General features: G+C 51.8%; 29 protein-coding genes. 3 read left to right on the top strand and 26 right to left on the bottom strand.

The window, feature by feature from the left end; all coding sequences use genetic code 11:
• Nucleotides 1-45 precede the first annotated feature (45 nt).
• The 15 genes from QPL98_RS17975 to QPL98_RS17905 all read right to left on the bottom strand — a co-directional run bounded on the left by QPL98_RS17975 (nt 46) and on the right by QPL98_RS17905 (nt 26,792).
• Nucleotides 46-297, bottom strand: a complete 252-nt coding sequence (locus QPL98_RS17975) for a hypothetical protein (protein ID WP_303293730.1) — start codon at nt 295-297, stop codon at nt 46-48.
• Nucleotides 298-641: 344 nt separating this feature from the next.
• Nucleotides 642-1,262, bottom strand: coding sequence for a hypothetical protein (locus tag QPL98_RS17970; protein ID WP_303293729.1), 621 nt, complete (start codon nt 1,260-1,262; stop codon nt 642-644).
• A 1-nt stretch (nt 1,263) separates the two neighbouring features.
• Nucleotides 1,264-3,060, bottom strand: a complete 1,797-nt coding sequence (locus QPL98_RS17965) for a DUF262 domain-containing protein (protein ID WP_303293728.1) — start codon at nt 3,058-3,060, stop codon at nt 1,264-1,266.
• 114 nt (nt 3,061-3,174) lie between these two features.
• Entirely contained in the window at nt 3,175-5,073 is a 1,899-nt protein-coding gene (locus QPL98_RS17960) for a M48 family metallopeptidase (RefSeq protein ID WP_303293727.1), read from the bottom strand.
• On the bottom strand, nt 5,070-7,958 hold the full coding sequence (locus QPL98_RS17955) for an ATP-dependent RecD-like DNA helicase (protein ID WP_303293726.1): 2,889 nt from the start codon (nt 7,956-7,958) through the stop codon (nt 5,070-5,072). Before QPL98_RS17955 ends, QPL98_RS17960 begins: the two co-directional genes overlap by 4 nt.
• 26 nt (nt 7,959-7,984) lie before the next feature.
• Entirely contained in the window at nt 7,985-8,344 is a 360-nt protein-coding gene (locus QPL98_RS17950) for a hypothetical protein (RefSeq protein WP_303293725.1), read from the bottom strand.
• Nucleotides 8,337-13,349 (bottom strand): hypothetical protein, encoded by a 5,013-nt coding sequence (locus QPL98_RS17945; RefSeq protein WP_303293724.1) that lies wholly within the window; start codon nt 13,347-13,349, stop codon nt 8,337-8,339. The genes QPL98_RS17950 and QPL98_RS17945 overlap by 8 nt, the downstream gene beginning before the upstream one ends.
• A 2-nt stretch (nt 13,350-13,351) precedes the next feature.
• Nucleotides 13,352-16,261, bottom strand: coding sequence for a DEAD/DEAH box helicase (locus QPL98_RS17940; RefSeq protein WP_303293723.1), 2,910 nt, complete (start codon nt 16,259-16,261; stop codon nt 13,352-13,354).
• 287 nt (nt 16,262-16,548) lie between these two features.
• A complete protein-coding gene (locus tag QPL98_RS17935) occupies nt 16,549-17,316 on the bottom strand; it encodes an ASCH domain-containing protein (protein WP_303293722.1) in 768 nt (255 codons plus the stop codon).
• Between the two features lie 45 nt (nt 17,317-17,361).
• Entirely contained in the window at nt 17,362-20,394 is a 3,033-nt protein-coding gene (locus QPL98_RS17930; protein WP_303293721.1) for a DEAD/DEAH box helicase, read from the bottom strand.
• A 13-nt stretch (nt 20,395-20,407) separates the two neighbouring features.
• On the bottom strand, nt 20,408-22,333 hold the full coding sequence (locus tag QPL98_RS17925) for an EH signature domain-containing protein (protein ID WP_303293720.1): 1,926 nt from the start codon (nt 22,331-22,333) through the stop codon (nt 20,408-20,410).
• A complete protein-coding gene (locus tag QPL98_RS17920) occupies nt 22,330-23,121 on the bottom strand; it encodes an OmpA family protein (RefSeq protein WP_303293719.1) in 792 nt (263 codons plus the stop codon). Before QPL98_RS17920 ends, QPL98_RS17925 begins: the two co-directional genes overlap by 4 nt.
• Nucleotides 23,121-25,214 carry an anti-phage ZorAB system protein ZorA gene (gene zorA, locus QPL98_RS17915; protein WP_303293718.1) on the bottom strand — a complete coding sequence of 698 codons (2,094 nt, stop codon included), beginning with the start codon at nt 25,212-25,214 and terminating at the stop codon, nt 23,121-23,123. Before zorA ends, QPL98_RS17920 begins: the two co-directional genes overlap by 1 nt.
• Nucleotides 25,193-26,125: a metallophosphoesterase gene (locus tag QPL98_RS17910; RefSeq protein WP_303293717.1), complete on the bottom strand. Its 933-nt coding sequence runs from the start codon at nt 26,123-26,125 to the stop codon at nt 25,193-25,195. Before QPL98_RS17910 ends, zorA begins: the two co-directional genes overlap by 22 nt.
• Before the next feature lie 19 nt (nt 26,126-26,144).
• The gene (locus QPL98_RS17905; RefSeq protein WP_303293716.1) at nt 26,145-26,792 is read right to left on the bottom strand and encodes a hypothetical protein; all 648 of its coding nucleotides are present in this window, start codon (nt 26,790-26,792) and stop codon (nt 26,145-26,147) included.
• Nucleotides 26,793-26,931: 139 nt separating this feature from the next.
• Between QPL98_RS17905 and QPL98_RS17900 the strand changes: the two genes are divergently transcribed.
• Nucleotides 26,932-27,858 carry a 5'-nucleotidase gene (locus tag QPL98_RS17900; RefSeq protein ID WP_303293715.1) on the top strand — a complete coding sequence of 309 codons (927 nt, stop codon included), beginning with the start codon at nt 26,932-26,934 and terminating at the stop codon, nt 27,856-27,858.
• A 295-nt stretch (nt 27,859-28,153) separates the two neighbouring features.
• Here QPL98_RS17900 and QPL98_RS17895 read toward each other — a convergent pair whose 3' ends face one another.
• The 4 genes from QPL98_RS17895 to QPL98_RS17880 form a co-directional block, all read right to left on the bottom strand.
• Entirely contained in the window at nt 28,154-29,101 is a 948-nt protein-coding gene (locus QPL98_RS17895; RefSeq protein WP_303293714.1) for an opioid growth factor receptor-related protein, read from the bottom strand.
• 21 nt (nt 29,102-29,122) lie between these two features.
• A complete protein-coding gene (locus QPL98_RS17890) occupies nt 29,123-31,234 on the bottom strand; it encodes an ATP-binding protein (protein WP_303293713.1) in 2,112 nt (703 codons plus the stop codon).
• Nucleotides 31,235-31,299: 65 nt separating this feature from the next.
• On the bottom strand, nt 31,300-32,085 hold the full coding sequence (locus QPL98_RS17885) for a DUF3883 domain-containing protein (RefSeq protein WP_022992916.1): 786 nt from the start codon (nt 32,083-32,085) through the stop codon (nt 31,300-31,302).
• Complete coding sequence (locus QPL98_RS17880; RefSeq protein ID WP_303293712.1) at nt 32,082-33,089, bottom strand: YafY family protein; 1,008 nt, start codon at nt 33,087-33,089, stop codon at nt 32,082-32,084. The genes QPL98_RS17885 and QPL98_RS17880 overlap by 4 nt, the downstream gene beginning before the upstream one ends.
• Before the next feature lie 510 nt (nt 33,090-33,599).
• Between QPL98_RS17880 and QPL98_RS17875 the strand changes: the two genes are divergently transcribed.
• Nucleotides 33,600-33,956, top strand: coding sequence for a hypothetical protein (locus tag QPL98_RS17875; protein WP_113880679.1), 357 nt, complete (start codon nt 33,600-33,602; stop codon nt 33,954-33,956).
• A gap of 236 nt (nt 33,957-34,192) precedes the next feature.
• On the opposite strand, the gene QPL98_RS17870 is transcribed toward QPL98_RS17875, so the two are convergent.
• A complete protein-coding gene (locus QPL98_RS17870) occupies nt 34,193-34,858 on the bottom strand; it encodes an SOS response-associated peptidase (protein ID WP_113880678.1) in 666 nt (221 codons plus the stop codon).
• A 170-nt stretch (nt 34,859-35,028) separates the two neighbouring features.
• On the opposite strand from QPL98_RS17870, the gene QPL98_RS17865 reads away from it, so the two are divergent.
• The gene (locus QPL98_RS17865; protein ID WP_081699751.1) at nt 35,029-35,820 is read left to right on the top strand and encodes a PcfJ domain-containing protein; all 792 of its coding nucleotides are present in this window, start codon (nt 35,029-35,031) and stop codon (nt 35,818-35,820) included.
• Nucleotides 35,821-36,120: 300 nt separating this feature from the next.
• Here the strand turns inward: QPL98_RS17865 and QPL98_RS17860 are convergent, their stop codons facing one another.
• The 6 genes from QPL98_RS17860 to QPL98_RS17835 form a co-directional block, all read right to left on the bottom strand.
• Entirely contained in the window at nt 36,121-36,570 is a 450-nt protein-coding gene (locus QPL98_RS17860; protein ID WP_113880736.1) for a DUF3592 domain-containing protein, read from the bottom strand.
• 195 nt (nt 36,571-36,765) lie between these two features.
• Nucleotides 36,766-38,487 carry a GTPase domain-containing protein gene (locus tag QPL98_RS17855; protein WP_113880735.1) on the bottom strand — a complete coding sequence of 574 codons (1,722 nt, stop codon included), beginning with the start codon at nt 38,485-38,487 and terminating at the stop codon, nt 36,766-36,768.
• Nucleotides 38,487-40,613: a GTPase gene (locus QPL98_RS17850; protein ID WP_113880734.1), complete on the bottom strand. Its 2,127-nt coding sequence runs from the start codon at nt 40,611-40,613 to the stop codon at nt 38,487-38,489. Before QPL98_RS17850 ends, QPL98_RS17855 begins: the two co-directional genes overlap by 1 nt.
• Nucleotides 40,614-40,864: 251 nt before the next feature.
• Nucleotides 40,865-42,190: a group II intron reverse transcriptase/maturase gene (gene ltrA, locus QPL98_RS17845; protein WP_303293711.1), complete on the bottom strand. Its 1,326-nt coding sequence runs from the start codon at nt 42,188-42,190 to the stop codon at nt 40,865-40,867.
• A 508-nt stretch (nt 42,191-42,698) separates the two neighbouring features.
• Nucleotides 42,699-43,115 (bottom strand): lysozyme inhibitor LprI family protein, encoded by a 417-nt coding sequence (locus QPL98_RS17840; RefSeq protein WP_113880732.1) that lies wholly within the window; start codon nt 43,113-43,115, stop codon nt 42,699-42,701.
• A gap of 196 nt (nt 43,116-43,311) precedes the next feature.
• Complete coding sequence (locus QPL98_RS17835; RefSeq protein ID WP_022991741.1) at nt 43,312-44,883, bottom strand: IS1182 family transposase; 1,572 nt, start codon at nt 44,881-44,883, stop codon at nt 43,312-43,314.
• Between the last annotated feature and the right edge of the window lie 251 nt (nt 44,884-45,134).

Below are 45,134 nucleotides of genomic sequence, written 5' to 3'. Positions count from 1 at the left end.
TGGGGAAATCAGGCAGCCTGCCAGGGTGGCAGCTTTGCCGTGGAATCAGTGGCAGCTTTCGCGTGGAATGGGTGGCAGGCTTCGTCTGGAATCAGTGGCAACCTTGGTCTGGAATACGCACACGGCAATTTTACGTTTCAACGCTAGCTTTCCTGGCGCGTTGGCCTGCTGAGCCTCAAGCTGTGCGGCGCGCTGCTGCTCAGCACTTACCGTTGGCTCAACATCCTTCATCTGCGGGGTTTGGGTAGCACAGCCTACCAATGTAACTGCAGCTGCAAGAGCTAGAATTTTTTTCACAGGATTCTCCAGATCATTATCGTTTTTAATCAGAACCGTGCATACAACTCGAGCCGGTGGGAAGCTGCCACTAGTGAGCCCAGCTCGAATTCATAGTGCCAAGCAGAGCGGATGAGAGGAGTTTAATGGGGAGGACCGACATCCGCTGTCGCTTACAAGAAATCAATTCTCTGCATCAGGATAGTGACCTAACGGTGTTGGTAAGAAAACTCTATTTTTCAAGTTTTTACAATCAACACGTCGTTTTCAACCACTCATCAATAGTGTGAGGAGAAAGCAAATCTGATGAGCCTACAGCGAATTAGGCAACAGCCAGTTTTTTACTTAAGATCAAAGATTCAACATCACTCATGCACGTAGACCCAGCCACCAACGCGCTCCAGAGTTCCTCCGAAACCATTGCCCGGATACTTCCCATCTGGAACATAAATGAACCGATCCCAGTTCATCATCGCTCTGGAGACCAGTGCAGTTAGCGCCCAGCTGTTATCGCCATACTCCGCCAGCTTTCCCTCATCAGTCACGATCTCTAAGGGCGGTAATTTCTGCGGCATGTGTGACAGGTAATCCGGAACCAATTCCGTGAGCTCTTTCGGTGGCTGACCATTCACCTCGACATACTTCTCTACTGCGGCAACCACAGGTTGAGCTCGCTCCGCAGCAAGCTCGAATCCGTACATTCGGAGTTCACCGCCAATCCAACCTCCCAATGAGACACCGCCAATTATCCCTATGGCAATCTGAGGGAACCGACTGGACTGGTTTGCCGGAGGCCGGCGCAGAACCAGCCGGAATAGCCACGAAAGCAAAGTTACCGCGCCCCAAAGCAACACAACAAAAACGGCCACCATAGGAAGCAGTTCTAGGCCAGCCGTTGACCAGCCGCCTGTTCCTCGCACCGTCAGAATCGCTGGCCAGATGAAAGGTGCCGAACTTGCAAGAAGTAACCCGATAACGATTTTCAATTTATAACGCCCAATAATAGCCCTGAATCTTCTCTGCCATTGCCACCCTACGCCGAGCCAGGAAATCCTCATAATTCTCGGGCGAGTAACTCTCCAGCTCTGTTGGCAAGCAATTCACCGCGAGGTTGTCCTGCAGCTTATCCAGGTTTGTTATAGCGCCCAGCACAGGCTCTCCGGTTTCGCACTGCTTAAAGATTGTCGCCATGTAGTCCGCAGGAGCTTTATCCCCAATCTTGATATTCACCTCCTGCTGCAGGTACACAAAGTTCGCAACCTGGTTGTATTTGCCCCGAGACAGCCCCTGCTTCTTCAGGAAATTGCGGGGGAACACATGGTGGATATCGCCGTGGTGGTTGAGCATATCCCGCACAGAGATATCTTTGGAAAGGAAGCCTTTGTCACCCAAATAAGCCTGGGCCGCCAGAAATGCCTTGAAGACCGGTGAGTTTACCGTCGAAGTATTCAGCGCCTGAACCAGCCCGACCTTCCAGAAGGTATCCGACAATTCCGCCGCCTCAACATCCGCCAGCAAATCAGCAAACGGCCGGTCCTGAATTGCTTTGATGTCCCTGTCCATCTGGGATTCAGGAGACGAAGAATAACGGCCGGTGAGAATCGACATCACAAACCAGCGCCGCACCCAGGACTCAATCCGTGGCTCATTGCCCAAATCGCGTTTCAGTTTCAAATACAGGATGTAGGCAAAGTTCAAAGCGTTCCGGGACCGGATCATCGTGCGATCCACAAAACCCGAAGAGCGGATAATCATCAGGAATCGCTTGAAGTGCGTCTCGTTGATGAACTCCAGCACCCCTGCCCTTAGCGATTCGAACGATGCTTCCTCGATCGACTTCTCGTAACTTCGAGTCTCAAAGTTACGACCGGACAACAGCCCTACCAAGTCGGCCAACTTGCCCCGATTGAACCGCGAAGTGAACGCAACCCGTAAAAGGTCAGAATAGCCTGGGTCGTAAAGATCATCATTCTCCTGCCGCAACCAGCGCATGGCCTTGAAATAATCCGTTTGCGCGAAAGCCGCATCATTCTGCTCCATCAAACCATAGAACTCCGGAGCGACCGCCAGGTGGCAAAAATAGTCGATGGCTTTACGCAAAGTATTACCACCAAACTCCTCGTTGGCGGCAATCTTCGACATCGCAAAATCCGCCTGACTGAGAACGACACCTTTGGAGTTGATGCGGATAAAAATCTCTGTAACCGTTTCGATATCAAGATCGTGGGACAGCTCGATCAAACCGATCTGCTTGGAGAGAATATCCGTCAGCCTACCAAGGCGGTCGTGGAGCAAGTCCTCATCCACGTCCGGGTTTGCCGAGAGATATTCGCGCGCAATTTTATGAGGCTTGAGCTGCCCACTGATAATGGGCCCGATATCCGGCAACCAGGCTTTATCTTTGTCGATGGCCGGGTTGGCCACCTCAAACCGCTCCTCCATGGGGTGGAAAGCAATGCGGATGCGTACCGTTTTGTAGTCCTGATTAATCACCTGCTGATTGGCGATGGCGGCCCGAAGAGCCGTAACGCGCTGCTGACCATCGATCAAAATCTTTTTGCCTTGGGCGACACCGCCATCCTTCAGCTTCACTGACGGATTCTGCCAGGCGATGATGTAACCCACGGGATAGCCCTGGTACAGGCTGTCCATCAAGTCCCGAACTTTGGATGAGTCCCACACAAACGGGCGCTGAATTTCCGGGATGGCGATTTCACCGGAATTCACCCACGCCATGAGCGTGCCGATCAGGTGTTGGTTAACTGAATAGCATTGGGAACTCATCCGTTCTCTCCCGAATATATGATCTGGTGTTAAATCTCAGTCAGAGCTGACATACACTTTCAACTCCGTTTTTGGCAACTTAAACAGCGTTGAAAGGTTAGCATGCATATACCTTTAGGTTTTCGAAACCTTATAAGCTCTCCACCCCCACTCAGACCGTTTTTTATTGTACGAAAGCAGCGCCACGCCATTTACAAACTCACCATCCACAACATTATTCTTAGTTACCAAGTTGGCTGGTATAAAAATATCTGAGCTAGTAAAGGCAAAACCCGATTCATGCACACTAACACTCTCTCGAAACTCTTTCTTCAAACCAATAGGTGCCGGGTCCTGGGTTTTACGGGCAGACAGAACGCGGAATCTCTCACCGCGAGCTGTAGAATATCTACTCAAACGAACTCTGATCACATCACCTTCAGAATAGTCACCATCGAGCTCTGAGAACGGGACAACGCCATTTATAACTTTACTGACTAAAAAGTGAATCAGCTTTTTATCCCTGTTGACATGATCAACAACGGCAAGTTGGTCTTTAAAAACATCCCAAGCCTCACCGGGCTCACGCTTATCAACAGAAAACATCTGGAATCTTTTTTGATTATCCCATTCGCCTTTAACTTTTATCGGATCACCAAGCACACTACGTGACAGGTCAAACTTCTTATCGGGTATCACAACCTCTACTGGCTCTGAAGCCCCCTTTAAATAAATCCGTCTTTTTGGCTTATCTTCTTTACCGGGAATTGTAAAGACATCACCAACGTTTGCAGAAATCCATGGCAGCTGACTGAACAATGCGCTTTCCGCAGCGCCCGAGTTACCTTTATAAAACTCCTCATTCGAGCCAGACCTGGGGGTGGTGGAATACCAATCCTGATTTTCAAACCGTTCAATTTCAGGTGGAACTTTGTTGCCCTCCCTCCGCTTAATTTCCAGAAAACGATTGATTTCGAACTTCGCTTCGGGGAACTTACTCCGTTCAATCAGCAACGATGCAAGCTTCCCGCGGACCTTCACCGAAAAGCGGTCATCAGAGGAACAAAGCAGAGCCTTGCAGTAACAGCTCAATGATAGGTCCGGGTCATCAGTGCCACAGATATCGCCTAAGAGCTCCCAAACCCAATAGTCGTTAGGTTTTGCGCGAGCCACATCGAGGGCAAATTTAAAGGCATCTTCATTTCTTTGAAGTGTGAGAAGCACTTTCGCCTTGTTCAAAAACAACCAGATATTGTCAGAATACTCACCCAAGGCTCGATCAAGGTAAGGAAGAATATAAGATGCGAGCCCGGGGTCTTGAGTTCTTCCAGCCTCCTTGCTCGCCTGCTGTATTACTCGCTCGGCGAGGGCCGGAAGCTCTTTGCTATCATCCGTGCGGAATCGCTCCCAATCCTCTGGACGCAAAAACTCCAGATTCCACAATCGGCAGAATGCGGCCATGTTGAAACGATCCGCGCCGGCGAACTTCGCGGCCACCTGCAATATAACGGAGTGGAGAAGCGACGGCTTCTCAACGTTAAGCCGTAGATACTCATTGAGGTTTTGCTTGATGGGCTGCAAATTAGCGTCACTCTGATCCAGCAGCTTCTTCACAAGACGATACAGCTCCCAGCCGAGTGAGACGGATAGATCACGATCGCCCGGTGTGTCCTGAAGTAGCTCACGATAGATAGCCGCCGCTCTATCATGCTGTCCAGCCTTGCTCAGCTGTTTAGCTTCGTTGACCCGCTGGCCCTGCGGGCTGCAGAGCGAGATGGCAAACTGCCGTTGTTTCGTCAGCACGTCATCACTCTCGGGCACCGTGATTGCCTCAAGCTGTTGGCGGTAATGACTGAGATTAGCCTGCTGACCTGCTTTGGCATCCCGTTTGATCAGGTCAATCAAGCACCAGCCAAAGGCCCGATCGTCCCACTCATCTTTATCGGGGGCGCCCATTCTTTGTAAGGCCATCTGATAGGCTTCTTCAATCTCACCGGCTTTTCGCTTTGCAAACACGTCTTTACTGGTAATCATGCACTCAATCCTTCTGTCAGCATTACCTCAACGTCTGGCAATAGCGACCCCGGACTACAGGCAGTAATCAATGGCTGATATTTGGTGAACCGTTTTTTGCCGTCAAAGAAAATATCGCATACAGCCACATCGTTGCCCCGAGCAAATCTATAGCGAACATGCCATTGATACTTCTCGGCATTCTGTATACTGATCTGACGCTCAGATGCCAGCGGAAGCAAACGCCGATGAAAGTCATTGATGAAATCATCTTCAAAGTGAATCTGGTCAGCGGGTATTACAGGTCCACCAGCGATTGGCTGCCCTACAAGAGGAGCCAATAAATTTTGCACATCGGCTGAGAGAGATGACGGGATGGGTGCCGTTACACGCTTAACTTTCTCCTTGCTGTCGTAACCAATGTCCACCCGGGCAAATTCGTTACCTCGGCAGAATGTATAAGCTTCCTGGTATTGCTGATGGGCGATAGAGTCAATCGAAATATCGTGATCAGCTATCAGTTCCCTAACCCTGCTGAGAACTCCAAGCAGGAATTGGGCTCCTTCCGGGATTCCGTATGTTTCATCAATACTGTCTGGCCTGTGCACTGCGGTAGACGAAGGTGCCGTCACCACCCGCTCATCTTTCAAAGGTCTGTTCGGCTCGGGACTTTGGTTTACCGGAGAATCAAAACCAGCGGGCGTATTGTCCGGGTTTGGTGTCGGATTCGGCATAAAACCACCGAGCCGGCCAACAGGTTTCAACCGACTACCAATCTTGATATTCGGCGCGTCAAGCAACCACAGGCGGTCCGAAGTCCGTGTAATCGCTGTATAAAACCAACGAAAATAGCCTTCGGTCAGCTGGTTTTGATTGGTTTTACACTTTACAAATACATTATTCCATTCGCTACCTTGCGCCTTGTGACAGGTAATGGCATAGCCAAACTTCAACCGCAGTGCGTTAAAGTAAGGGTCAGACATCAGTGTATTCTTGAATTCCAGGCTGCCCTTTTTGAGCCCCCTGTTGCGCATACAAAAATCAACGTACAGCGCCTTGCTCTCGTCGGAACTTAACGACGGCAGGTCGCTGTAGAGCAGGCTTTCAATTACCTTGGCCTCGAAAAATCTCGGGGTCCCTTCGAGGTCTCTGAACCCTACAACAACGTCCTTGAATTCAAGAGATATGCCGACGCTTTCGACCTGCCCTGTTTCTTCATTTCGCCTTTTAATGGTGACTGGACGGCGTTCAGTGGCTCCAAGCACTTTTCTCACAACCCCGAAATCACCATTAGAGATAAAAAACCCGTAAGCATTGCTGTTACTTACGGCCATCACTTTGTCGCCGGCTTGAACGTACTCACATCCCGGGAAAAAATGCTCCCTTATTCGACGGTTATAGGCCGCAACATCAGCGTTTGAGTAAGCGATAACAATGGACTCACCGTTAATCCTGCCACCACAGGACTCAAGGTACCGGTCCATCAGATCGCCATGACTGACAGGCTGTACATCCGGCGTACTGAAATCTACGGAAAGCTGATTGAAAACACGTTTTTTCAAGGAATTGCGCAAAGCAATGGAATTACCCATCACACCGCTATCTGCCTTTTGACGCACAACTTCGGTGAGCTCATAGCTGGTGGAGCGCACACTGTGCTCCCGAAGCAAATATTTCTCGTCCAATGCCGGAGAAAATGACATACCAACAGGCGGCAGCTGGGCATCGTCGCCGATGAAGATGACCTTTTTGCTGTGATCGTTATGATCAAGATTCACATACTTCAGAAAATCCCTGAGTATGTACCCCGAACCAAAGCGAAAGAACTCCGCCTCACTGTATGCATCTGAAACCATGGATGCTTCATCAACAATGAATACAGTATCCGCCGGAAGTTCATTTACCGAAAGCTCGGCGTAGAACTTGTAGGTTTCAGTCCCATCAACATCAGCGTCTTTATATTCCCGAATATCCTTGAACGAATATATGGTTCGATGCAACGTATAAGCGGGAGATTTTGTCTTACTTGCAATGACCTTCGCTGCCTTACCTGTCGGTGCGGCCAAGACATAGTTTCGTCCAATTGCGCGAAAGTACTCTGTCAGCCCTTTTGTTATAAATGTTTTACCTGTACCTGCGTACCCCCTTAGTATAAAAGCACTCTCATTTCGGGAAGACAGGAATTCTCCAAGCTGTTTAACGAGCTCAGCCTGGCCATTTGTAAGCGTATATTCCGAAAAGCTATCCTCAAGGCTCAATAAACGTCTTGTAGCCTCCTCTCCCAGGTCAATTCGACTAGCAGCCTCAGTGGATGCTTGGTGGAACCTTGACAACTTCTCCTCGTCAAGTGACCTGTCAAGCTGGGCAATCTGCTCCTGTGCTTTGCGTTCCGCTGCCTGAAGCTTCTGCAATTCCTCTTTCGCACTCTCAAGCTGGTTACGCAATTCTTCATTGGTAGCTTTCAAATTTGAATTCAGCTGCTCCGGAGAAGTCGGCTCTTCAAAATCCGGATATTCGGGCTGCGCAGGACCAGAACAAAACGTTGAGTAAAGCCACCGCCCCAGTAAGTAAGCATCTTTTAGAATCTGCAGGGCCTTGTCCTGGACCACTTCTTTGCCATGGGCTGCCTTATTGCCCAAGATACGGATCGCGTGAAGCTTCTGGCGAATGGCATCGTCAACCACCGATTCGAATTGCTCAGACGTCAGTTTCTCAAATAGCCCGTCATCAGGGTTCGAGCTCAGGCCCAGGTTCCGATACAGAAATCCGACTAACGATTCAGCAAAGCAACGCAGCTTGACGGTGGCTGTCGCAGGGTCGTCCTGCACATATCTCTCAGCCAGAGCCGCGTGTTTGTATAGTTCAGGCCACTGATCGGCCAAAAGAGAAAAGTTTTTCGAATCCATGGTCTGCCTCTACATCTTATTCGACTTCAGAACGGAATATCGTCATCGTCAAAGTCGTTTAATGCGTCGTAATCCTTCTTTTTACCCTGTGCCGGTTCATAATCAAGAATGTCCGGGGTCGCCAAACCGGTAAGTGTTCTCGAACCGTCGCCCGCTCCGCTAATTTCCTCACCGACCAAGGTTGAATCAATCAACAAAGCCCTAAAACTAACGCAGCGGTTTAAAAGGATGCTCTCAGCCAGCTCCTCCCTGCTGTCGACCCAATGAACTTCCTTCTGGCAATCGGTACAGAAGCGAATACCCTCATCCCGAGTGACAATGAGGTCTGCCCATTCTTTGGAGCAGGAATAACCCCAGGGGCAGTTACGAATCGTGCTGTCACTCATTGACAAAAACCTCCCACGCCACCCGATAATCCTCCTCCCGATCCGGCCGGAAGAACGGCGCTTTGTATTCCACGGTGCGCTCCACCGGCCCGCCGGGAAGCGTGTCGTCCATATAGGTTTTGTAGACGCTGCCTTCCTGCAGGTGCTGGATGTCTTCCCAGCCGAGGGCGATGCCCGGTTCTTGTGGAGAGCCTTTTCTTTCTGGTGTGTCTATGCAGTAGAAGGTGCCTTCGGTGAGTTCCTTCTTGTTGGCTTTTCTGGGCAGGCCTACGCCTACCAGGCCTTTGCTGGGGGTGAAGACGATGCGGCCGGTTTGGTCGTAGAAGGTTTCGGCTTCGTACTGGCGCATGACGGGGAACTGGACTCGGTAGATGGTGAGCAGTTCTTCCAGCGTGAGGCCGAGGGCCTGGGCGACGAGGACATCGATTTCCACCAGGGCCTGGCGGCGGGCGTAGTCGGTGCGCAGGGCGTTGCTGCGTTGCCACTCGGGGGTGAGGTTGGCAAAGAAATCCTGCGGTAGCGCGGCGATGGGTTCGCGAGTGGCCCAGTGTTGTTGGCGGAAGCTGTCTTGCCAGTTGGATTGCCAGAGGTTGGCGTAGTGATTTGTCAGACAGTACAAAACTAACCCTCTGAACCTTATCCGCGTATCACTGATCAGTGGCATCAGACGAAGAACCGACTCGTATAAATCGTTTTTCCCTGTTGTTTTAAGCCAGAAATCAAAGACCAGAGACGCGCAGGCTGATCCAAAATCCAGCATTGCTTTCTGGTCTTTAAAGGTTGTCGAGATAACAGGGTGGATATGGGCAGCACCTTTTGGGGCAACCATACCCAACAGCGTGCGCTCACCTGACTGACTCAACTGCCTGCGACAGAACAACCGATAATACTCCGTCACGAACCGCTCCCGATGCTCGCTCTCTTCCACCCAAGGCACGCGCGGGGTGCGGTCGCGGTAGGTGGCGGGATCGCAGGCGGGGATGTAGTTGGTGCGCGGCAGGTAGTCGTCCGGCAGGGTTTGCAGGTCGAGGATATCGTAGTGGCTGTTCTGGGTGCACTCTGCCCGCGGGGTTTTGTAGAACGGGCTGCCGACGAAGAAATGGGGGCCGGAGAGTATCCATTGTTCCGGGTTCTCCGGGAAGCGGGTTTCCCGTTTGATGGTGCCGTCTTTCTGGGCGTTGGTTTCGTGCCACATTTCCAGCGACAGGTACTGTCCTTTCAGATCCCCCAGCCGCCGGGGCTGGGCGGCGAATTTTTCCAGTACGTTGGTGAGCTGCCGGGCGTGCAGGGCCGGCAGGCGCGCTTCCAGGGCATCGGTGCTGGCTTCGTCGTAGAGTTGGGCGAACAGGGCCAGTTCGTGTTGGCCAATTTCAATAATTCGGTCGCGGTGGCCGTTTGTGTTCCAGACGGTTTTGATGGCTCCGCTCGCTGATTCCACTTCATCCTTGATTCCCGGCACTTGCCCCTGCCCTTCGTGGGCAAAGCTGATATCCACAGTTTGGGGAATAAACAGGTTGGCAAAGTGGTTGAAGTGCACGTGCTCATCAAAGGGGCCATAAACGTTTGCGCTGAACTTCGTGTGGTGATCGACTTCCGCAAACAAATTCACTTCATTGATGTACTGGAAGTGCTGGCGCAAACGCCGATACACCTCCCGCCGGAATCCTGCACCTTTGGGATCGTCGTAAATCCCTTCCGGGTGCAAGAAGCCACTCACGCCCTGCTCGTTCACATTGGCCCAGGCCCGGGGCAGGAAGCATTTGTATAGATTTGTCTGCACGCCTTTGAGCTGCGGGTAGTTCTGGGTGGCGTTGAGGAACGCCTGGGAGCCTTCCGCTTCCGCCAGTTCGGCAAACCAGGCCTGCTGTAATTGCGGGCTGCGCTCGAAGGCGGCTTCGCGCTCGTCGGTCAGTTGCTTGGCACTGAGTTTGTGCAGTACAAAAGCCGGGTTGTGGTCGCCGAGGATGCCGCCTTCCTGCCATTCCACCTTGCGCCAGGGCGGGTTTCCAAGAGTGATGTCGAAGCCGCCACGGTTGGCGAAGATATCGGCGAAGGCCAGTTCCCAGTGGAAAAAGCGGTAGTGTTCACCCAGTTCATTGGCAATCGCCAGGGTGTTGAAAAACGGGTTCTTGAACAGCTTTTCCAGGTTGAGTTCGCCGCGCTGGTTGCTGACTTCCCGGGCGGCCTGGGTTTCCGCCCGTAGGCTTTGCTGGGGCTCGTCGGCGGCGAACAGGTCGTCTACCGGTTTGGCGAACAAGTCTTCGCCCTGCTCTGCCGGCTTTTCGTTTTCCGGGGTGGTAGTTTCCGGGTTTGAGGTGCCGCCCAGCAGGCTTACCTGTTCCGGCGCAAACTCAAAGGTGCCGGCGCTGTTGAGGATGGTGTTCAGGTCGAACAGCCATTTCTGCCGGTCCGGCAGTTGGTCCACTTTGTCCAGGGGCCAGAACCAGAGGGCGCACCAGTAGTCCATGGCCAGTTTCAGGCGGCGGTACGGGGAGGCGATGCGGGCGTTGGTGTTGAAGATGCCGTGGGCGCGCAGGTTGTCTTTTTCCCGGGTGGTGGTGTGGTGTTCTTCCACCTGTTCCTGGCCCCACAGGGGGTAGGTGTCTTCGGTGCGCCGGCGGTGTTGTTCCAGCATCTGGGTGTGTTCGCGCCACAGGCGGTCTACGGCATCGCTCAGGCTTTGCAGGGTTTTGATTTCCTGCTCGTCCAGCGGGGCGCAGAAGTCTTTTTTCCAGTCTTTGATTTTCTTGAAGGCATCCGGGCGCAGTTGTTTGGCCACTTTGTCGTTGTAGCCGGCCATGCCGGGATCGGGTAACAAAAAGTGATAAATCTCGTTTTCGCCGCGGCCGCCCTCGCCTGTCGGGTTCAGCAGGGTTTCCGGGGTTAGCCGGCGCGGGGCGTTGTTGTACCAGAGGCCTTCTTTAGCCTGTTTCTTCAAAGCAATCTTCGGAAATACCTCTCGGCGCGCGCCGATCAGGCTGTTGCCGGTGAACAGCTGGTAGCCGAACCAGGGTACGTTATGGCCGCCGCTCAGGGCGTTCAGCCACAGGGACACTTCCGCCAGTTCCACGGCGATGGGGTTCAGATCTACCCCGTACACGTTGTGGTCGGCGATGTGCATTTTTACCCGCTGGAGTTCGCGCTGGTAGTCCTCGTGGGGGATGCGTTCGCCCAGCTCCTGTTGTTTGCGGGTCAGGTAGGCTTCCACCAGCTGGTTCACGGCTTCGTTAAGGAAGGCCGCGCTGCCCATGGCGGGTTCGCACACGGTTAAGTCGAGAATGTCGTCTGCGGTTACCTCTTCCGTCAGGCGTTCTTTGAGGGTGTATTTCACCAGGCTTTTGGTGAGCACTTCCGGGGTGTAGTAACTGGCGGATTTTTCCCGGTCGCGCCCGGCCATGCGGTAGATGAACTTGCCTTTGGGGTGCACGCGCAGGCTGAGTTTGCCGTCGATTTTGTCGTACACGCGCTCTTTGTCGTCGAATTCTTCCAGCTGGCTGGCGGTAACGAAGTAGCCGGTGTCCAGTTCGTCAGGGTTGATGTTCTGGCCTTTGGGAGCGACTTCGTAGAGGTCTTCGGTGGCGAAGAAGCCCCGGTAGCTCAGCAGGGCTTCATACACGGCACCCAATTGGTTGATACCCAGCTGGGTGTAGCTTACCCGGCCCCGGCGCTTTTTACCTTTGGCGGGGCGTGTGAGCGACATGCTCTGGATCACCTGCTGCAAGGTGGCGTTGCTGAACACCACGCGGTTGAGCAGCGGGGTTTTGGCCGGGTCGAACAGGTGGCTGTCCAGGCCTTGCAGGGTGAAGGCGTTGGTGGTGCTTTCGTGCAGGTTGTCTTGCTGCTGGCTGGCCTGGTTGCCCTGGTAGATCAGGCTGAACATGCGCTGCAGGCTGTGGTGGAAGTAGTGGCCCTGCCTGCTTTCCTCGGTGGTCAGGCGCACCATTTCCAGATCGCGCAGGCTGTCGAGGCTGTAGCCCATGCGCCAGGTTTCGTCGTCGGTGGGCAGGTAGCCCAGTTCCGGCCGCGCTTCGATGTAGAAGAGGAACAGAATGCGGTACATGTAGCGCAGGCATTCCTTGGAGAGCTGGTCGGCATCCAGGGCGTTGCTGCCGCTGTAGATGCCTTCCTTGCGGTCGCGTGCCTGTTCGATGAGTTGTTCGGCGGCCTCGTTGCCAAGGGCTTCGATGGCCTGGCGCAGGGCGTATTTGAGGTCGTCGGAGACTGCAAAGGCGTGTTTGTGGCTGTTTTCGTCCAGGCTGTCCAACCTGCACTGGCCTTCATCTGGCGCGAGGCTTTCCCGGTGCAGCAGTACGGCGGTGGCTTTGAGGGTTTTGTCGTCGCGCCGGCCGAGGATTTCTTCCCAGTCGAAGCGCAGCATGCGGTTTTGCGACCATTTGTAGCGGTCGATCAATATGCCTTGGCGGTCGCTCAGCAGCAGTACCCAGCGGGGCGGATTTTCGTTGTGGGGTGCGTTCTGGCGGAACACGGCCTGGTCCAGGATGTGGTACCAGTCGGTGTTTTTCAGGGCATCAAAGTGCGGGCCGGGGCCGAAGAACTGGTTGCTGTGCAATTTGAGGGAGAGCGGGTCTTCGCCTTCGTTGTCGGCATCCAGTGCGCCCAGTACCCACAGCTGGTCGCCCAGGGTGCTGAGCACGGGCAGTTCGGTGTTGGGGGCTACGGTTCGGTTTTGTGGCTGGTACGGAATGCCCAGGGTGCCTAGCAGGTCTTTGAAGAATTCCCGCTGCAGGCGAATACGCTCGGCGACGCTGCGCTCGGTTTTGAGTTTGTGGCGCAGGGCGAAGTAGCTCTGGTTGAGGTTGCGCAGGGCGCGGTGGGGCGTGGTGTATTCCGCCCCGGCCTCTTTGGCCTGCTCTTCGCGGGCATCCCAGTCTTTGATGGTGTCGGCAAAGTCGCCCTGGAACACTTCGGCCAGGTAGTGGGCACTGAAGAATTCGTTGTCGTTGGTTAACCCGATGAAGGTGGCGGCGGTGTCTTGTACGGCCATGGTTAGTCCTGCTCCCCGGCTTCGCGGGTGAATACGGCAATAATCTGGATAAACGGCACGGGTTCGATGGTGAGGGTGTCGCGCACCCAAGTCTGGTAGTCATCGAACACTTTTTCGATGCGGCCGATGCGCTCTTCCCTTCTGGCAGCTTTGAAGTGCTCTGCCTGGGCAGATTTTTCCAGCTGGAGCTCTATCTGTTTTACCTGCCGCTGCTGGAGTGCTTCCAGTGCCTGCAGCTGTTCTGTCAGCTCTTCGTTCTTCTGTTCTGTGTAGGCCTGCTGGCGCTGGTGCATTTCTGCCTTGGCGGCGTTGATCACCGGCTGGCGCAGGTCTTCGAGTTCGCTGATGTTGATCGGCTGGGCGCGGTTGGGCAGTTTGTTGTCCAGTTGCAGGGTTTGCAGCCAGTGCTCTGCCGGTTCCACGGCCGATACTTCGCCGTTGCGGGTTTTAATGGCAAACCACTCCCAGATCACCGGGTGGGCCTTGCGGTTGGGAATCAGCCCGCTGACCAGGAAGACGGATTCGCCCGGTTGCAGGGCCTGTTTCACGGCGTTGGTATCCGGCAGGGCCAGTACCGGCGCGCTGTGGCGGGCCACCTGGGCCAGCAGTTTGTCTTGTAGCCACTGAATGGCCGGGTGCTGGGGCCACAGATAATGGAGTTTGGGCCAGGCGCTTTCGTCTTGCCGGCTGCGGCGGATTTCGTCTTCAAACCGCTGTTTATCGGCGGTGAGCACCAGGCTGCCATCGCTGGGGCTGATTTCCGGCGGCAGGAAGCGGAACCGGTAGTCCAGATCGTCTGGCGGCGTGATGGTGAGGGTTTGTTTGTCGTTGTTAGCACTGAACTGAACCTGCTTGCGCTCGCGGTTCAGGGCTTCCAGGGCCTGGCGGGCGAATTCGTAGTCGCTGGGGAACAGGCTGTACCGATCTACCGTGTGCTGTTCGGCCTGTTCTTCGGTTTTCGGTGCCGCTGCCTCGGGGTTCAGGAACAGCGCCAGCAGGTCGTCGCCTTCGTTGCTGTCGTCGGCCTGGTATTTGTCATCAAAAGCTTTGGCATCGGTGCCTTCGGCCATGGCTTCCATGGTGAGGGCTTCTTCGGCTTCGGCATCGTGCACTTTCATGAAGGTGGCCGGGTCGCCGATGTTTTTGTAGGCCTGTTCGTCTTTCTCTTTGAGGATTTCCAGTATGCGCTGATCGCCGCGCACTTTGGGGTTGTCGCTCTGGTTAATCAGGTAGGTGATGATCGGCGTTTGTTCCTGGCCGTAGCGGTCTACCCGGCCGTTGCGCTGCTGGAACACCATCAGCGACCAGGGCAGATCAAAATGCACCAGCCGGTGCGAGAGGTAATGCAGGTTGATGCCCTCGCTGGCAACATCGGAGCACAGCAATACGCGCAGTTTGCTTTCCGGTTTGCCGAAGTCTTCGACGATGCGTTGCTGGTCGATATCCGGCAACGTACCGTGCAGTATTTCAACAGCCTCGGTTTTGAGCTTGAGGTCATCCTGCAACTGCTGCTTCAGCCACTTAACGGTTTCGATGCGTTCGCTGAATATGACCAGGCGGTCGTTGGTGTCGGTTTTGCTCCAGCCGAACTCACGGCTGCCCAGCAACTTCAGTAGTTTCTGATATTTGCCAAAATGGGCCGTATTAACGTTACTCAGGGATAACAACAAGCTGTTGAGGGCCTGGACTTCCTGCTGTTCGTCTTCGGTAACTTCCGGCTTGTTCGCCAGTTTTTTGATGCGTTGCCGCACAGAAACTTCCGCCGCAGCCGGGGAGCTGAAGATGGCCTTTTGCAGGCCGATGCGCACCAGTTGGCCGTTTTTGGTGGTGCTGTGCTCGCCCCGGTAAGTGAACGGTACATCCAGCAGCGCCTGGTAGGCGGCTTCTTCTTCCGGGCTGGCGTTCAGGTAGATGTCGTTTACTACCCGTTCTTTGAATTCCTGCTGTACCTGATCCCGGATGTCCTTCTTGAACCGGCGAATGACCAGCCCCTTATCCCGGAAGTCTTCCCTGGCGTAGTCGTCCGGGTCGGAAATGGCGGTGGGGTCCAGCATGTTCATCAGGCTGGCGAACGACCGTGCCCTGCCGTCGTGGGGCGTGGCGGAGAGCATGATCAGGGTGTCCGACCGGCCCGCCAGGAGTTGCGCCAGCTGCGCCCGCTGGGAGCTGCTGCCACGCTCGGCCACGTTGTGGACCTCATCAATCACAATGATGTCCCAGTAGGCCTTTTCGAGATGCTGGCGGTATGCATTGCCCTGCTTGAGGGTGTCGATGGAGATGATCGACTTATCGTAGTAGTAAAACGGGTTATGGTTGCCCGGAATGTGGTTACGCACCCGCTGCAGGCCGGCGGAATCCAGCCGGGTGAGCGGGATGGTAAAGCGGTTCCACATTTCTTTCTGGAACTGGGTCATCATGCTTTTGAGGGTGAGCACAAGGATGCGCTTGCCCCGGCCACGGCGCATGAGCTCGGTCATCAGAATGCCGGCTTCCAGGGTTTTACCCAGGCCCACGGCATCGGCAATCAGAATACGCTGGCGGTTCTGTTTAAGCGCCTGCAGGGCCGGGTCCAGCTGGTAAGGGACTGGGTCCATCGCGGCTTTATGGCCGAGGTGGATTTTCTCATCTGCCGGGGTGATCTGGCGCAGCTGGGTTTCGATAAATAGGCGGCTTTTCTCGAAGCCTGGGGTCAGGTCCTGCTCAAATTGGGTTTCCGCCGGGTCCAGCACGCGGATGGTGTTGGCCTGCTCTTCCAGCCGGGTCAGGAAGCGGGCGCTTTTGCCATTGACCAGTTCCGAAAGACCATCAACGGTAAGGGCGTAACCGCCATCATCACTGGGGTCTGCCCGGCGGACAACCCATTCGCAATCCCGGATAACAACTCTGGCGCCTGGTGCGTAGAGTGAAGACATGTGCCCTTCCCGACTGATTTGGTGGAACTGGATGTCGGGAGGATAGCTGATGGCTCCGACATCCGTTGTCGCTTTCTGATTGTTACCTTTTGGTTATGACTTTGATGATCGTCCATATAAGGACAAAGGTGAAGGGGTGTTTAATAATTTTTGACAATTCATGTGTCTGTTTTTTCAGGTGTTTCACTTACTCAACTAATTATCAGTTCGCGGGTAAGTTGCGGGTAGGTCAGCTGGGACTTCCTCCCGTTCAAAACAACCAGAAGCAAGACTCCACTCCCTGTCGATTAATCACTCACAGGATTCTGGTGGCTATCACTACCGTCAGTAGTTGTTGTGGCATCTTGCCATCCTATAGCGCTTACTATTCCCCAGTTGCCTTTCGGATTTGGCCTGCGCCATTTTGCGGTTGGCATCCGTTTTAGGTACTCCAATGCAGCTGAATAATTGGAAAAACGCTGCTCGGAACCTTTCTCACCCACGGTAAAATATCCATCTCTGTTGCAGAGATTTATGCAGAATGAACTGCCATCCCTTGCAAAGGGTATCTTCGACGTCTTCTGCTCAGCACTTGCGGATTTGGAATGAGAACCGACGTTTTGTGCCGTTGAAAAAATTTCGACTAACGCAGCCTGTAGATTTTCTATCGCTACGGTATCTAACTCGACCCAAACTACTGCACCGGATCTGTGCTGGTATTTTATTGGCTGTACAAGGGGCAAGACGTCGCCCAATACCCAGGCGTGGTTCCACTTGTAGTCATCTCGGGTATAGATCTCCGGGCCAACGTTATGTTTTATCTCGTTCTCAAAAATTTCTTCAAAGCACAATGGGCCGATGGAATCGAGAATTGAACCAACACCAACAATGGTCCCACTACCCTTCTCGATCAGGGCGATAGGGCCTCGAATTGTTGTTCGGGCGCTTCGCATTTCCCAGGTTTTATAACCCTTGAGAATTTTATCGATCCACGGCTGGTCAATAATTAAACCACGAGTAATAGGTTTCGCGCCCGCATCCCAATTCTTATTTAGTTCGTGTTTCTCTTTAGGCATAGTTGATTCCCTTCATCGGTTTTCCGACCAACGCAAGCTTGCGATCTAAAGTCCCATCGACTTGAGAACCTCATTCTCGCTAACAGCTTCAGGCGTCACCACTGCATCCTTCAGCATCAGTTTTCCGCGTAGCAATCTATCCAGGTGAACATCGAACGCATCGTACTCAGGGTGTAGAACCGCAGGCAGATGGATGCTGACCGGCTTTGTTTGACCAATCCGATAAACCCTGTCCGATGCCTGGGCTTCTTTTGCAGGATTCCAATGCCGTTCCAAATGGATTACGTGATTTGCTCCCACAACGGTGAGGCCGACGCCAGCTGCTACCGGAGACATGATCAGAATATTGAATCCGTCTTTAGCCTCAAACTGCGTAATCAGTTGCTTGCGGCTGAGCACATCTGATTTTTTTGAGACGGCAGCGGTATCACCGTTAATAACGGCGATGTCGAGGCCGTATATCTGGTCAAGCCAAAGTTTAAGAAGACGCTGCAGACGTTTGGTAACCATGAACAGAATGACTTTTTCGCCTCGCGTCCTAATGGCGTCCAAAGAAGTAAGAAGGACCGCCAACTTGGCTGACTCCTGCATCACCTTTTTCGCGGATCGGGCATCATTGGTAACCAATTCTGCTTCGTGTCGAAGACGCGGGTGGAGTGAGATTTCCCTGAGTTGCTGCAGCACAGAAAGCGCCTTACCCCGCATGTCTTCAGTTGCTTGTTGCGCACGATACTCTCTCAAAACGTCTTCGTAAGCCCGTCGTTGGAAACCCTCCATGGTGCTGGTGAGTTCCTGGCTGTAAACAACGTTACCTTGATCAGGCTGCGGCACTCCGCAACGAATGGTCTTGGCTGGCAAGCCAGAGAGCTGATCTTCTTTTACCCTGCGTAACATAAACGGGCCTACGGCATCCCTTAATTCCTTCCCCAACGCCACTCTAACTGAATCGCGGCTATCTTCATTTGCATCGAGTATCGGTTTTATCCAGGTATCCCGAAAAGTGGTCCAACTCCCGAGCAAGCCAGGCTGGGCTGTATCCATAAGACACCAGAAATCCCCCAGGCTGTTCTCTACTGGCGTACCTGTCGCCAGTAACTTGAAGTCTGCTTTCAGCCCTTTTGCTGCTCTTGTTTGAAGGGTATTGGGATTTTTGATGTTCTGAGCTTCATCAAAAATCACTAACCCCCAATCGATTCTGCAAAGGGAAAACTGGTAATCGCGTAGTGTCTGGTAAGTTGCAAGTACCAGTCGACGCTCCTGATCGAGTCGTTTGGTGCCCGCGTCGGGGCCTATGTGCAATGCGTAACGAATGGCATCTTCGTCTAAGACCTGATCGTTATCCAGAATCGCTGCCATCTGCGCCGCTTCTCGCTTTTCGCCTTTTACCCGGTATTTCGCCAAATCCCGCCCAGACTGCAGAACGACAATGTCTTTGAAGGGAATGCCGTTGTAGGTAACTCTTACTTCATCCTCCCAATTTTCAAGCAAGCTAAGAGGAGCAACGACCAATATCGGTTTCTGCTGCTTACTCGCTTCCTTTTGTCGCCGCAAATATTCGCCAACGGCGACAAGGCTCATATACGTTTTACCAAGACCCATATCGTCCGCCAGCAAAGCACCCTGTAAACGATAAAGGTCACCGGATTTTTCACTCCGAGCCTGCTCGATCAGGCTCAGCATCCAGGAAATCCCTTCCTTTTGATGAGGGAACGGCTGCCGCGCATACATACCCCAGTCAGGCTCCGCCTCGCCTTGCGATTCTCTGGCCTTTTGACGAAGTTCTTGATGTAGCTCTTCGGCTTCCTTCAGAACAAGACTGAGCTTCTCTTCTTTGATTGGAGTATCATTGATCTGCGGTTCATCAATGCCTGATGGGTTTCGCAGGTTCTCAGTAATTTGTTCAAGTTGAGATCCAACGGCGTTTCGATCTGAGATATCGATGGTTTCGCCATTAAAAGATAGGGTGTCTGCACCCTGCCCCCACGCTGCGTCCACTGCCTCTTGGAATTGAGCCAACTCTTCTTCTGACTGAATAACGTTGGGCAGAGACTCGGGAGACGCGGGCAGCTTATCAAGTGCAAACCAGTCCTGTTTTTTGGCGTCCGCTTCACCGAACTCCATATGCTGGAGCTTACCAACACCTTCAACTCGCACCGAAAAACCAAGCTCGAGATTGACCAGCGATGCGTCTAGGAACGCGCCAGGGGTTTCGATAAATTCCTGCACTTTGTCCGCAGGAATCCTTCGGTTACCAAATACTTCTTTTACCGCCGCTACCTTTTCTGGTTCCAACAGAACTACCCGCTTTCCTATTCGAAGAGCACCGCCGGTGTCCTTATCGAAATCGAGTTGATCCCACCTTTTGCCCAGTTCTTCAGGGGTCGATCCATCACCAAGACTTGGGCCAAGGAAGAGGCTGCCATCGGGCATTTTGGTTGCGACAACGCCTATACCCTCCGGCACCACAACATCCAATTTTTGGAAATGCCCCAAGTCCAGATTCATTCCATTACGCTGAGCAGTCTGAAGCTCAGCCATTAAACGAAGATTCGCTCCTTCGCCTCTATCATCTGGAGGCAAATGCTGATGATGCTCCCAGGCCTCAAGTGCAAACAGTTCTGGGGAAGTAAGGCGATAGGTCTCTGTCGACGTGAGGTTCAGAAAAGGCCCTTTCCTTGAAAACGGCGCACTTTGACCATCAATCATCGCGGTGACATTAACGCGAAATCCGCTATTTCCTGAACGGCCATTGATTTCAGCGTGAAAACTCCCGGGAAACCTTGGGGGTAAGCTCAGAACCTCCGCCTGCTCATCATCAAGCCCTGCGATATTCTCAGCGCCGATGTGGAAACCATTCGCCATAGGTTCCGCATAACCCTGCTCTTCAAGCATTCGAAGGGCAATCAGCTGCATCTTCTGAAAAGCTGGCCCTTGACCATGCTTGAGTTCGTCAAACTTTGTGGGCTCGATGAAGAACAATACGCCAGAGGAGTCTGCTCGCAGCTCAAAACCTGCTTGCGCAGAGACATTCTCCTTCTCATCTGAAACCATTGAACGCAGAAGATCGAAAAGGCCCATAAAATCCCTTTTTTTATTTGAACTTATTGATGAATTCTGGCTTTACCACCCAGGTATGAATATCTTTTCTCAAAACAAACGGCTTAAGGGGGCCTGCGAACATCGCTACGAGTTCCTTGAGCGGGACATCCAAAAGAGCAGCGACATGTCGAGCTTTCGCGTTTGGATTGTGCGCCAGGTACCCTAAAACCGTTTTGTGGTGATCAGATAAGTATTCTGTATTGTTCTCTTGGCCTCTATGCCTTGTATGAGAATAAGCTTCTCGGCGTTGATGCGCAGTTATTGACGGTTTACCCCTCAGAAAGCGATCAGTAGCACTTTCGGGTCGTTTCTTTGAGAAAAGTTCCTGAAAACTTGGAGGCGGTCGATTGTGGGTTCGCTGACGGTTGCGTACTTCCAGATGTCCAGGCAACTCCTTCGGCTCCGGAATACTGGCTTTTGGCTTTTTCACTACCGGATAACCATGTATCGCGAGGTGACCTCGATATTCTGCTGGGCTAAGCAGGGACTCTATATCGAGTTCAACACCTTGCTCCGCAAGGAAATTGATTACCTTGGACTGCCATGTTCCATTATGAGTGACGGCCTCATAAGGCAAGTCATACATAGCAGTGTACTGGGAGGGTGTTATGCGAGTCAGCTCAGCGTGGGTAAATGATGAATGGTCATACGATGGAACGATCTTCCCGGGAGGTGCAAGATACACCCAAATTTTGAACATATGGGATCCTTCCACAAGATAAAAATCACCGCAATCAACGTAGATAATGGCTTTATCCGCTAGCCCACTCTCTAGAATCGCAAAATTGGTTTTTATCTCATCGCCAAGAAGCCTTTTAACAATCCCTTCCGCTGACCGCCCCAGCATCAACCGTGTGTTGCGAATAAGCTTCTGATTGTAGAGCCCTTCAAGAAAACGTTTTCGAGCGGGAAACATCCGCTGTAGATCGGATTTCCCACTTTCGATTCCATACTGTTCCAAGGCCTGTAGAAAGAGTTTGAGATCTTCTCTCGAAAGCCATCCTCGCACTTTCTCTATGCGAGCACTCCCCAAAGGCTTCCACCATTCCTGATAATTCGTAGCGGAACTGTTGATTCGAGGATCTCCGGCAACGCCCAGAACGAAATCCTGCCAAGCTTCTGAGACTTCTGAGCCCGCTCGATCTATGAGGATTTCCAAAGCTGCGTGGCCGATTCTTTTGCCTTCTCCAAAAGGAGCGCGGTTGACTGACGGTTTGAGAAGCTCGTCGAAAATAGGATCCCACTGGCCGAGCTCCACTTCTTTGAGAGTCTCAATATAGTAGTGCGCCCGGCATAGGTCCCCATACCGCCCTTGGTCATAGCCGACCAAGCCAAGCGCAGCGAACTTTTGCTCAAGTTCCTGGCCACTTTCACGGACCTGTCGAGAAAAATAGGAGGGGCCCTCACTGCCGATCAACCAGTTGACATTCTCCTTGATCGACGCAACAGGATCTCTCGACATGTGCTTGTGCGTCTGACGAGGTTGTTTTTTGCTTTGGGCCCGGAGTACCGCTTCTAATTTAGAGGAAAGTCCAGGCTCTATACTTTCAAGGTGGTCAAACTCCTGAAAATAAAGCTGGCATAACTGCAGGAAGGTTGTTCGGGTAAGCCTAGGGCTTTGGGCCTCCACCAACGCCTCTATAACTGACTGTCTACAACTGATTTTCCGAATTTTTTCGTCGTTACACCACAGCCAGGTTAGCGCTCTTGCGCCCAGGCGTTTCTCCAAGGCATCATAAACGTCGCCGAAGTCGCCATTATTAATTGCTTTGACTATCCTTTGACACATCAAATCAAAGGCACTGCCACTTCCCGCTGATTGAGCGAAACTTTCGGCCTGATTAATGAGATTAGACCAGCCAGACTGAACGTGTTCCGGCCATTCCTTTTTAAGTTGCGGGGGCTGAGGCAGCTTCATTTCGTTAAATCTACCTTTGCTCGAACCTTTTCATAGTCCTCGCTACTGGGCCGTCGAATAGTGAATCGAATATCAATTCGACGATTCTTGCTATAGTCATCTGCAGTACGCTGATTTTCGACGACAGGCCTGGTTTCCGCGTACCCACTCACGGAGAAAAGTGGTTTGCCCTCGCCGTTTTTCAGGCTGCTCAACTTGGCACGCTCCTCAAGTGAGCGCTCCCAGAATTGCCAGAGTGAGATAGCTCTGAATGTAGACAAACACCAATTACCTTTTTCGCCACACAACCGTCCGGTAAACGGCCTGCTATCGGTATGCCCCTCTACGAAAACGGTGTCCAGATAATCGGACCGGTCTTCTTTAGAAATGAGTTGGTGGAGCACTTCACCGATTTCGCGAGCGGTATTCTGATATTGCTGGCCGATTTGGTCAGCAGCAGTATCAAATCCTAACAGCTGGTTTGGAATCCTGAGAACCGTACTGTTTTCGCTAACTTCGACCTGAATTCCGCGCTTTTGAAGAATCTCTGCGGCCTCTGTCAGAATATTTCTTCGAACCTTCTCCGCTTTTCGAAGCAGCCTAATCTCTTCCTCTACTTCTACTACTTGTTCCTGTAAACGTTCCCGCTCTTGCTCTGCTTCCTCCTGCAGCTCCATCAACTGGAGGATTAAGATCACTGAGGCCAGGATAAAAATAACCAACAATCCAGACATAATGTCGGAGAAAGACATCCAGTAAGGATTTTCTTCGTCTACCGACACGTGCTTCTGAGACCGGAGCAGTGCCATTAGCGGGTCTCCAGTTCATCAAGAATACTGTTCATATTCTCGACCACCCGCAGCATGGAGTCGGCATAAGCCCGAGAGCTGTTATTCCATTTGTCCATGCGGTCTTCGATTTGTTGGTTCACCTGTGTGGAATAACTCGACAGCCAGGATTCTGCCTGTTTTTCAATACCAGAAACCTGGTTGGCTAGATTCTCAGATAACCCACTGAATTCAGTTTTGATTGATCTCAGCCATTCCTGTTGGTGCTGTTTGAGCTCGGCGAAACCTTCGTTTGTTAGTTTTGCAGCATTGCCATATTGCTCTACGCTAGCTTGAATCGACCGTTGGAGCCCTTCAAGCAGTCTAGACTGTTCGCTCAGTCGTTCTGAAAGCAATGCATTCTGTTCGCCGGCAGATTCTATGACTGATAAAACCTCCGACATACGGGTGCCCAATAGGTCGGTGGCTTGTTTTACCTGGGAGCTGAGTAGGCCAAGCTGATTTGCACTACTATCCAGATGTTTGCTGCTCTCGGAAATGGAACCGGTAACACTAGCGAGTTGTTGGAGAGTTTCTCGGTGCTGCTCAGCTAATTGCAGGCTTTGTTTTTGCGTTGCTCTAACAGATTCCGCAATCTCATTAAGCAGACGTTGCTGCTGCTCGGCGACTTGTTCATTCTGCTCTCGGAAACGTTCTTGCCTAAGACCTTCTCGCTCATCTGCCGCCTCAATCTGTGACTTGAGACTTTCCATTGTCCTACCGGTCAGATCCGCGAACATTTGCTCCATTTTCTGCTCGCGTTTCAGAGATCCTTCTGACGCCCTCTCAGCTCTCTTATCGGCAGCCTCCAGTTGTCTTTCGACCTGTTCTGAGAAACTAGCCATCAGCTGACCGAACTTGTCCTCCAACGCTTTTTGGCTGCTTGATGCGGAGTCCGCAACCCGACTAATCTGGTCGTCAAATTGACTGGCTTGTTGCCGTGAATTCTCAAGCTGTCTTTCTTGCTGTTCGTTGAGTTTTGTGAAGAGCTCTCCAAGTTGGTGGCTCATATCAGTGACAGCAGTGTTCACGTCGGAAGCCGCCTGTTCAAGCAATGCCCCCTGGTTTTTTGCTGCCCCGCTAACGCCCTCAACGAAATCGCCTACCAACCGCTCGAGAACCTGAGTGGACTGCTGGCTTGCGTTACTGACCAGAGACTCAATGGCAGGCGCCATAATCTTGTTTAACGCCGTGGTAAAAGCCTCTTCCATCGAATCAGAAACGCCTTTGATACTCTCCTGTAACCGATCGCCTATGCGCTCATGAAGTTCCTGAAGTGCCTCCTTGCTCTCCCGACTACTATCGGCGATGTGAACCAAAGACTGCTCTGCCGGTATTCTTGGGTAGAGAAAATCGATCTCTTGCTGCACCGACTTAATCTTGGATAGCGCCGAGCGCTCCATAAACTTTTCAACCATATTGAGTAGTAGGCTAAGACCCACACCCCAAACAGAGGTCATAAAGGCAACTGTCGCCCCCTGAATTAGTCGATCAATACCATCACGCAGTTCCGGGATGTCAGAGCGGGAGCTCAAGTTCAGGCTATCCAGGCCAACCGTTAAACCCACGAAAGTCCCTAGGACACCGATCGCCACCAAAAAGCTTGGCGTCGCGGCAAGCAAACGACTTCCTGTAAGGCCAGGCGCAAGTGTTCTGGCGTTAAAGAAATGATCAGCATCCAGGGTGTTAAACAGCGCCTTCTGATCGCCCGAAATCACCAGGCTCTCATCAAATTCCCGCCAAACCTTACCAACATCCTCTTGCTTTAAGCCCAGAGCTCTCTGCAGAACTTCACGACGATTACTCGCGAGTGATTTCTTGTCTTGATCACTGATGAGGGTTCTGAGTGAACCCAACCTGCCTTTGAAACGCAGAAAATGACGAGTAACTGCGATGACTGCGACCAAAAAAATCACAATCATAAGCAGCCAAAACAGCGTTGCTAGACCTTGTGGTGTGCCGTTTGATAAAGCAGTAAAGTCAGGAAGTAGGTGCGAAAGCAAACTGACAAAATCCATTTTTGGTACCCTGTTTTTTATCGATTTTTCTTTTTTCAGAAACGGCTGACGTAACAAAAAGCCTCTTTGGCGAGTTCACGCTCACCATCCCACCGGTAAGCGCATAGTTTTCCGTCAGAGTCACCTGCAATGCTGTAGTCCAAGCATGCAATATGCTCATTCAGCGGCGCAGGCTCGCCTTTCATCCAGTAGTGACCGACGAATACAGGCTTCTCACCGTCGTAGCCTGGCAAGACATGAGAGGCAACCGGCAAATGCGGTATCTGGTCGATCGCGTCTCCGGGAACCATGGCGAGGTCTCTATAGGTCAACTCGCCCTGCTGCCACCACTTAGTCCGGATGTTACTTCGCTTGTGGTTATTTTTGTCAAAAAAATGGTGATCTCCCGGCAAAGGGATCTCCAATCCTTTAATTAGAGTCTCGATGGCTTCATAGGCATCACTCCCCTTCCTGCTCGTTTGCTCCCACGCCTCGGGCAGCAAGCGGTTTTCCGAATCAGTGTACTCACCAATAACGTCCAGATGTTCCTGATGCCAGCATGCATGCACAACACGTAAACCCGGCAAGTCCATATACACGGGCAATGTTTTGAACCACTCGATCATTCTATGGTGCAACTCACTACCCTCACCCACTTGTTCAAGAAACGCCTGATGTTGGTCCAGGTTTTTATCGGTATGGGGGCGCAGGTACTCACCAGAACTCTTCGGATCTTCCGTGGCCCAGGCCACGGCATTGAATTCGTGATTGCCCATGACTGCCAGGGCTTGGCCGTTATCGACCATACTGCGCGCAATGTTGACGGTTTCCACCTGCTCAGGGCCGCGGTCTACAAAGTCCCCCAAGAAAATCACCTTTCGCTCGGGATGCTGCCACACGCCGTCTATTTCACGGTAATTCATTTTGGTGAGGAGGGCTTTGAGTTCGGTTGCGTGGCCGTGGATGTCACCTATCAAGTCATACATCATTCATTTCCTTTTGAATTCGTTATTGCTGGGCTGACTGCACCACTGATTTAATGACGCCCAGTTGGCGCCCGCTGACTACCCCAACCGATTCTGCCCCACACCGCTTACCAACCACTTCACCACGCAGGTTAAAAAGGTAGGCTGCGTTCTTTTCGTAATAAAACCAATACTGCTTGATCTTACCCCAGATGCCAAGTTCTCCCCCCGTTTCAGCGACATGCGCCCGAATGCGACTCTGGGTCTCGCCTAACTGATCAGTTAATGAGTAGCGCCAGAACCCTTCAACAAACCGCAGATAACGCTGGTCGTCGCATGCTGCCAAAGCGAATAACGGTTGGCTTTTTCGCGTAAAACCAGTGTCTATCCAGATATACGGCTTGAAAGCACGCCGTTCCTCCTCCAAACGGGTAGTGAGCTTTGCGATACGCTGTTCGACCACTGGCTCCTCCATACCAACTGCGCGGCAAAGGGCCCCGAGGAAATCTTCGCTGCTGTACTTGAAGTCGAATCCGCCCTCACCGAGACCAAAGTCAGGGCATTCCAATACTCGTTGAAGGCGTTTTCGATTCGCAGTGGTAGGTCGCACGTAGCCCATTGCTGTGAGGATGTCGTTATGTGACGTTGCGGCCACCCGGATAGTGAGATCCGTTTTAAAGTTGTTGATCACGTTATGCCCTCCCTCAATCTCGGTTTAATCTAACGCGACCATGCGACATATCCGGTCGCTCTGAGGAGAACCGCCGGCTATGGTAAATTGCGTGTCTTGCGAAGCCGGAAACGATCGACGGAGGCTCAAAGGTTCAACTATGCCCTACCCGATAGAAGACAAGCTGGTTATAGCGGTAGCGTCCAGTGCTCTGTTCGATTTATCCAACTCCGACCATGTTTTTAGAACCCAGGGCGAAAAGGCCTACCGGAAATACCAGGAAGCGAACCTGGACTCTCCGCTGGAGAAAGGCGTTGCTTTCCCTTTCGTCCGGCGTTTTTTGGCCATTAACCAACGGTTCCCGGATAAATCTCCTGTTGAGGTGGTTTTGCTCTCCCGCAACTCCGCGATTACCGGCAAGCGAGTGTTCCGCTCGATCAACCACCACGGCCTGGATATAACCCGTGCTGCTTTTCTGGAGGGCAAGTCACCCTACCCCTACATTCCCGCCTTCAACGCTTCGCTGTTCTTGTCAGCTAACGAGAATGACGTTTTGCAGGCCATCGACTACGGGCACCCTGCCGGCACAGTATTGCCAAGTCAGGTGGTGGACGATGAAGGCGATACAGAGCTGAGGATTGCTTTCGACTTCGACGGTGTGATTGCGGATGATGCATCGGAAAAGGTCTATAAATCTGGCTCTCTGGAAGAGTTCCAGGAACACGAAACCACCCGCTCCCACATTCCGCACAGCCCGGGCCCGTTAGCTGATTTATTCCGGAAGCTCTCCCATCTCCAGAAGTTGGAAGACAAAGCGGTAGAGGCCAACCCGAGTTATCAGCGTGTTGTCAGAACCGGCATTGTCACCGCCCGCAATGCCCCTTCCCACGAACGGGTGATCACGACTCTGGAGCACTGGGGCGTAGATGCCAATGAGGTGTTCTTCCTGGGTGGTATGAAGAAGGACAGGATACTGAGTGTGCTAAAGCCGCATATGTTCTTTGATGATCAGCGATCCCACTTGGAATCTGAAGCGGGCAATGTACCGATGGTACATATTCCGTTTGGGGTGGCTAATATGGGCTGATTCAGGTGCGCACGCCTTGGCGCACCTGAATTGATAGGGTCTCAGAACCGGAATTCGGGGCCAACGGAGAATACGTTGATATCCGCTTCGCCGGTCTCGTCTTCATCGCCGACATTCAGCAGAAGATCCCAGTCTGCGCGCAAACGCAGCTACTCAGAAACCTGGTGGCTCATGCCAAGTTCGAAACGCAACACCGCTGTCCTCGTCGCTTTCGGAAATGGACAGGAAGCCGTTGCTCGCCTCGACTCAATAATTAATTCAGTCGTGTTCCACAAACCGATTCGAGCTCACAAGGTTACTTTGTAGCGCTGCGCCAGTAGCCGATGGAGGTTTCATTTACGTAGCCCTGGGTTTGCCCAAGAGTTATGAACGCCTCCTGAACCACCCTCGCCAATTCAGGCTGATGGCAGTAGTGCAGGCTCCGGATGATGCGGGTAATGCGAAGGTGATTATGGCCACCCGCTTTCAACCAGATGTGGTCCCTGGGGTTTAGGTCCGGCAGGGCCTCTATCACACCATTCCGGCGGACAAGACCATAGAAAGCGAGCATTCGATCCAGCGCCTTTCTCTGTTGCTGCTTTAGATCGCTATCGCGTTTGAAAACGTCGCAATCTTCTTGGGTTAGTATCGGCGCCATCGGATTGGCTCGACTGGCTTCTGGAATGGGAAACAGCCACTGCACAAAATCGTGGGTGTGCTCCAGCCAGAAGTCATCAAAGGCGAGGATGTCGTCGATCGTTCGGCCCTGGTGGTCCCGGCTCTCGACTCGCATGAATTGAATCAGGCGACTCTCCTCCGGCTTGGTAGTTTCGGCGATACTGATGAGGTTGTGTTCAGGCCAGAGTTCCGCCGATGTCTCATCGAAAGAGACCAGCCAATAGCGGTTTTTTTCGCTAGTGAAGCCTCCGAATTCCGATAATGGCTGCTCGAGCATCAGGGGCTCTGTCACGTCGAAATATTGAGCATTCCCCAGCATTCGACGCTGTACTTTCCGGGCCTCTGGATTGTCATTCGGCAATGCCCAAAGTTGTTCAGACAGCGCGTCCCAGCGCGCTTGGGAGTATAAAAGAATGGCTGGCCAGTCCGGTGATGCAGTTGCTACCAACTTGCCTGTCATTAGGCGATTCAACTCCGGTGACAGAACGGCAAGCTCTGCCCTATCCAGCGTCGCCGCTCTCTGCCAGTTAATGGTGATTGAGTTAACCGGGTAGGCGCAGCCGACTTTCCAGGCTGGTTTTGGCATTTTAATCACTTGCGCGCTCCTTTACTGAACGAAGCCGATGGGCTGGCTGAGCAGGCCCTCAGTTTGCTGGCGTTGTTCCTCTTTCAGGGCATCGAGCAATCGACCTGTACGTGGCCGGAATCCTCGCAGCCGGAGGTTCTGAACGGCAGCTCGCATAACGCCCGGTGTGAGATGGTCCAGTTCGGTCAGGTCTGATAGTGTCAGATTGATGGTCTTTTCCGAGTCCACAACGCAGGCTGCAAGTATGGCCTTCACCTGCTCTGGCGTCAGATAGCCAAACTCCACTTTCATCTGAAAGCGGCGAAGGATGGCTTTGTCAAAGCTGTCGAACCGGTTGGTGGTGGCGAGGAACACGCCTTCGAAGCGTTCCAGGCGAACCATGAATTCGTTGACAGCACTGATCTCCCAACTGCGGTGTGCCATATTGCGGCTATAGAGAAAGGTGTCTGCTTCGTCCAGCAGCAACACCGCACCGCTACGCTCTGCTTTATCGAACATCTCGGCAATGTTCTTTTCGGTCTGGCCAACATACATGCCCAGCAGATCACTGCCAGATTGCAGCATGAAGGGTTTGTTCAGGCGCTTGGCAAGTTCCTGAGCATAAGCGGTTTTACCGGCACCGGGCGGGCCATACAGGCAGATTCGGGCGCTACCTTCCTCGCGAATAAAACGCTCTACGTTCCAAAGTGTCGGTTTGGTGTTGATCCACTCGGCCCGGAATTTGGGAAAATCGGACTTCTGAGCTTTGGGCAGAATACGGCCCGGCATCCGCTTCCCCATCACTTCCAGCCGCTGCCGGACCATGGTCTCCAGGCGATGCTGGTTACGCATAACCTGGCGTTGCGGAAGATAGCGGCCTACCTCGGCCAGATTTCTCGCGAGAGCGGGCGTCATCCAGGGTTTCCTGGCTACTTCCGATACCCAGGCCGGAGCAACAGGTAACTCAGAAAGCGTTTGTTTCAGCTTATCGGCTTGGCGATCACCACCTGTGCCCTCGATCTCAACAATGAAATCAAACCTCCTCAGAAACGCAGCGTCGACGGCACTGATGTTGTTGCTGATCCAGATCACCGGGGCGCGATTCTCCTCCAGCATCTGGTTGAACCAGCCTTTGGCGAGCTGATCGGATTTTCGGAAAGCGTCTTCCATTTCATCGAACATCAGAATGGCGCCTAGCCGATCTTCCAGAAACATCTGGGCCATCTTGGCAGCGTCCAGACGAACACGGCCGGTCATGGCGCCAGAGTGGCTGTCTTTGGTGGGCACTTCATACAGCGGAGCACCCAGTTTTTCCGCCAGGGCCCTGGCCAATTGGGTTTTCCCTGTGCCGGGCTTGCCGTAGAGCAGAATGTTTTTGCCACGAGATTTGTTATTGAGAGCATCCTGCAGGTAATCCTGCATCAGCTGAAGATCAGGAATACCCCTGAAGTCGGCGATGGAATGCAGTGCCGCTGGTCCTGGAGGGCAGATGTGCTTGAACAGCATCTGTTCGATGTCTTCTGTGGCGCCTGCGTCACATTGCTCAGAGGTGGCCACCACCAGCTGACTCAGGAGCGGCCCGGCCTCTACCAGATCCCAGATATCGCTGTTCTGGTTCGGTTCCTCCAACAGGCGAATTTGGCAAAGCATGGCGTCCTGATCTAACGCCGCGGCAATGGTTCTCCCGGATTCTCGCATCGCCCTGGCCAGAGCACTAACAGAGTTTCCAAATTCATTAATCTCCAGATCCCGCATGACTTCCTTAGCCTTCGGGTGATTGAGGAGAAGGATGGCGAAGATCAACAGTTTGACCTCAACCACGCTCGGCTTCAGCTCCTTGATCAGGTTGGCCAGCAGAGGCTCAAAGGACAGTTCCGGCTTGCCTTTCAGGCTTTGAGTAAGCTGCTTTTCGCGCTTACGTACTGCCTCCAGGAAAACCGCTGCACTTACCTCACTCTCATCTCTTGTCGGCAGCTTCAGCCCGAGGAAAACGTCCGGCTCGTCCATGCCAACGAGACGGAATTCCTTTTTATACCCGGTGATGAGGAACAACCGGCAGAGGTAGATTTGCAGTAGCTTCAGCTCGTCTTTGGATGAGGATGCAGGATAGTCCGGCTCGTGGGCTTCATTGATGAGTTCTTTCCATAACAGCATAGCGGGCCTCCAGAATATCTTGTGATATTGTGGAGAACTCCTGCGACAAGCAGCGTCGCAGGAATTTAATCAGCTTTGAGCTCACACCTGTAGATAGTCGGCTTTATATCGAAACTATTCGATATCTCCGAAGGTGAATACCTATATATTTTTGGATTAGTATCTGCTTCGGTCACGACCATCAACTCCCATCCGGGCATGACTTGGGAAGCTCGATATTCGTTTGCTGAGAGAAAGAAGGTAGGTGTAACAGAGGATGTCCCTTTGACCTCTATCCGTCGAACTTCATCCTTTGACTTAGCCAATAAATCGAATCCAAGGTTTTTGGTTTCAACGGATTCAACATCGTAACCTGTTTCGCGTTTGGTCAGTGTGCCAATAACGTACTTAATGGCAGCTACTTCAATCACTTTCCGTCGCTCGGCATCTTGGACATAGCCGGCCGCGAAAAATCCAGTAGACTCTTCCTCGGTGTTCTCGCCAACTAAAAACAGAACTCCGCTCAACTCGCCGCTACGACCTTTCCTGTAGCTCTCTACCTCGCTGGGATCTGTCTCAAATTTTTGGGCTTTATAGTGGCCCAACAGAGCCCACTGATTTGTAGCAAGTTTGAGATACACCGGAAGAAACGCATTTGCAGCAACCATCTTCTTGGATAAGCTCTCGAGTCTTGGTCCCTTTCCTACAAGTATCCGATTTGGTGCCTCTGGATTCAGATCAAGTCTAATGGCCATGCCTGTAACATTTCCGTCACGGGTTCTTATAAAGCAGTCTCCACCACCCAAAATCTGTGCCAGTTGTTCCGTCGTGACTTTGCTGATTGAGCTCTGGTCGTTTTCGAAAATGCTCATGAGTTATTCCCACCTCTTACTCTGTTAAGGCTCCGCGAAAGCGTGTTCTCAATGTCTAGTTTCAACCACTCAGGCTCCAGAATATCGCAATGAATCGCCTGCGCCGTCAGCCACCACCGCAAATCCTGCGTGTCGCCCACGGTAACGGCAATCTCGAACGTTGAGTCATCAATCTCATTGGTGATCTGGTCAAACCCCAAGGGTGATTCAATCAGATGGTTCAAAGCCGGTTTGTCACAACGTAACTTCAGGTACACAGGTTCATCGGACTTGAGAATGCCCATAGCGCCTGAACGAATGTACAAATCCAGATCGAAATCCTCTGGTCGATCCGATGGTTCCTCTACCAACTCACCTGTAGTGGCCCGATGCAGAACCAGTTGGCGCGTGCCTTCCCTGCCCTCGATGGTGCCAATCAGATACACATTCGGATCCCGGAAAATCAGTCCAAACGGGTGTACCACGATCTCCTCAGGCTCGGCCCATTTACGAGCCTGGTAGGTCAGCTTGCACTTGTACTCTCGTAACAGGGCTTCGGTAACGGTTTCCAGAACATCCGCATCAATAGCCGGCCGTTCACCCCCCAGCCCGCGGTTGATGACACGCACTCTGTTTGGCCACTGGCCCAGAGGATTCTTTTCCCGGAGCAGGGTGCGATGGGCTTCATCGAAATGGGGCTTCAGGTGCGACAGAGCCCGTGGCGGCAACATGGGAGAGAGATAGGCCCGGGCCAGCTCAAACGTTAAAGCAGCAGGCAGGTCGAGTGCCGGGATAATATCCATCGTCGCATTACGATCGAAAGACCACCGGTACGGTCGGGATTCCTCATCCACGATCAACGGAAAGTCCAGACTCAGTTTCTCCAGATCCCGCTGTATTGATCGCATGGTGACTCGGAAACCGTGATCATCAAGGCGCTCTGCAAGTTCACTCGTGGTGATGGTCTTCGGGAAACGAGGCACCATTCTGAGCATGGTGAGGTAACGAACCGCGGTGTTGGACATGAAAAATCCTTTTCTTTTGAGTGGCCTTGACGCTGGCGACGTTATTTGTCGCTTTAGAATGCTAGATTTTCATTGCCGTGAAGTAAAGCCGCTAACCGAGAAACAACGGAGGATCACCAACCCTGAATAATCAACGCTTTCCTGAGCTGTTAATCGAACATGGTTTCACCACCGCATCCTACTGTTTCGAAGATACGATGCTTGGATTTCATCACGAGATCTACAATGCGCTTATTCACGACAATCCGGTGTTCAATTCAAACTCCCGAATCTACCATCAACCGGAATCTCCTGAAGCGCTTATTCGCTGCGACCTGATAACCCCTGAAGACCTGGATAGAGCAGCCTCCTATTTCTACCAGGTGTGGTATGCCGAACTCCACTACGAAAATCCCGTGCTCGAGATTCTGGATCTCAATAGACGACGCACAGGTGCAGTTATCCATGCCCTGACTATCAGTGCGCATAACGCCATGACATTTCTTTTCACCATCCAGCGAGGTATTTCACATGAATCGATATAAAGCGGAACAAGCCCGAGCGCATCGAGAAGCTCGCATTGGTAAAACGCCAGCCGAAATCCAAGCTTTGGATCAGGTTGACGCGCTCAATACCCGAATCCGGGAGCTCGCGCACAAGATTCACGCGGACCGGTTTCCGGAAGAATACGACCATTACTATGACTCTATTGCTGATGCCAAAGACCGCAGCCGCGGTATCAACCCGATGTCCCAAGAGTACATTGATAAGGTAAATACCAGACGACAGGAACTTGGGGTAGCGCCGTTAGCTGAAAACGGAATGCCGGTTTCCAACGAGACCTGGGAAATTGCTTTGCGTGAAGCGGAGAATCAGCTGACACGCTGACTATCAAAAGGGAGGAAGGAGTACTATGAATATTGTGGTTTTCGTATTTCTTTGTGTTATGTGGGTATCCGTTTCCCTTCTGTGTATCAGCTATTTCAACGATGCGGTTGATGGGTGGGATGAGTGGGAAAGCTGCCCACCATGGTTCAGAGTATTCATCGTCATATTTTCCCCAATCGGTTTCATCCGGTGGTGGTTTCGTTAAACCGGGACTTTTTCCTAACGGTTCGCCCACCTCAATCTGCCGGAATCACCTCAATCTCGCCTGTCGGTTCTAACCACTTGGTGCTTTGCACCGGTTCGCATACCAGCGGAGCTGAAATATGCGTTCTCATCAGCCTCTGGAATGCATCCGTTTCGTGAAACTCTGGATCCAGCCAGGGATCAAACTCCTCCGGGCGCAGCATCAATGGAATGCTCTTGGGGTGGATATGACTAAACCTCGGGTGCGGTGGCAGCGTGATGACAGTGAACGAGTTCACCTGCTCATCGCCAAAATGCCAAGATTGCCATAGTCCCGCGAGCGCCGTGGCCTCGTGTTCCGGGTGAATGTTGTAGACCTGCTTGCCCTTCCATTCATGAAATGCGCTGACCGGCACAATGCAGCGTTTGAACGGATAAACTTTCCTCCACAGCGGGCTGCTGGTCAGGCGATCACTGCGGGCGTTGAAGGTATGGAACTTGGGGTTAGGCCGGAAGCCATAATCATTTGGATTTTGCTCGATCAGCAGTGACCAGATGCCCGGCAACAGGTACCGGTCATCGGCCGCCTCGATGACGAATTCACCGATCCCACCTGGCGGAACGTTGTGTTGAGGTCTTGGTGCGACACCGGGCAAACCCAGCTGTTCCATCAGCGTTTTAACTTCAGGTGAGTCTGTTACGTTGTACCGTCCGCACATAGCTTCATCCTTGGCCGTTATTTTTGAGGCAGTGTAGTCAAAGTATTACGGCTTAGGCCTCGGGCCAGTTCCTGGAGCCGCCGGGGTTACCCCTGTTTACGCTGGAAGATGATGCGGGTCGGCGTCTTTGCGATGCGCTGCCGGAGTCTGTCTCTGCGGTTGCCGCTTTAATGCCGGCTATGGACTTTGAGCTGGCGCAGGCTTGTGCGACCTCCGAGGCGGCGCGTGAACTAGCCAACGATGCTCCCCTGCTCTTCATCCTGGCGGTCGACCATGCACGAAAACAGTCGTGGTCGCTCGAAGCGTTTAACGCTTTCTTAGCCGGTAAGCGCTCTGACATCCTCAAAGCCGTTGGGCTTCCAGGCAGCAGATCCCTGGTTCGATTAGTCCGTCGACTGGCCTTATCGCCTCTATTACCCTGGGAGCTGGAAGATATTCGCGCCGCACTTCAGAATTCGGAGTACTTAGCCTTGATGCGGCACCATCCTCAGCTCCATGTAAGCCACCTTCGTTTACTGAATCGCGTTCGACAACCGTTATGGCCCGGATTGCTGAATCTGGTGGACGAACACACCTCCGCAGTGGAATTGTCCTGGCTGTGCCGGATGATTCGGGACACCTTGGCCATGGCCGGCCGGAATGAGCAGGTTCTTGCCGGCATCCATTCCAGAGAAGCTCTTCAGGCCCAGCACGACCGCCTGGTTGAACGGTTCAACAGGGCAAACAGCCGAAACTCCGAAGAGAAGCGCCAAGACCTGGCGAAAGAGCTTTCTGAGGAACACGGCGACTACCCGAAACCGCCCCTCGCCCCAATCGAAGGGATAGAGCCTTTGCGCTCCTGGCTGGAGCTTCTGGAAGAAGGGGCAACCATGCGGCACTGCGTGGGCAGCTATGATGTTCCAGTTGCCCTCGGGGAAGTGTTCATCTACCGGATGATCCACCCGGAGCGTTTAACCATCTAGCTTGAGTGTCACAACAAGACGTGGGTGCTTGGCGAGGTTCGTGGGGTGTGTAATTCCAGCCCTTCGGAAGGTACTCTGGATTGGGTTCGGCGGTGGGTGAATACTGATCGCAAAAGTTAGAAAACACAGACCGATGCAACTATGTGCAGCCTGACGGGCCCAGATAAAACCAATGTGCAGCGTGGTCGCAAAGCGAACATTCAGATGGTGCGATAACGCTTGCAGCATGCGCGCCTACGGAATGGAACCGAAGGCACAATGTAGTAGGCGTCGCCGTGCCTGCACTGGTTATGCCTAAATTTAAAATATGTAGTTACTAAATGCTATACCACCGACGCAAACAATTCCCAATGTCATTGTGATAAACAAATGTAAATTATTATTGCCAGGCTCGATCACTGACTGCTCTGGATTATTAGGATTATAGTAAACTTTAACCACTCTCCCATTACGATAATTATTAAGTAATTCTTCTGCGTGTGCCTTATTTCCAGCCGATTCATTTAGTGAAAAATTAATGCGAGTAGAGGTATAGTTTTTGCCACTAACCTTATATCGGTATTTAATGTTTAGAATATGCCCATTAACACCAGATGGATTTGCATAATATTCTGACTTACCTGAAATTATTAAACCATCTGTCACGGGCCATCCTTTGCTTTTAATGCCGAAGTAATAACGCCAAAAACCTAAAAAAATTATCACTAGCAAAACCAAACGAGCAACCCATATTATAATTAATCCTTCCATGTTGACGACTCTTTAAAGGGAATAACGCTTGGCTTTGCGGCGCTCCGGAGCGCCAGCGGAGGTGCGTCCGACAACAGCCACTTGTTAAGCATTTCCTTGTGAACCCAAGACTGTCATTCGTAATAAAACTCTTATTTTCACTATGTCTTTAGTGACTAACTGAGCTGAAGTTATATCTGTCATAGGTTCGTAACTCTACCCAAGCACCAATCTATCGCGCAGATTGTTTAATTCAGATATCGCCTTTTCAATTTGTTGCCGCTGTTTAATATTCGCTTCTGATGTGCTCTGTAAGTCTTGCAATGCTTCAGAAACATGGCAAATTTCAGTCGTATAGAAAGATGTTGATAACTCATCCATACGTTTAACAAACTCATTTTTCAACTCAAGAAATATTTCCCGATAATTCTTCCTAATATCGCGTCTAGTAGCTATTAGGTCTGCAGCACGTTTCTCTTGTTGAATGTCGTCATTGATTTGTACGATTACGCCGATTAACGCCATAACCGGCCCGATAAACTTCGCAGCTGAGCCAATTTTTTCAGCAATATTAATAGCTTGATAAGGTTTAAATTTGGCGCCAAAAAAGTGTCCTACCTCCAGGACTGCTTTGTGGAGGTTACTTCCCGATGCTGCTTTCATCCCTTCTTTAGCAGTCTTATTGATCGCCTGATTTGATAACCATGAGAATCCTTTCTCTGCAGACTTAAGAGTCTGCTGTGTTTTTACCGAACTCTCATATTTATCGCCGATATTATGCGTTTCAATATCAATATCTGCATTAGCATTAAGTTGATCTGTAGCTTGAAAATGATCGCTCAAAGCGGCTTTGAGTGACTCTGCTAGCGGGCTTGTATCCAGCTCTTGCAGATCAGATTCAAGAGTACTTAAAGCTGAATCGACGATTTTCTCAAGTTTCAGCTGGGTTTGCTTAACTTGAGCAAGAACATCATCTGCAGCGCGCAGCTGTATATGCTTAAAATCCGCCTCGTTGAGACCATCATCCACTGACTCCGCCAGCTCATCACCAATAAGTAGAATATTTTGCTCCATTTCAGCTAAATTGCCATCAAACTGCTCTTGAAGCTGCTTTTGACTAGACTTTAATATCCTCATCTTTTGCTGAAGCAGTTCAACCAGCGCTTCCTGCGTCGGATCTTCAGCGGCCAACTTGCCTAGTAGCTCTTCTAACTGAGTGTGTATAGCGGCTAACGGTGTAGTCACCTTGCCTAGCAAACCTCGCTCTTGGGAAAATTTGTTAATAGCTTCGATAAAGCCACTAAAGTTGGATAGAGCCATTAATTCTGTTCTATCTTCTTCATCCTCTTCTTCTAATGACTCGAAATATGACTCTGCATCAACAAATACAATAGGAAAGTCTTCCGGTATTCTGGGCTCTAAAACCTCAGCAATCCCATTTAATTTGGTCTCCACAGTACCTGAATCGCGTTGAGATTTATTTACTACCAGAAGAATTTCTTTTTCTCTTCCTTTTGTAAAACATAGATCTCTAAATGCAGCCCCAACAACATCGTCAAACAGTTCATTTGTAATCACGTAAACCAACAAATCCGCTTGATCCATCGCTGTAAATGATGCTTCATCATGCTGTTCCCTTTCACCAGCAAGTATGCCAGGGGTATCCCATACAACCAGATCTTTGTAGTCATACTTAGTCACTTGATCGGTTGTCACGCCTGAGCCAACGGGAATGTCATCAAGTCCTGTTAATCCTTTAATTAGAGAGGATTTCCCAGAGCTATATTGGCCAACAAAAGCGATATTTAGCTTTGAATTTTGATACTCGTCTTGATTCGGAAAACTGAGGTCCAGTTCAGTTAACTCATTTCTCTTAGACAAATCAGCGATAAATTCCGATACCATTTGTTTAGCCTGATTAAACTTCAACTCTTCCATTAATGACAAACCTCACTCATTTCATGCATTGGTTTTGCAGATAACTTGATATTACAAATAGCAGCAGCCAACATAATATTGCGTCCCTGCTTTCCAATAATCCGGCCAAGATCTTCTTCTTTAGCAAAAATGAAATACTCTCCATTTTCACCTTCGACTCGAGCCCTATCTTTTCTAAGACCCAACATATGAGAAAGCATCTTTTCTACCGAGTTTTCGTATACCACTCTAACCCGCTCACCCAAAAGGGTCTGCAACGACGAGAGCAGCTCAGGCTCTTTAAAATGATTGGTGACGGTAAAATAGCAAGCGTAACCGGGTTGGCGGACTATGCGTTTAAACTGTGGTTTTTGATATTTATCTGAAGCCACGATGTCCATAGACCGAAGCAAGTACCTTTCGTTTATGTCATGTTCTAATTGATCAAGCTGGAGAAACGCTTTTTCGAGAGACTGAATAAACCTCTCAAGCCCCATGCAGACCTCATTTAAGTCCGATTTAACCTGAAGTATCTGCTTTCGTTCGATATCCTTGTGAAACCATTTTGTGATTTCTTTAATCGAACTATCCCGTTGCACTGCTATTTCATCACGAATCTCCTTAGTTCGACTATACTTTTCCGTTTGAAGCTTCTTGGTTTTTGAATCCGAGAACATTTGAAATAAACCAAAAACGAAACCTGCCGCAAATAGTCCCCAACCAATGGGATTCCAGCTATTTGCAAAAGCAATGGCAGAAAGAACACCCAGCCCGGCTGCTGTCCAACCATTCATGCGTTTATAATCGAAAGGATCAAATGACCTTTTACTTCCCTCCATATTGAGCTTGCCACCAAGCTCAATATTCTTAGCCATATCCCGATTGAATTGTTCAAGATCAGCAGCAAGCTCTTCAGCTATATTATTTGCCACATTTTTGCAGCGTTCTTCTAAATCAAAAGAAGCAATGTGATCTTCAAGTCTATTGCCAAAATACTTAGACTGAATATTGTCATCAACAAAACTTGATATTGACTTCATTAACGGAGCAAAAGCGCGTCCGACATCTTTTTCAATCTTACCCGGCACCCGTTTTGACTGGCGTTCGTGCCATTTATAAACACGCTTCTGGGTATTAGCATATTCCTTGAGCAGCCCTTTCACTGATTCTTTCTGGGAACGAATCAATGTCTCAAGATCATCCGTATGGGTTAATGTCGATCCTAATAGCGTTTGAACTCGCCTAGTACGGCCTTTATGCGTAATTTCATCTGTTAATAGCGTCAGAAGATTATCCATTCGACTGACTCGATAAAGATCTTCTTTTTGATCGCTATAGGCTTCCTGAGTCGACAAAAAAGCTGCTTGAGCGTGTATAGGGACAATATGGATGTATCTTGGGTTCATCCCCAGCTTTGCAGCTTCATTTCGCAACCTTTCCTTGTGCCCTTCGAGGTCTGAAGCATTGTAGATATAGCTATTGGGATCTTTTATCGCCTTTTTTCGATGAACATTCTTCTCCAGGTTTTTCTTCACGTTCACAACAAATATTAAAGGCTTGTTCAACTGATAAGCGTATTTCAGCTCGGTAAATGTAGACTCCTGAATACTATCATCGCTGAGTAAAAATATAACCACATCTGATTGTTCAAGAATGCTGCGTGCTATCTCTGTATCTTCCTCACCGTTATAAGCACCAAACCCTGGTGTATCTATAATACGAAGATGATTCCAGTCATACTGACGCACGTCTCGGGTCGTTCTTTGCGCCCCCATCCCTATTGTTGATCCATCTCCTCCAGTGATGGCTTCACGTATAGTGCTTTTACCCGCCATAGTGCGACCAAACAACATAACACTAAAGCTTTTTAGTGACTCTTTCTGCTGTTCTAAAGCCTTTGCTTGCTTAGCCCTGAGCAACTCATAACCGGCACCCAAGCTGCTTTGAATATCAGTCAATCCCTTTGCCGCAACCTGATCCTTGGCGGTAACTTGTTCTGCCTTCCATGCAATATCGTTAAATTCATTGTTTAGGTTTTTAACAATTTGATCACAACGCTTACTAAACTTTACTGCCGCTTTGAATTCTTCCTGAGCAATCTTTTCGCAATCCTTCAATGCTTTGCGATAAGCATCCAGCTTCTTCATATATCTATTCTCACAATGAATAATTCACTCAATTTCTACACCTATTCCCTTTCCGTCTGAATCACATTGATTGTTTCGTGATTATTCATAGGTGAAAAAAATGAATTTTCCCGCCCTATCTGACAGAGGTTTAATTCACTCATTTTTGTATGCTTAATCGGGATAGGGAGGCACCTCACGGCCCCCCTCCTCCCACATCACCGGGCATACGGATCACGTACCACGGCGATTCAGTGACTTGATTCAACCCGTTACCGTACTGCCAATTCCGGCAGTCCATAGCTCCGGAACAACCGGGCCGGCAAGGCGTGCCGCAGTGCCAGCGAATGACTCAGCCGCCACGGGCCGTGGGCTGATTTTGCGGTGTTCCAGGCCAGCCTGACCGAGACACCCCGCTTTCTCAGCTCACGATACCCCCTTCGGCCCCATTGCTTCCACACGTAACTTCTCATTCTCCGCCGTATCCACTTGTCCAGGTCCCGCAGCGGGCTCAGTACTTCGGCTGCGTCGAAGTACGCTTTCCAACCAAGCAGGGTCTCTTTCAAATCTGCGATCACCTGCGCCAGTGAGTGGCCCCGTGTTCGGCGGCTCAGGTTCCGGACCTGGGTTTCCAGCTTGCTGATGGCTTTGTCAGCCACTTTCAATCGCTGCCCTTTCCGGCTGAGGGTGAAGCCCAGGAAGTTTCGCTTCCAGGGCCGGTCTACCGCGCTCTTTCGTGTATTCACTGTGAGCCTCAGCGAGTCCTCGATAAAGCGCGTCAGACTCACCATCACCCGCTCGCCTGCGCGGTGACTGCCCACGTAGATCTGGCAGTCATCCGCGTAGCGGGCAAATTTCAGGTTGCGCCGTTCCAGCTCCCAATCCAGCTCATCCAGCACCACATTCGCCAACACCGGAGACAGTGGCCCGCCTTGGGGCACGCCCTCGGGTGTTGGTGTTTTGCGGCTGTCAATCTGTACACCTGCCTTCAGGTACCGGTTGATCAACCTGAGCAGCGGCCTGTCCGGCGTATGCCTTTTCAGCCGTGCCATCAGCCGATCATGATTTACCCGGTCAAAGAAGGCTTCCAAGTCCAGATCCACTACCCAGTTACAGCCTTCCCGAGCGCAGTGCTGTCCGTATCGGACTGCCTGATGGGCAGAATGCCCCGGGCGGAAGCCATAGCTGTGTGGGTGGAAGCGGGGTTCCCAATCCTGCTGGATAACCTGAGCGATTGCTTGCTGGATAAAGCGGTCCAGCACCGTCGGAATACCCAGGGGGCGGGAACCGCCGTTGGCTTTGGGAATGATGACCCGCCGGACCGGCTTCGGTCGATAGGTCTGCTGGAGCAGTTGTTGCCGGATCTCCGGCCAATGTTGGCGCAGATAATCCGTCAGTTCATCCACGGTCATACCGTCGATGCCCGGCGCTCCCTTGTTACGTCGAACCTGTTTCAGGGTGCAATTGAGGTTGTCCCTGCTCAATACACGCGCCATCCACGGTGAGGGTTGAACGGAGTGCGAGTCTTCCCGGTTTCCGGCAACGGGTTTATCACCTGGAGACTCCAGGGGCAGCGCAAGCTGCTTTGCGGATGCCATCCCGTTTCCCTGCACGGACACTCGACTCCTGTCTCTGTTCGGGCCTTCAGTTCACGGGCGAACCTACTATGCCTTCGGCTGATTTCTGCCACGCGATCAGAGGCGATCGCTCGTCTCTCAGTGGGTCCGTCCACACGTGGCAGACCTCCCGGGGTAAGGCACAGAGCTTTCGCGGCATGAACGCCCGATTTATAAAGCACACCCCAGTCGCAGAAGGAGGGCTTCGCGGTCACGTGCCCGCTCGCCCCGGATGTACCACACCTCGTATCGGGTTCCTGTTCGTCGCCCCGCCGCTTTGGATTGGGCTTCCTTCAGACCCCACCTCGCGATGACGCCCTTGCCCTTCTCCTAGCCTTCGGCTCTGCGAACACCTGGCAGGAGGACTTTCACCCGGGCGGCGCTCCGCTCCCTAGTTCTGTGCCATGCCCGGCACACACGCTGCAATAAACGGCGCCCTGACAAGGGCGTCCGGTGGAGGCCGTAGGCCGGAACGAATTTAATTGCCTTGTTAGAAAAACCAAGGACAGCCATTCTCGGAACAGCCAACTAAATGCTGCAGGTTCTCAACGCGCTTTGCCGTGAGGTATATCTCGCACTCGAGTACTTTAGCCGTCTGTATGCTTGCCAACTCGAACTGATCTCTGACAACTGAACACTCTCTTTGGCGAAACGTTTCCCACGCATCATTTGCAGCCGCAATTTGGGCCTCCAGACCCTGATTGTAGACAAGCCCAATTCTTTGTTTCTGCAAGCCTGCCAGCTCTGCTTCGAGCCCATCATTTATTTCTGCAAGGCAACTGGATTGCCCAAACCGATCTTCAATGCCCCAACAAGATTTCACTCTACTGCCGAGCACGGCGGCGCTATCCTCAGCGACAGCAGAATACGGTAAAAGCAGTAGTAGCGCGGCGATTGATGCTTTCATGATTTCTAACGAGGCTGTAGAAAAACCCGATTCCGAGTCATTCCAAAGGCCTGGTTCCTGTAATTTTTATCACGGCCATCAACTGGCCGATTCCCGTGATTTCGATGTTCGGCCATCCGCTTCGGCCTTTTGGGGCTCCTGGATCCGGTATTGCTGGTGTCCAGCAGATGCTCGTCCGGGACTTCCACTCTCGGCATTACGCCACCATCCGCCCGTAATTCGCCAGCTTCTCAATATTGTGCACCAGGCAGTATAGCTGCCACTGGCCCTGCACCTTCTTTTTGCCCCGCAAACTGAAGCGATTCAGGCCCTTATTCGTGCCAATGTTGCCGAACACTGGCTCCACCACCGACATGCGGTGGCTGTAGATCTCTTTGCCCTTTGGGCTGTCCACCCGGTGTTTCATCCAGTCGGTGTAGTTGGGCAGGCGCTTGTTCTCTATGGTGAACGAGACCTGCCTTCCTGAACCTTTGCGATGATTGGCGGACGCCGGATTCTGCATGCACTGGCGCTTCTTCGTGCAGTGCCGGCATTGCAGCAAACGACCTTCGAAATGCATCCGGATTTTGCCATTCTCGGCTTTGCGTTTGCCTTGGTAGCTAATGGCATTGCCTGCCGGGCAGATGCACGTCAGATTCACCGGATCGAACTGGAATTCACTGGCTGGGATGATGTCTTTCCGGCCCGTGGTTGGCTGGTTCTGATGGCGTTTGCCGTACTTCTCTTTCTGATTCTGGAATTTCGGATCACGACTGCGGAACCGGTTGTCCGGCACGTAGCCATTAATCTGGCGCTCGTGCAGGTACTTCATGTTGGCTTCGTTGGCGAAGCCCGTGTCAGCGGTAACGATTGTGCCTTTCTGGTAGATGTTGTCTGCAATACCCAGCTTCTTGAAACGGACTTCCACGCGCTCCAACACCGGTTGCAGGGTGTGGTGTTCCTGGCCTTCACCAAAGGCCTGGGCATCAATAATGACTTGGTGTTTCCTGTCCACCGTGGCGACCCCGTTATAACCCTGGATCGTGCCCTTGCTGGTGGTCATCTTGGCGCTTTCGTTATCGGTGATGTTGCTCTTCACTTCCTTGTTCCGTTTTCCCCGGCCCATCCTTGGGCGGTTCGTCTTTAGGAAACGGTCCACTTTCTTCGCCGCCTCATCCAACGACAGGATGGTTTTCGCTCGTCGGATATCCCGGTCCAGTTCGGCTTCGGTCTCTGCTTCGTCCCGCTCGTAATGGGCCTTGAGGTGATGGCGAACCAGGCGTCGCAGCTTGGTACGTTTCTCTTCCAGCTCTTTGAATGTGCCGGACCATTCCTTGGCCGCGTTCGAGGGCATCTTGCAGCCGTCGATGGCAAAGAGTTCGTTGCCCAGCAGGCCTTGTTCATGACAGACCAGCAGCACCTGCTCGAACAGTTCTTCGATCTCACCCGAGTGGCTGCTGACAAACCTGGCCAAGGTGGTGAAGTGCGGAGCCGTGTCGCAGGACAGGGCCTTGAAAATGATGTTGGTCTCGCAGCACCACTGCATCTCGCGGCTGGAGGTGATGCCCTTGGAGTAGGCGAACAGGATGATCTTCAGGAGGATGGCCGGATCGTAGGCCAGCCGGCCGGTGTCTTCGTTGCGATACTTGGGGTGGAACACCGACAGGTCCAGCTTGTGCTCGATCAGGTAGTGCACCGCATGTTCAAAGGTGCCGGGCTGAAGCTGCTCCTGGTAGTTGATGACAACCATGGCATCCTGGTCGTAGTTGTAATGCTTGAAGCGGGGCATCTGACCACTCCTTGTCCGTTTGCCTGATGCTATCAAAACCGAGGGGGATTTCGGGGTTTTTCTACAGCCTCAACGCTGCGAGCAGCGGCGCGTATTTTGCGTCCGCTGCCTTGCCTGGTTAAGTGGCGACTGTTAATGGCCAATTAAAATGACCCACTACTGGCCATTAGTTTTGACCCACCCCCGGGTGGCCGTCAGGCCACAGAACCAGCTACTGTCCCCGGCTTTTATCGATGGCCGGGGGCATGTCA

The organism is Marinobacter sp. ST-43, assembly GCF_030541085.1.
GTDB classification, from domain to species: Bacteria; Pseudomonadota; Gammaproteobacteria; order Pseudomonadales; family Oleiphilaceae; genus Marinobacter; species Marinobacter nauticus.
This window is presented reverse-complemented; position numbering and strand designations above follow the sequence as displayed.

What these genes read in the sequence shown, in the direction of transcription:
- QPL98_RS17965 (WP_303293728.1), bottom strand. Translation starts at nt 3,060, where the DNA reads ATGAGTTCCCAATGCTATTCAGTTAACCAACACCTGATCGGCACGCTC.
- QPL98_RS17960 (WP_303293727.1), bottom strand. Translation starts at nt 5,073, where the DNA reads ATGATTACCAGTAAAGACGTGTTTGCAAAGCGAAAAGCCGGTGAGATT.
- QPL98_RS17955 (WP_303293726.1), bottom strand. Translation starts at nt 7,958, where the DNA reads ATGGATTCGAAAAACTTTTCTCTTTTGGCCGATCAGTGGCCTGAACTA.
- QPL98_RS17950 (WP_303293725.1), bottom strand. Translation starts at nt 8,344, where the DNA reads ATGAGTGACAGCACGATTCGTAACTGCCCCTGGGGTTATTCCTGCTCC.
- QPL98_RS17945 (WP_303293724.1), bottom strand. Translation starts at nt 13,349, where the DNA reads ATGGCCGTACAAGACACCGCCGCCACCTTCATCGGGTTAACCAACGAC.
- QPL98_RS17940 (WP_303293723.1), bottom strand. Translation starts at nt 16,261, where the DNA reads ATGTCTTCACTCTACGCACCAGGCGCCAGAGTTGTTATCCGGGATTGC.
- QPL98_RS17935 (WP_303293722.1), bottom strand. Translation starts at nt 17,316, where the DNA reads ATGCCTAAAGAGAAACACGAACTAAATAAGAATTGGGATGCGGGCGCG.
- QPL98_RS17930 (WP_303293721.1), bottom strand. Translation starts at nt 20,394, where the DNA reads ATGGGCCTTTTCGATCTTCTGCGTTCAATGGTTTCAGATGAGAAGGAG.
- QPL98_RS17925 (WP_303293720.1), bottom strand. Translation starts at nt 22,333, where the DNA reads ATGAAGCTGCCTCAGCCCCCGCAACTTAAAAAGGAATGGCCGGAACAC.
- QPL98_RS17920 (WP_303293719.1), bottom strand. Translation starts at nt 23,121, where the DNA reads ATGGCACTGCTCCGGTCTCAGAAGCACGTGTCGGTAGACGAAGAAAAT.
- QPL98_RS17910 (WP_303293717.1), bottom strand. Translation starts at nt 26,125, where the DNA reads ATGATGTATGACTTGATAGGTGACATCCACGGCCACGCAACCGAACTC.
- QPL98_RS17900 (WP_303293715.1), top strand. Translation starts at nt 26,932, where the DNA reads ATGCCCTACCCGATAGAAGACAAGCTGGTTATAGCGGTAGCGTCCAGT.
- QPL98_RS17895 (WP_303293714.1), bottom strand. Translation starts at nt 29,101, where the DNA reads ATGCCAAAACCAGCCTGGAAAGTCGGCTGCGCCTACCCGGTTAACTCA.
- QPL98_RS17890 (WP_303293713.1), bottom strand. Translation starts at nt 31,234, where the DNA reads ATGCTGTTATGGAAAGAACTCATCAATGAAGCCCACGAGCCGGACTAT.
- QPL98_RS17885 (WP_022992916.1), bottom strand. Translation starts at nt 32,085, where the DNA reads ATGAGCATTTTCGAAAACGACCAGAGCTCAATCAGCAAAGTCACGACG.
- QPL98_RS17880 (WP_303293712.1), bottom strand. Translation starts at nt 33,089, where the DNA reads ATGTCCAACACCGCGGTTCGTTACCTCACCATGCTCAGAATGGTGCCT.
- QPL98_RS17875 (WP_113880679.1), top strand. Translation starts at nt 33,600, where the DNA reads ATGAATCGATATAAAGCGGAACAAGCCCGAGCGCATCGAGAAGCTCGC.
- QPL98_RS17870 (WP_113880678.1), bottom strand. Translation starts at nt 34,858, where the DNA reads ATGTGCGGACGGTACAACGTAACAGACTCACCTGAAGTTAAAACGCTG.
- QPL98_RS17865 (WP_081699751.1), top strand. Translation starts at nt 35,029, where the DNA reads ATGCCGGCTATGGACTTTGAGCTGGCGCAGGCTTGTGCGACCTCCGAG.
- QPL98_RS17860 (WP_113880736.1), bottom strand. Translation starts at nt 36,570, where the DNA reads ATGGAAGGATTAATTATAATATGGGTTGCTCGTTTGGTTTTGCTAGTG.
- QPL98_RS17855 (WP_113880735.1), bottom strand. Translation starts at nt 38,487, where the DNA reads ATGGAAGAGTTGAAGTTTAATCAGGCTAAACAAATGGTATCGGAATTT.
- QPL98_RS17850 (WP_113880734.1), bottom strand. Translation starts at nt 40,613, where the DNA reads ATGAAGAAGCTGGATGCTTATCGCAAAGCATTGAAGGATTGCGAAAAG.
- ltrA (WP_303293711.1), bottom strand. Translation starts at nt 42,190, where the DNA reads ATGGCATCCGCAAAGCAGCTTGCGCTGCCCCTGGAGTCTCCAGGTGAT.
- QPL98_RS17840 (WP_113880732.1), bottom strand. Translation starts at nt 43,115, where the DNA reads ATGAAAGCATCAATCGCCGCGCTACTACTGCTTTTACCGTATTCTGCT.
- QPL98_RS17835 (WP_022991741.1), bottom strand. Translation starts at nt 44,883, where the DNA reads ATGCCCCGCTTCAAGCATTACAACTACGACCAGGATGCCATGGTTGTC.